49 protein-coding genes and 2 tRNA genes (2 of these 51 only partly in view) are annotated in these 57,671 nt (G+C 42.9%); 49 read left to right on the forward strand and 2 right to left on the reverse strand.

All coding sequences use genetic code 11. From position 1 onward, the window contains the following. From CC90_RS0105700 to CC90_RS0105755, 10 genes are all read left to right on the forward strand, one after another. A protein-coding gene (locus CC90_RS0105700) for a DUF5057 domain-containing protein (RefSeq protein ID WP_031389841.1) crosses the window boundary here: on the forward strand, positions 1-1,290 show its final stretch. It extends 3,831 nt beyond the left edge of the window; only the last 1,290 of its 5,121 coding nucleotides appear in the window; the start codon falls outside the window, past its left edge; the stop codon is at positions 1,288-1,290. A gap of 235 nt (positions 1,291-1,525) precedes the next feature. Further along, on the forward strand, positions 1,526-2,431 hold the full coding sequence (locus tag CC90_RS0105705; RefSeq protein WP_031389842.1) for a chemotaxis protein: 906 nt from the start codon (positions 1,526-1,528) through the stop codon (positions 2,429-2,431). A gap of 93 nt (positions 2,432-2,524) precedes the next feature. Further along, on the forward strand, positions 2,525-3,319 hold the full coding sequence (locus CC90_RS0105710; RefSeq protein ID WP_051869303.1) for a hypothetical protein: 795 nt from the start codon (positions 2,525-2,527) through the stop codon (positions 3,317-3,319). A 78-nt stretch (positions 3,320-3,397) separates the two neighbouring features. Continuing rightward, the gene (locus CC90_RS0105715) at positions 3,398-5,533 is read left to right on the forward strand and encodes a hypothetical protein (protein ID WP_031389844.1); all 2,136 of its coding nucleotides are present in this window, start codon (positions 3,398-3,400) and stop codon (positions 5,531-5,533) included. A 99-nt stretch (positions 5,534-5,632) separates the two neighbouring features. Then, positions 5,633-6,253 carry an imidazole glycerol phosphate synthase subunit HisH gene (gene hisH, locus CC90_RS0105720; RefSeq protein WP_031389845.1) on the forward strand — a complete coding sequence of 207 codons (621 nt, stop codon included), beginning with the start codon at positions 5,633-5,635 and terminating at the stop codon, positions 6,251-6,253. Then, positions 6,254-7,015 (forward strand): imidazole glycerol phosphate synthase subunit HisF, encoded by a 762-nt coding sequence (gene hisF / locus CC90_RS0105725; protein ID WP_031389846.1) that lies wholly within the window; start codon positions 6,254-6,256, stop codon positions 7,013-7,015. It abuts the gene before it with no gap. 88 nt (positions 7,016-7,103) lie between these two features. Further along, positions 7,104-7,781, forward strand: a complete 678-nt coding sequence (locus CC90_RS0105730; RefSeq protein ID WP_031389847.1) for a uracil-DNA glycosylase — start codon at positions 7,104-7,106, stop codon at positions 7,779-7,781. A gap of 379 nt (positions 7,782-8,160) precedes the next feature. Then, positions 8,161-8,877 carry a TrmB family transcriptional regulator gene (locus CC90_RS0105745; RefSeq protein WP_031389848.1) on the forward strand — a complete coding sequence of 239 codons (717 nt, stop codon included), beginning with the start codon at positions 8,161-8,163 and terminating at the stop codon, positions 8,875-8,877. Further along, entirely contained in the window at positions 8,870-10,147 is a 1,278-nt protein-coding gene (locus tag CC90_RS0105750) for a diaminopimelate decarboxylase (protein ID WP_031389849.1), read from the forward strand. Before CC90_RS0105745 ends, CC90_RS0105750 begins: the two co-directional genes overlap by 8 nt. 67 nt (positions 10,148-10,214) lie before the next feature. Next, positions 10,215-10,297: transfer RNA gene (locus CC90_RS0105755), tRNA-Leu, on the forward strand. A 72-nt stretch (positions 10,298-10,369) separates the two neighbouring features. Here the strand turns inward: CC90_RS0105755 and CC90_RS0105760 are convergent. Further along, positions 10,370-10,771: a tyrosine-type recombinase/integrase gene (locus CC90_RS0105760; protein WP_330373216.1), complete on the reverse strand. Its 402-nt coding sequence runs from the start codon at positions 10,769-10,771 to the stop codon at positions 10,370-10,372. 325 nt (positions 10,772-11,096) lie between these two features. Between CC90_RS0105760 and CC90_RS0105770 the strand changes: the two genes are divergently transcribed. From CC90_RS0105770 to CC90_RS0105830, 12 genes are all read left to right on the forward strand, one after another. Next, positions 11,097-11,585 carry a hypothetical protein gene (locus CC90_RS0105770; RefSeq protein WP_031389851.1) on the forward strand — a complete coding sequence of 163 codons (489 nt, stop codon included), beginning with the start codon at positions 11,097-11,099 and terminating at the stop codon, positions 11,583-11,585. Positions 11,586-12,491: 906 nt separating this feature from the next. Continuing rightward, positions 12,492-14,543, forward strand: coding sequence for a sodium-translocating pyrophosphatase (locus CC90_RS0105775; protein ID WP_031389852.1), 2,052 nt, complete (start codon positions 12,492-12,494; stop codon positions 14,541-14,543). A 385-nt stretch (positions 14,544-14,928) separates the two neighbouring features. After that, complete coding sequence (locus CC90_RS0105780; RefSeq protein ID WP_031389853.1) at positions 14,929-16,197, forward strand: diguanylate cyclase domain-containing protein; 1,269 nt, start codon at positions 14,929-14,931, stop codon at positions 16,195-16,197. 212 nt (positions 16,198-16,409) lie between these two features. Further along, complete coding sequence (locus tag CC90_RS0105785; protein WP_242843248.1) at positions 16,410-16,709, forward strand: YciI family protein; 300 nt, start codon at positions 16,410-16,412, stop codon at positions 16,707-16,709. A gap of 129 nt (positions 16,710-16,838) precedes the next feature. Next, the gene (locus CC90_RS0105790; RefSeq protein ID WP_031389855.1) at positions 16,839-17,366 is read left to right on the forward strand and encodes a DUF7010 family protein; all 528 of its coding nucleotides are present in this window, start codon (positions 16,839-16,841) and stop codon (positions 17,364-17,366) included. An 88-nt stretch (positions 17,367-17,454) separates the two neighbouring features. Continuing rightward, positions 17,455-17,991, forward strand: coding sequence for an HXXEE domain-containing protein (locus CC90_RS0105795; protein WP_031389856.1), 537 nt, complete (start codon positions 17,455-17,457; stop codon positions 17,989-17,991). Between the two features lie 135 nt (positions 17,992-18,126). Beyond that, entirely contained in the window at positions 18,127-18,327 is a 201-nt protein-coding gene (locus tag CC90_RS25125) for a GyrI-like domain-containing protein (protein WP_081905885.1), read from the forward strand. 175 nt (positions 18,328-18,502) lie between these two features. Continuing rightward, a complete protein-coding gene (locus CC90_RS0105800) occupies positions 18,503-18,874 on the forward strand; it encodes a VOC family protein (RefSeq protein ID WP_031389857.1) in 372 nt (123 codons plus the stop codon). A 94-nt stretch (positions 18,875-18,968) separates the two neighbouring features. Then, positions 18,969-19,256 carry a GNAT family N-acetyltransferase gene (locus CC90_RS25130; RefSeq protein ID WP_334291770.1) on the forward strand — a complete coding sequence of 96 codons (288 nt, stop codon included), beginning with the start codon at positions 18,969-18,971 and terminating at the stop codon, positions 19,254-19,256. Then, positions 19,150-19,449: a GNAT family protein gene (locus CC90_RS24980; RefSeq protein WP_330373195.1), complete on the forward strand. Its 300-nt coding sequence runs from the start codon at positions 19,150-19,152 to the stop codon at positions 19,447-19,449. The genes CC90_RS25130 and CC90_RS24980 overlap by 107 nt, the downstream gene beginning before the upstream one ends. Positions 19,450-20,289: 840 nt before the next feature. Further along, entirely contained in the window at positions 20,290-21,039 is a 750-nt protein-coding gene (locus CC90_RS0105820) for a class I SAM-dependent methyltransferase (RefSeq protein ID WP_031389858.1), read from the forward strand. A 183-nt stretch (positions 21,040-21,222) separates the two neighbouring features. Beyond that, a complete protein-coding gene (locus tag CC90_RS0105830) occupies positions 21,223-22,332 on the forward strand; it encodes an alpha/beta hydrolase family protein (protein ID WP_031389859.1) in 1,110 nt (369 codons plus the stop codon). Positions 22,333-22,453: 121 nt separating this feature from the next. Here the strand turns inward: CC90_RS0105830 and CC90_RS0105835 are convergent, their stop codons facing one another. Then, entirely contained in the window at positions 22,454-24,301 is a 1,848-nt protein-coding gene (locus CC90_RS0105835; protein WP_031389860.1) for an APC family permease, read from the reverse strand. A 484-nt stretch (positions 24,302-24,785) separates the two neighbouring features. Here CC90_RS0105835 and CC90_RS0105840 point away from each other — a divergent pair, with 484 nt between their 5' ends. From CC90_RS0105840 to CC90_RS22955, 27 genes are all read left to right on the forward strand, one after another. After that, a complete protein-coding gene (locus CC90_RS0105840) occupies positions 24,786-25,628 on the forward strand; it encodes a CAT RNA binding domain-containing protein (RefSeq protein ID WP_031389861.1) in 843 nt (280 codons plus the stop codon). A gap of 45 nt (positions 25,629-25,673) precedes the next feature. Next, a complete protein-coding gene (locus CC90_RS0105845; protein WP_031389862.1) occupies positions 25,674-26,156 on the forward strand; it encodes a PTS sugar transporter subunit IIA in 483 nt (160 codons plus the stop codon). Between the two features lie 70 nt (positions 26,157-26,226). Continuing rightward, positions 26,227-26,484, forward strand: a complete 258-nt coding sequence (locus CC90_RS0105850) for an HPr family phosphocarrier protein (protein ID WP_031389863.1) — start codon at positions 26,227-26,229, stop codon at positions 26,482-26,484. Between the two features lie 97 nt (positions 26,485-26,581). Further along, positions 26,582-28,030, forward strand: a complete 1,449-nt coding sequence (gene nagE / locus CC90_RS0105855) for an N-acetylglucosamine-specific PTS transporter subunit IIBC (RefSeq protein WP_031389864.1) — start codon at positions 26,582-26,584, stop codon at positions 28,028-28,030. A gap of 257 nt (positions 28,031-28,287) precedes the next feature. After that, complete coding sequence (gene nagB / locus CC90_RS0105860; protein ID WP_031389865.1) at positions 28,288-29,016, forward strand: glucosamine-6-phosphate deaminase; 729 nt, start codon at positions 28,288-28,290, stop codon at positions 29,014-29,016. Positions 29,017-29,045: 29 nt separating this feature from the next. Next, entirely contained in the window at positions 29,046-30,182 is a 1,137-nt protein-coding gene (gene nagA / locus CC90_RS0105865; RefSeq protein WP_031389866.1) for an N-acetylglucosamine-6-phosphate deacetylase, read from the forward strand. 192 nt (positions 30,183-30,374) lie between these two features. Beyond that, on the forward strand, positions 30,375-30,698 hold the full coding sequence (locus tag CC90_RS0105870; RefSeq protein WP_031389867.1) for an anti-sigma factor family protein: 324 nt from the start codon (positions 30,375-30,377) through the stop codon (positions 30,696-30,698). 33 nt (positions 30,699-30,731) lie between these two features. After that, positions 30,732-33,380 carry a DNA polymerase I gene (gene polA, locus CC90_RS0105875; RefSeq protein ID WP_031389868.1) on the forward strand — a complete coding sequence of 883 codons (2,649 nt, stop codon included), beginning with the start codon at positions 30,732-30,734 and terminating at the stop codon, positions 33,378-33,380. Next, the gene (gene coaE, locus CC90_RS0105880; RefSeq protein WP_031389869.1) at positions 33,367-33,987 is read left to right on the forward strand and encodes a dephospho-CoA kinase; all 621 of its coding nucleotides are present in this window, start codon (positions 33,367-33,369) and stop codon (positions 33,985-33,987) included. Before polA ends, coaE begins: the two co-directional genes overlap by 14 nt. Next, positions 33,984-36,155, forward strand: coding sequence for a cell division protein FtsA (locus CC90_RS0105885; protein WP_031389870.1), 2,172 nt, complete (start codon positions 33,984-33,986; stop codon positions 36,153-36,155). Before coaE ends, CC90_RS0105885 begins: the two co-directional genes overlap by 4 nt. A gap of 71 nt (positions 36,156-36,226) precedes the next feature. Beyond that, entirely contained in the window at positions 36,227-37,027 is an 801-nt protein-coding gene (locus tag CC90_RS0105890; RefSeq protein WP_031389871.1) for an MBL fold metallo-hydrolase, read from the forward strand. Between the two features lie 61 nt (positions 37,028-37,088). Next, positions 37,089-37,361, forward strand: coding sequence for an ACT domain-containing protein (locus tag CC90_RS0105895; RefSeq protein ID WP_031389872.1), 273 nt, complete (start codon positions 37,089-37,091; stop codon positions 37,359-37,361). A gap of 19 nt (positions 37,362-37,380) precedes the next feature. Continuing rightward, positions 37,381-38,745, forward strand: a complete 1,365-nt coding sequence (locus tag CC90_RS0105900; RefSeq protein ID WP_031389873.1) for a PFL family protein — start codon at positions 37,381-37,383, stop codon at positions 38,743-38,745. Between the two features lie 750 nt (positions 38,746-39,495). Then, a complete protein-coding gene (locus CC90_RS0105910; protein ID WP_031389875.1) occupies positions 39,496-39,978 on the forward strand; it encodes a deoxycytidylate deaminase in 483 nt (160 codons plus the stop codon). A gap of 48 nt (positions 39,979-40,026) precedes the next feature. Then, on the forward strand, positions 40,027-40,398 hold the full coding sequence (locus tag CC90_RS0105915; RefSeq protein ID WP_031389876.1) for a hypothetical protein: 372 nt from the start codon (positions 40,027-40,029) through the stop codon (positions 40,396-40,398). A gap of 391 nt (positions 40,399-40,789) precedes the next feature. After that, positions 40,790-42,550 carry a glycoside hydrolase family 13 protein gene (locus CC90_RS0105920; RefSeq protein WP_031389877.1) on the forward strand — a complete coding sequence of 587 codons (1,761 nt, stop codon included), beginning with the start codon at positions 40,790-40,792 and terminating at the stop codon, positions 42,548-42,550. Between the two features lie 306 nt (positions 42,551-42,856). Continuing rightward, complete coding sequence (locus CC90_RS0105925; protein WP_031389878.1) at positions 42,857-45,253, forward strand: ABC transporter substrate-binding protein; 2,397 nt, start codon at positions 42,857-42,859, stop codon at positions 45,251-45,253. Positions 45,254-45,284: 31 nt separating this feature from the next. Further along, entirely contained in the window at positions 45,285-47,594 is a 2,310-nt protein-coding gene (locus CC90_RS0105930) for an ABC transporter substrate-binding protein (protein ID WP_157837533.1), read from the forward strand. A 14-nt stretch (positions 47,595-47,608) separates the two neighbouring features. Further along, positions 47,609-48,532, forward strand: coding sequence for a carbohydrate ABC transporter permease (locus tag CC90_RS0105935; protein ID WP_242843249.1), 924 nt, complete (start codon positions 47,609-47,611; stop codon positions 48,530-48,532). After that, entirely contained in the window at positions 48,529-49,491 is a 963-nt protein-coding gene (locus tag CC90_RS0105940; protein WP_081905887.1) for a carbohydrate ABC transporter permease, read from the forward strand. Before CC90_RS0105935 ends, CC90_RS0105940 begins: the two co-directional genes overlap by 4 nt. 14 nt (positions 49,492-49,505) lie before the next feature. Then, complete coding sequence (locus CC90_RS0105945; protein WP_031389882.1) at positions 49,506-51,452, forward strand: HlyD family efflux transporter periplasmic adaptor subunit; 1,947 nt, start codon at positions 49,506-49,508, stop codon at positions 51,450-51,452. A gap of 48 nt (positions 51,453-51,500) precedes the next feature. Then, complete coding sequence (locus CC90_RS0105950) at positions 51,501-52,568, forward strand: ABC transporter permease (protein ID WP_157837534.1); 1,068 nt, start codon at positions 51,501-51,503, stop codon at positions 52,566-52,568. Positions 52,569-52,604: 36 nt separating this feature from the next. After that, positions 52,605-54,854, forward strand: a complete 2,250-nt coding sequence (locus tag CC90_RS0105955; RefSeq protein WP_031389884.1) for an ABC transporter substrate-binding protein — start codon at positions 52,605-52,607, stop codon at positions 54,852-54,854. 33 nt (positions 54,855-54,887) lie between these two features. After that, the gene (locus CC90_RS0105960; protein WP_031389885.1) at positions 54,888-56,669 is read left to right on the forward strand and encodes a bifunctional homocysteine S-methyltransferase/methylenetetrahydrofolate reductase; all 1,782 of its coding nucleotides are present in this window, start codon (positions 54,888-54,890) and stop codon (positions 56,667-56,669) included. Positions 56,670-56,751: 82 nt separating this feature from the next. Continuing rightward, positions 56,752-56,991, forward strand: a complete 240-nt coding sequence (locus tag CC90_RS0105965; RefSeq protein WP_031389886.1) for an HPr family phosphocarrier protein — start codon at positions 56,752-56,754, stop codon at positions 56,989-56,991. Between the two features lie 21 nt (positions 56,992-57,012). After that, a tRNA-Gly gene (locus tag CC90_RS0105970) sits at positions 57,013-57,083 on the forward strand. 41 nt (positions 57,084-57,124) lie between these two features. After that, positions 57,125-57,671, forward strand: partial view of a sensor domain-containing diguanylate cyclase gene (locus CC90_RS22955; RefSeq protein ID WP_051869304.1) — the beginning only. The gene runs 743 nt beyond the window's last position; the window shows 547 of its 1,290 coding nt (coding positions 1-547); it begins with the start codon at positions 57,125-57,127; the stop codon falls past the right edge of the window.

A 57,671-nucleotide genomic window follows, 5' to 3' on the forward strand; every position in this document is an offset into this window, starting at 1 on the left:
ACGACCGATTTGCCATGGTCATATAACCTGAATACCTTTGTACGGCCATTGGTAGGTATGGATCGATATGGTGTAAATGAGCTGAATATTGTGAAGGATGAAAATGGAACAGTAACATCAGTAAGCAATACGGAGAGAAGCAACCTTTTAAAAAAAGGAGCAGGGCTGCGTGTGTCGGATAATCCGATACTGAATACCCAAGGATATGATATTGCATATAAGGCGAAGTCCAATAAAACTGAGACGGTAGCGGAGGTACAAGGATACACTTATTCCGTCATCGCATTAAAGGATCAGAACACTACTGCAAACAGAAAAGGCGAGAGGAATCAATATTTAAATTTTAACTTTTCTAAAATAAGCAATGGCATGGTAAAGGATGGGCAGATAGTCGATGGAAATGGCCAGAGTGACATGAATGCAGTGCAAGTCAACGGCGGACTGATTACCACATATCCATATAAATTAAAAGAGAAGTTTCCTATTTCCAATACACATGCTCAATATTATCAGCTGAATCTGGATTCTGACAGCGATGCTGATGGAGAAGGTGACCTTGTTGTATGGTATTGCCTGGGAGAGGATCAAAGTGGAGGAGATAACATTTACTCTATTTCCCCCAATGATGTAGTGAATAATTATTATATTTATAACAAAGGGAATGTCACTTATACGGGCATGGGGCATAGTGGACGTCAAAGTGCTGAACCTGCTTATGTTGAGGAAGCAAAGCTTTTTATTAACACGATTATTGCTGCTTATACAGCCAGTGTAAGGTCTCCGGAAGTGATGATTATAAATGAAAAGACGCAGAGAAAACTGAATGATATTTATAGTTACTACGATGCAATGAATAATATACACTTAAATGACAACATGCAGGATTATCAGAAGGTGTACTTTACTGTTAATGATAATAACTTTGTAAAGGGTGACAGAAAAATTGCCGTTTCATTCTATAGGGAGGCACCGGAAGGGGATAAGGAAATAAGTTATAAAGGATATAACTACAAGGTTTTTGTCATGGAAGGACTGCCTGTTTTCCGGGGAGACGCTGATGATAATGATACCAATGATGCCCTCGCAGATAGTAACGCGCTTGTCAGCGGAGGTCTGTATTACGTGCGGATTCCGAGAACATTGCTGGAATATCGGGAAGGAGCAGGTGTAAGACAGTCTTTGTATGTTGAAGCCTGCGGTAAAATAAAGCGCTATAATCAGGAAATAACGACACCGGCTGTTTACGATAAAGTAGATATGGTTTCACTGCAATTATTTGAATTGGATTAATAAAAAAAAGAATAGTTTATGTCGTAAAGATGAACTGCTCCTATCAAACAAATGGGAGCAGTTTGGCCTGTAATCAATGGAAATATTAATAAAACAACATGTGAAATCAGAAAATCAGAAAATATAAATAAAATGGTATTTAATTGTATTTTTTTTTAGAAATGTATGTTATAATTAGTCAAAGTTAATGTGTTTTGGTAAAAATTGATGAATAAATGGCGTGAGGTGGATGAATATGGATACAAATATTCTGCTGGAAAATGGAACAAATGAGTTGGAAGTTTTAGAGTTCGTACTGGAAGGACAGCATTATGGAATAAATGTTGCTAAGATAAGAGAAATTATTCCTTATCAGGAAGTTACGCCGGTTCCGAATGCTCATCCGAGTATCGAAGGAATTTTTATGCCGCGTGATACGATGATAACGGCAATTAGTTTGAGAAATTGTCTTCAGATGAGGGAATATAATAATGAAGAATTGAACACTTCTTTATTTATAGTGACGAATTTCAATAAGCTTGATATCGCATTTCATGTAGATGCCGTTATGGGTATACATAGAGTTTCATGGAATCAGATCATCAAGCCGGGAACTACCGTTTCTACCAGTGAAGACGGAATTTCTACAGGTATTATTAAGATTAACGGTAAATTGATAATTATTTTGGATTTTGAAAAGATTGTTACCGACATCAATCCTGAGACGGGACTGAAGGTGTCTGAAATAGATGAACTGGGACATCGCCCACAGCGCAATGTGCCAATTTTAATTGCAGAGGATTCCCCTCTTTTGAATAAGCTGATCGTGGATTCTTTGAGGCAGGCAGGATATGTTAATCTTATCCATACGGAGAACGGAAAGCAGGCATATGATGTAATTACTGCATGCAAAGAGGATGGCACGTTGAACCAGCATGTGCAGTGTATTATTACGGATATAGAGATGCCCGTAATGGATGGACATCGTCTGACTAAATTGGTAAAAGAAGATGAAGAGACGAAAAACATTCCCGTTATTATTTTCTCTTCGTTAGTGAATGAAGAGATGAAGAGAAAGGGTGAAGCTCTTGGTGCAGATGCACAGTTGTCTAAGCCGGAGATTGGTAACTTGGTTCATGTAATTGATAGATTAATAAAGTAATATTAATAATACATAATATGGGATTAAAAAGAGCGGGATTAATTCCTCGCTCTTTTTTTGAGACTTCTTTGAAGAAACGAAAGGAATTACCGGATGGATGATATAAAGAAGCTTATGACGGATAGTATACAAAACGCAGATATGGTGCTGGTAGGTATCGGTGAAGAGTTTAGGGAGAATTTTTTGGAAATGAAAGGAAATCCCCAATATAAACATTTTTGGGATCGAGCAGAAGAGACAGAAGAGTATAACTGGATGCTTCCATATGTGGAAAAACTATACTTGCGGGAACACAAAAATGAGAAAATAATGAAAGCTTATGATGGACTTGGAAAGCTGTTGGAGGGAAAAAATTATTATATTGTCTCTACATGTACGGATGATTGTGTTTACGATGCCGGATTTGAGGAAGACAGGATAGTAACGCCCTGCGGCGGATATCGTTTTGTGCAGTGTGAGGACAATTGCGGAAACAGGATAGAGGAACCGGATGAGGAGGTTCTGGGACAAATACATCGTAGCATTAAAACCGGAGAAGAAGGGGTGAAAATAGATAAGCCGCTTTGCATAAACTGTAAAAAAAATCTGGTATTCAATAACGTAAATGCCGGCCATTATGCGGAGGAGGGTTACTTGAATCAGTGGAACCACTATACGAAATGGCTTCAGGGAACGGTGAACAGAAAGATCTGTGTTGTGGAGCTGGGGGTAGGAATGCAGTTTCCGACGGTAATCCGTTGGCCCTTTGAAAAAGTAGTTTTTTTTAACCAGAAATCCAGTTTTTTTAGAATACATAGTAAATTACATCAATTGACGGAAGAAATCAAAGAAAGAGGGTACTCTGTGAAAGAAAATTCGACAGATTTTATCATAAATTGGTTTGTCTAATGAAGATATGTATGATAAACTATGAAAGGAAGTATCAGTAATAAGAATATATAAATATAAGAAATGTGAGGGTGTTTCATGGGTTCAGATGAAGAATATTTGGATGACTTGCTTAAGTCCATCATGGAAAATGAAGATGAGAATGAAGACAATCCTTCAGAGGCGGAAGATGAAGCGGATACGGAAGTAATGACAGAAGGTACGCAGGAGAATGCACCGACTGATGGGGAGTTGGCAGTAGAGGATGACTTTTTCTTAAATGATTTTGCGATTCAGGAGCCTGATATAGACGATATAGATGCGGAGCACATGGATCTGGAGGAAGAAGCAGATACCGATTCTTCGGATATATCAGATATTATGTCGGCTGATGAAATCAATGCGATGTTTACGGGAACGGAAGAAGCTCCCGATGAAGAAGAAATTGACGAATCAGAAGTTTCTTTTGGAGAAAACTTGTTTAGCGAAGGGGCTGACGAGGGAGAAACGTCTGGCAGTGAAGAAGATTTTTTTGACGGCACGGGCGAAGTGCCGGTTGGTGGAGGAGAAATATTTGACGGCGTAGACGATGCATTTAATGTGGGAGATGCGCTTGCAGGATTGGATGATACATTCGACGATAATGGAGAGGCCCTTGACCACATGGATGATGCCTTTGCGAATGTGGAGGCTATGTTTGGCAGCGAAGAGGAAGAAAATAGCTCCGATGCGACTAATAATAACCGGGATGGAATAAGCTCCTTGCTGGGAGATGATAATGAGGAAATGGAAGCCGACGATATGTTGGCTTTGTTAGAGAGCATGTCTGCTGAAATGGGCGAGGAAGAGGAACTTAATGCGGGTGCTGCTGTGTCAGAAGCAGATCTTGCAGTTCCTGAGGAGGCTTCGGAAAAAAAAGAACGCAAGAAAAAGAAGAAAGCCTTCCCAAAGCTATTTGGTAAAAAGAAAAAGGGCGATGAAGAGAAAGTTCCGGATGAAAAAGAATCTGATGCGATAGAGGAAGAAACGAAGGAAATAAGTGAAGAGGCTTCGGCAGAGCCGTCTACAGGGGAACCTGCGCAGAAAAAGCAGGGATTTTTTTCAAAGGCACTGTCTTTTTTGACGGAATCTGACGAGGGCATGGATGAGGCTGAGAGATTGAAGGTAACCCATGGAATGGAGCCTTCGGATGAAAACCGGAATATCTTACAGGAGCTGGACGCTGAGGATAAAAAGAAAAAGAAGAAGAAAGCGAAAGGCAAAAAGGGAGAAGCTTCGGAGGACGGAGCAGCGGATGATAAAAAGGGAAAAGAAAAGAAGAAAAAAGAGAAGAAGCCCAAGCCGGTAAAGGAAGAGACTTCACAACCGGTAAGTGCTAAAAAGCCCAGGAAAAAAGTGTCCGTGAAAAATATTGCAATTATTACGGCGCTGTGCCTGACGCTTTCCGCTCTCGTAATTGTTATTGTAAGTGTTGTTCCGGATTTCTTCGAAAAGAGGACAGCACGGGATGCCTATTATGAAGCCGACTATGCGCAGTCGTATGAATTATTATACGGCAAAAAGCTGGATGAAAGCGATACGATTATTTACAATAAATCTAAGATAATAATGAGTCTGAACCGTAAGCTTTCTTCTTATCATAACTATATGAGCATGGGAAAAGAGCTGGAGGCTTTGGATGCGCTGATGATGGGCGTGGAGAAATATCCCGAAATTATTACGGAAGCAAAGGAATACAACTCGACGCAGGAAGTGGATGCAGTATATGCGACGATTCTGAACATTTTGAGCGATAAATATAATCTATCGGAGGAAGTGGCCAAGGTCATCATAGACTATGATGATTTGACTTATACGAGGAAGCTGGAATCTATTGTATATAAGACTCCTTTTATGCTGCCTGTGGAAGAGGAGCAAGCAGAAGGCAGTGAAGCGGCTTCCGCGGATATACTTCCTGAAGAGCAAGACCTTATAGAAGAAGATAGTCTTTCGGAACAAGTTTCGCCTGCTCAGCAGGTGTCAAATTCTTCCGCTTCGGATTCTTCGAATGAGGCAGCACAGGATGAGGAACAGTTGCCTTCTGATACTGCGGATAGTGCATCAGGTACCGGTAATGCTCCGGTGCAAGAGCAGGTTGTCGAGGCTCCGACTCAGCCTGAGGGGTCTACAGGAAGTCAGGGACAGTTAATCCAGGGTGTAAAGCAACCGTTAGAGTTCCATATAAACGGAAATTAACGTTGTTATTTTTGGAATTTTGTGCAAAACAGTATAAAGTACCTCGCGGAATAGTGGCTGTGGATAGCAGCAAATCAACGACAATGGGAAGTGACAAAAATGGTAGCAATAATTGATTATGATGCGGGCAATATAAAGAGTGTGGAAAAGGCGCTTCTCTTTCTGGGCGAAGACGCGGTGGTTACCAGAGATAGGGATAGGATTCTTATGGCTGACCGGATAATTTTACCGGGAGTCGGTTCTTTTGGTGAAGCTATGAAAAGGATTCGCGGATATGGGCTGGAGGACGTGATAAAGGAAGCTGTGGACGAAAAGATTCCTTTTCTTGGCATTTGCCTGGGGCTCCAGTTATTATTCGAAAAAAGCGAGGAAAGCGAAGGGATAAGCGGGCTCGGGGTTTTGGATGGAGAAATCGTGAGGATTCCGCCAAAAGAAGGGCTTAAAGTTCCTCAAATAGGGTGGAATTCCTTGAGCTATCCGAATAAGGGAAAACTTTTCGAAGGAATATCGGAAAACGCTTACGTATATTTCGTTCATTCCTATTATTTGAGAGCGAAAGACGACAGCATTGTTACGGCTACGACGGAATACGGTGAGCAGCTGCACGTTGCGGTAGAGAAGGATAATGTTTTTGCTTGTCAATTCCATCCGGAGAAGAGCTCGGATATAGGATTGCATATTTTGAAAAATTTCATTCATATTCTAAAGGAGGGGAAATAGATGTATACAAAACGTATTATCCCTTGTTTGGATGTGCATAACGGAAGAGTCGTAAAAGGGGTCAATTTTGTAAATCTTAAGGATGCAGGCGATCCGGTGGAAATCGGCGAAGCATATGATAAGGCGGGCGCGGACGAGTTGGTTTTCCTGGATATTACGGCGTCCTCCGATGCCAGAGCTACTGTCGTGGATATGGTGAGGAGGGTCGCAGAACGCGTATTTATTCCCTTTACTGTTGGCGGCGGCATACGGACGGTGGAAGATTTTAAAGTTATTCTTAGAGAGGGTGCGGACAAGGTATCCATTAACTCATCTGCGATAAATACTCCTTCTCTTATCAGTGAGGCTGCGGATAAATTCGGAAGTCAATGCGTGGTAGTAGCTATCGATGCGAGAAGGCGGCCGGATGGTTCCGGATGGAACATATATAAAAACGGCGGTCGCATAGACGTAGGCATGGATGCGGTAGAGTGGGCAATGAAAGCGTATAAGTTAGGCGCGGGAGAGATATTGCTTACGAGCATGGATTGTGACGGAACGAAGAACGGCTATGATATCGAGCTTACAAGTACGATTGCGAATAGCATTCCTATTCCGGTCATCGCTTCCGGGGGAGCTGGCTGCGAAGAAGATTTTTATGCTGCGTTGACAGAGGGAAAAGCGGAGGCAGCTTTGGCAGCGTCGCTGTTCCATTATAAGGAGCTGGAGATAAACCAGGTAAAGAAATATTTGCAGCAAAAAGGCTTATCCGTAAGATTATAGGCATCTTGTATTTAAAATTGTGTAATTGCATTTGTCTAAAAGTCTTCGGGCCTTGAAATATATGATAGTAAAGGAGCAGGCTACGAACATGGCTATGATTCAGAATGACTGGCTGGATTCTCTGCAACCGGAGTTTTCCAAGCCTTATTATAAACAGTTGTTTCAATTCGTGCAGAACGAATATAGTAAGACGGTCGTTTATCCGCCGGCGAATGATATTTTCAATGCATTTCATTTCACGCCGCTTCATGATGTTAAAGTAGTGCTGCTTGGGCAGGACCCTTATCATAACGAGCGTCAGGCACATGGATTGAGTTTTTCCGTTTTGCCGGAGCAGAAGGAAATTCCGCCCTCATTGCAGAACATTTATCAGGAGCTCAATGAGGATTTGGGGTGCGATATTCCGAACAATGGGTATTTGAGAAAGTGGGCGGAGCAAGGCGTTCTGCTCTTGAATGCGGTACTGACAGTTCGGGCACATCAGGCGAATTCTCATCAGGGAAAGGGCTGGGAGAAGTTTACGGATGCGGTAATAGAGGCGGTGAACGCACAGGATAGGCCTGTCGTATTCTTTTTGTGGGGAAGGCCTGCTCAGAATAAAGCACCTATGTTGACCAATCCGAAGCATTTAATTCTTAAAGCACCGCATCCTAGTCCGCTGTCTGCATATCGTGGATTTTTCGGATGCAGGCATTTTAGCCAGGCTAATGAATTTTTGAAGGAAAACGGGATAGATCCGATTGATTGGCAGATTGAAAATATATAATAAATATATAGTGAATATAGTGACAAGATTAATATTTACGCTGTAATGACAAAGATCCGAGGCCTTGTGGAAAGCTTCGGGTCTTTTTTATCACAGGAAGACAAACGATGCGCAGCTATGCGCACAGAACAAAAGCTGTGCTGTCAAAGTATTTGGCCGTTAGAGTGCGCAGGGTACACTTTTGTTCTCAGGATAAGATTAAAGGCAAGGCAATGGATAATTGAGAAAAAATATCAACTTTAGAATAGCTGTTGACAAATGGCGCATACGGATATATAGTATTCCTATAAAGGAACACTAAAAATGCAAGTAAAAAAAGCAAAACAAACCAATGAAGAGATTTCGAATTATATTGGGGATACAATAAGGGGAAGAGAAGATGGATGAGACGAGTATATTAGAACGGATGATGTTATTCGGTCTGACGAGAGTGGAGGCTGGCATTTATATATGTCTTTTTAAAAGCGGAGAGCTTACCGGATATGAGGTGGCAAAGCAGACGGGGATTTCCAGATCTAATGTCTACAGCGGTTTATCCGGCTTGGTGGATAAAGGGGGAGCTTATCTCATAGAAGGCATATCCAGTAAATATGTGGCTGTTCCGATAGAAGAATTCTGTGACAATAAGATAAGAAACATGAAGCGGGACAAAGAATTCCTTGTGAAAAACATGCCGGCAGTAACGGCGGCGGAAGATGGATATATTACGATTGAAGGGGCCAAAAATATAAAGGATAAGATTCTTACGATGTTAGATAACGCAAAGCAGCGTATTTACCTATCGGCACCGGAAAGCTTTATTCAAAGTATTGAAACGGAGCTTTTAGAAACTGTCAGGCGAAAAATAAAGCTAGTCCTCATTACAGATAAAGATGTAGGGATGAGCGAAACGATACAATATCTTACGGATAAAAAAGAAAACCAGATTCGCCTTATCATAGATTCTCTTTATGTACTGACGGGAGATATCCAAGGGGAGAAGTCGGATACTTGTTTGTATTCAGGCCAGAAGAACTTTGTAAATGTTTTTAAGGAATCGCTTAGAAATGAAATAAAATTAATTGAACTTACCGGAGGAGAAAAGAAAGATGAGTAGAAAAGCATTTGTAACAAAAGAAATCATAGAAGAAATTGTCAAAGAATATCCGACGCCCTTTCACATTTATGACGAAAAGGGTATACGGGAAAATGCACAGGCTGTAAAAGAAGCTTTTGCGTGGAATGAAGGATTTAAAGAATATTTTGCGATAAAGGCAACGCCCAATCCTTCTCTCATACAGATATTGAGAGAGTATGGATGCGGATGCGACTGTTCCTCTATGACGGAGCTCATGCTGAGCAAGGCGCTGGGTATAACCGGAGAGGATATTATGTTTTCCTCCAACGATACGCCTGCGGAGGAATATGAGTATGCGGCGAAGCTGGGAGCTATCATTAATTTGGACGATATAACACATATTGAATTTCTGGAGGAGACGATAGGAACGCTGCCGGAGACTATGAGCTGCCGTTATAATCCGGGAGGAGTATTTGTCATGAGCAACGGCATCATGGATAACCCGGGCGATTCCAAATATGGCTTCACCACGGAGCAGATGTTCGAAGGCTTTCGGATTCTGAAGGAAAAGGGAGTGAAGAATTTCGGTATCCATGCATTCCTTGCGAGCAATACGGTAACGAATGAATATTATCCGATTCTGGCAAAACAATTGTTTGAAATTGCGGTTCAGTTGGAGAAGGAGACGGGAGCAGATATTAAGTTTATCAATTTGTCGGGCGGCGTTGGAATTCCTTATCAACCGGGTCAAGAGGGAAATGATATCCGGGAAATCGGTGACGGAGTACGCAAAGTATATGAGGAGATTCTTATTCCGGCAGGTATGGGAGACGTAGCCCTTTATACGGAAATGGGACGTTTTATGATGGGTCCTTATGGTGCTTTGGTTACGCAGGCGATTCATGAAAAGCACACACATAAGGAATATATAGGCGTGGATGCGTGTGCGGTGAATCTGATGAGGCCTGCTATGTATGGTTCCTATCATCATATTACCGTCCTTGGCAAGGAAGAAGAGGCATGTGATTACAAGTACGATATAACGGGTTCTCTCTGTGAAAACAACGATAAGTTCGCCGTAGACCGCATGCTCCCAAGAATTGATATGGGAGACTATATGGTCATTCATGACACAGGAGCACACGGATATTCGATGGGATATAATTATAATGGAAAACTAAGATCTGCAGAGTTGCTGTTAAAAGAGGATGGAAGTACAGAATTGATAAGAAGAGCGGAAACTCCTAGGGATTATTTTGCTACTTTCGATGCACTGGATATTTATAGCAAATTAGAGGAAGAATTTTAGAAAATATGCTTGTCAATAACGACCGAGTGTGGTATTATAAACTTCGGTCGTTAGATATTGACGATACGCCGGCGTGTCGGAATGGCAGACGAGGCAGACTCAAAATCTGTTGTGGGCAACCACGTATGGGTTCAAGTCCCATCGCCGGCAGCAAATATCAGCTCTTTAACTTCGGTTAGGGAGCTTTTTTATATCCCTCCGGCAAGAATCTGTTTCGTTTCCTCACCTTGCTTGTGTATCCGATTCTTCGTTATTGTAGTAGGATGCAATAAACTTTTCTTTTTTCGGCCTTTCTACACGGTCAGCCGGATTTGATTTAATCAGCCCAACTTGAAAAGCATATAGTAGAGCTTTTCTGATATTGGCGTGTCTGTGAATTACTGTGTTAGCGGTAAGCCCTTGTTTCAATTCTGACTGATAATATTCTTGAATGTACTTCGGGTTTTCTTTTAAGTCGGTCAGGGTGCACTGCTTATCCCTCAAATATGGTACGACACGCTTTTTGCGAGTACTGCGGTATGTTGCAAAAGTGGATTCTTCTACACACTGTTTCATCATATCCAGCCATCCCCGTATGACAGATTGAAAGAAAAGGAATAGGAAGTCAAGAAGCGACAGACAGATTCTAGAGTAACAAACAAAGACCGGGGAGCTAGATGGTTTTCCCTAGTTTCTATTTTAGTATATGATCCCATTTATCTGACTTTATCCATCTTGCAAATCTAGGTTGATAATATTTTACTTCTTCATTTTCCATAATGACCTCCACTAAGTCTCAGTTTAGTTACTTAAAAATCACTGCTCCTGTTTCCGAAACTCACACTTGACAATGAAGAATTATTTTTGGTAAACTAACTAAGTCATATTTATAGCGCGTATAATGGTTCAGCGCACCTCCTTTTCATAAGGAAGTGCGCTATTTTTTTCTCGCACCAAGAAAGGAGACACTATGGAATTTTTTATGAAACTGCCACGTTCAAAACGTGAATTTGCACTTTTTATTGCAGTGATTTCTATCATCTCAGTTAATATTATTGCCCCAATAATTACTTGTCTTGAAATAGGCTTTAGCTTCAAGGTTTACAAAGAGGTTTTAACTGTCCTGCCATTTATCTGGATTGCCGTTATTACACTTGTATTATTAACCTTCAAGCCTGCTGAATGGTTAACTGGTCAAGTTGTCACAAAAGGAGACAGCTTTAAAGCAACTGTAACCATCAACATTCTCTGTTCAGTATTTATCCTATCTATTTTTCTTACCATAATTGGTACTTGGATTGGCAGCCGAAAAATTAGTCTTGATCCTATTTATTGGTTTTTCTACAAGTGGCCAAAAAATTTTGCAATTTCATTAGGTGTTGAACTATTTATCGCTCAACCGGCAGCTAGATTTGTCATGTTAAAATACCATTTATTAACATCGGCGCAAACTGACTAAATCCCCCCCCTGCATTCTTCTTGTCCCTGCCTAACACACAATGGGCAGGGATTATCTGGCTCAGGTGTATAACAATCTGGACGTTCACCATTTGTTGCCAATTATGATACCGGGTTTTCATGAAGGAGCTCCACCTCCTTCCGTTATTTAATTATATTTTAATTTATTTAATTATATCATAGGTACATGAAAAAAGTATTAACTATTTACACACGTATATCTAACACTGTTCTTTTAAAATTAGCTTTTCCGACAGTCTGAGACGCTCATAAATGAACGTCCAAAGTGATACTATTTTCTGGCAATCCAACGCAGTTCTATATTTGAACGTTGCGTAGTGTTCGCCTAGTACATAGTCAATTACATATGTCTTTGATATCATGTAAGCAGAACGGATTTTTGATTTGTCAGCTCCTTATAGTTTTTTGTCAATGGTAGGTACTGACTGTAAAAGTTGATTGTTCTTCTTGTTTGATAGGGTATCGTGGAAGCCCTCCACATCCCTCCTATATCCCTCCAACGGGAAAAATTACTTGCTAAACATTTAATTCTGTTATATCCTTTATATACAGGTGTTAAAGCAAGAAAGCGTTAAAAAGGCTTCAATTATGCGGTGTTGCAGGGTTCAATAGTCCATTACGTTCTCGTATATTCCAGATATTTACAAACGGAGTGGAAAACTCGAAATCTATTTCCGAAAACGGAGTGTGGGTTCAAGCCCCGCCACCGGCAGCATGCTGAAAGTCGTCGATTTCTTGGGAATCGGCGACTTTCGTGTTTTAACATGAAACTGATTATGGATTTTCTGAACGAAGCAAGTTCGTTGTTGATATAAATATTTGTATATTTTTTTATATTTATCAACAGAAATGAAGTAATTTTAAAAATGAAATGGGGGATATGTTTATGAACATGATTTTTCTAGGAGTTGCATTGGTAGGTGCAATCGCGTTACTTGTTGCTGTTTTCATTGCCAAATGGATCAACAAAAATGACGAAGGCAACCAACATATGCGTGAAATCGCATCCTACATCCATCAGGGTGCGATGACCTTCCTGATGCGTGAGTACCGCACGATTGGTATCTTTGCGGTAGTGATGTTCGCAGTGCTTTTCTTTGCCGTGAATTGGCAGACAGCGACGTTGTTTTTGTTTGGAGCATCTTTCTCGCTGGCAGCCGGTCTTTTTGGTATGAACACCGCCACCAAGGCAAATGTACGCACAGCCGCCGCCGCCCGTTTTGGGATGCCGTCCGCATTGAGAATCGCCTTCCGAGGTGGTGCGGTTATGGGCCTCAGTGTTGTTGGCCTTGCGGCTTTGGGGCTTGGTGTTGTCCTCTCCCTTTTAGGTGTTGAGACACAGCAGCAAATAGAGTACATTTCTGGGTTTGGTCTCGGAGCAACGTCTATGTCGCTGTTTGGGCGAGTGGGCGGAGGTATTTTTACCAAAGCCGCCGATGTAGGCGCTGATCTGGTCGGCAAGGTTGAAGCGGGGATCCCCGAAGATGACCCGCGTAACCCCGGTGTTATCGCTGATAACGTAGGTGATAACGTGGGTGATGTGGCGGGTATGGGTGCCGACCTTTTTGACAGCTATGTTGGCGCGATTATCTCAGCGATTCTTCTGGCTACTACGCTTAAAAATGCCGCCGGTGAGAGCATGCTTTCAGAAGGCATTGCATTCCCATTGCTGGTGGTTGCAATTGGTATTTTAGCTTCTGTGATTGCGGTATTTTTTGTCGGCGGTAAAAATACAAAGAATCCGGCCAAATCACTCAACCTCGTTACCTATGGCGGCAGCATTATTGTTTTGATATCGTCTTATATCCTGGGCACGCTTATCTTTGGGTCTACAATGGAGTTTCACGGCTTCGCATTTGGCAGTGAGGCGGGAAATCACTTTGGCGGGATTGGAGCGTTTGGAGCTGTTGCTTCGGGTCTCGTTATCGGCTCTGCAATCGGTTTTTTTACCGAGCGTTATACCTCTTCTGATTATAAAGCCGTTCAGGGAATTGCCAAACAAGCTGAAACCGGTACAGCTACCCTTATTATTGACGGGTTTTCGGTAGGATTGCTTTCCGCTGTCTGGCCGCTTGTGCTGATCGCGGTCGGTATCATGCTTTCGTATTTTTGCGCGGGCCTATATGGCATTGGTTTGGCGGCGGTCGGCATGCTATCCACCACCGGTTTGGTGGTTGCAGTTGACGCCTATGGTCCCATAGCAGATAACGCTGGCGGCATTGCCGAAATGTGCAGCCTACCCAAAGAAACACGCGAGATTACCGATAAATTGGATAGTGTTGGTAATACCACCGCCGCAATTGGTAAGGGCTTTGCTATTGGCGCATCGGCTCTCACAGTGCTTGGGCTCTATGTGTCCTATGCGGAAATTGCCAATATCAGCGCCATTGATCTGCTTAATCCGCTGGTGGTAGCGGGACTCTTCCTGGGTGGTATAATGCCGTTTCTCTTTTCTGCGCTCACGATGCGCTCGGTAGGCAGGGCGGCGGGCCAAATGATCGAAGAGATTCGTCGTCAATTCCGTGCGGATAAGGGCATCATGGAAGGCACCTCAAAACCCGATTATGAGAAGTGCATCCAAATCTCCACCGATGCGGCACTAAAGGAAATGCTGTTCCCTGGTGTGCTGGCAGTAGTATGTCCCATTGTGGTTGGCATAATTGACACTGCGATGCTTGGTGGTATGTTGGCCGGTGCCATGCTTGTCGGTGTTCTGTTAGCGCTTATGATGGACAATGCGGGTGGTGCGTGGGACAACGCCAAAAAGTATATAGAGGAAGGTCACCATGGCGGTAAGGGCAGTGAGGCGCACAAAGCTGCCGTAGTTGGTGATACTGTCGGGGATCCGTTCAAGGATACCTCTGGTCCGTCGATGAACACGCTCATCTGTTTGATGACGATTGTTTCTGTCGTATTCCTTCCGCTGTTTTTACGATAACATAATGACCGTATCAATAATGGCCAAATGACATAGCAGGCTGAGCCTGCATCCAAAAACGCGCTCTCGGTTTTGTGCTGAGGGCGCGTTTTGTTTCCCGCGCCTTGGCCCGCATTCAGTTTTACTTTGTTTGATGCGGAATCGTGGAACTCTTTCACATCCCTCTTATATCTCTTCAACGGGAAAAATTACTTGATAAACATTTAATTCTATTGTATTCTTTATACATCGGTGCAAAAGTAAAAAGCTTTGAAAGAGGCTTCAATTATACGGCGTTGCAAGGTTTCAATAATTCATTCCATTCGTCCCATTGCCGGCATCAAAATGCTGAACCTCCTTGCAATTGCTATGACGATAAGTAACCTTTGGAAAGGGTGGAGGCCATATGCCGGAAAAAATAAATACGCCCCTCTGCTGTAAAAACATGTATGACCCAATGCTTGAAGGTTATGTGATGTTTGCAATTCTCAGGGATGAGCATCAGGGGCTTTGCGACTATCAATTTCTTGAAGTAAATAGGCAGTTTGAGAATATTTCTGGTGTGCAGCGTGGAGAGGTCATCGGCAAAACACTAAAACAAATGCAGAACCATTCGCCCGAAGTCTGGCTGGACATTTGTGACAATCTGAACAAGATTCAAGGTAACGGCTCGTTCGAGTATTTTTTGAAGAAGGATGACAGGCATTTTCAGGTCAGTGCCTTTTGCCCTTCCAATGATATTGTTATTACCGTATTTTTGGAAATTACCGCACAAAAAAGGGCGGAAGAAGCCCTTAAAATTCACAAAATTCTTTTTGAGGGCGCACAAGACATTATTTTATACACGAATTTGGATGGACAGGTCATAGATTCCAATCAGAGGGCCTGCGAGGCCTATGGTTATACTAAAGAGCAGCTGCAATCCAGAAGGATTCAAGAAATCCGCCATTCATCGACCCTCGATGAGTATGAAGGTCAGATGCGGCAGGCAGAGATGGGTGGGGTCCTATTTGAATGTATCCATGTGCGGCGCGACGGCTCTACCTTTCCCGTCGAGGTAAGCTCCAGGGTGGCTCATACTGAAAAGGGGCCCTTACGCATTCATATCATCAGGGATATAACCTTGCGCAAGGTGCAGGAGGCGAAAATAGCTTGGCTCGCCAACTATGATACCCTTACGGGGATACGAAACCGCGCCAGTTTGATGATGCAGCTGGAGCAGGAGATACAGCATTGCGCACGAAGCAGAGCTCAATTTGCCGTCATGCTGTTCGACATTGATAAGTTCAAATCCTTTAACGATCGTTATGGGCACGAGGCAGGAGATGTTGTGCTGCGTCATGTGACCGCAAAGGTACAGCAAGTGCTTGGAATGACAGATCAAATTGGCAGACTTGGTGGGGATGAGTTTGTCATATTGCAGACAGCCGTGAAGGAACTGGCCGGCGTGAGCCGGCTGGCTGAAAGAATACAGGCAGCTGCAGCAGAACCGCTTACCTATAACGGAATCCCTCTTCGTGTCAGCATCAGCATCGGAATAAGCCTATTTCCGGCAGACGCCGGAGATGTCGATAGCCTGTTAGCCTTTGCCGACCAGGCAATGTATGTTACTAAGAAAAGAGGCGGGAGCAACTATGCATTTTTTATGAGTGATACGCCGCCTGCACAGACCTGATCGGCAGAACGTCCTATGGAGCAGCCGCAAAAAACTTTTTTCCGTCATCTTTATAAATAATTTATTATAAAACAAATATCCCATCAATTGATAAAATTAGTTGATGGGATATTTGTTTTATGGTAAAATTTCATATACATATCATTTATTTTTTGTAATAAAACGTATGTTATTAACTGCTACAAAACCAATAAGACAGGAAAAGAAAAACGATGCATTTGAAAAAGGGCGGCAAATTATACATTAGGATTGATTATAAGGCTGGGGAGAAAGATATAATCGAACAAGACTTTCAGGATCATTTGGCTTATGTGAAGAATGCAGCCGGGGAAAGGTATCTCATAGGTGGTGGATTTTCCAATATAGATGGGGGAATGCTCCTTTTTGAAGCCGAAAATTTTGAAGAAGCGCAGGAGATTGCTCAAAATGATCCAATCATAAAAATGGGGCTTTATCGATGCGATATTTTCGAATGGAATTTGGTCGTTTTATCAGAAGATGTAGTAAATTAGTAGACAGCAATTGATACTGGCAAGTTAGAAATATAGGCGAGAGAGTACTTGTCAGAAATTACGCAGAGTAGAAACTCAGCATTAGTAGAACTAACACAGATTATTATTTGGTTAAGGGGGGCAGCTTCAATGAATTTGGAAGAACTTCGGTTAGATTGTGCGGTCAAGCAAAAGAAAGGTCTGCACTTTATTTTGGCTTCAATCTTTATTTGGTGTGCTGTTCTTGTTGTACAGTTGATAGATATTCCTGTACTTACAAAGAATTTATATACTTTCTGTTGCACTGCTCCGTTATTGCCGTTAGCATTTCTTATTTCTAAAATAATCAAGGTTGATTTTCAGAACAAAGGAAACCCATTAACAAACTTAGGCATACTGTTTTCAGTAAACCAGATACTTTACTTATTGATTGCTATGTGGATATATCAGGCTGTGCCTGAAAAAATGTTAATGATTATAGCAATGATTTTCGGCGCCCATTTATTGCCGTATGGTTGGCTTTATAAGTCAAAAACATATATGGTTTTATCTGTGGCTATATCATTTTCCGCTTTAATTGTTGGGATAAAATTTCAACCGCTTGTTTTGGCCGTTATGATGATAGTAATAGAAATAATTTTCTCCGTTTGCTTGTGGAGGGAAACAAAATCGTTATAGAACAGATTTGGACAGTAAATTTATCCGTTTCTTGTTGCTTCCGTCCAAGCCACAATAAAAAGTAATAATATAAATGAGGTGTGTAATTATGGGTGAGATTTATTTTTTGATTTGGCTTTTTCCGCTGCTATTCATTTTTCACGACTTTGAAGAAATAATTTTTGGAAAACCGTGGGTTAATAGGAATAAGGAGAGGTTAATGGAACAGTTTCCTATGCTGGCTAACAAAGTTTTGCTGCATTTTGATTCTTTGACAACATCTTCTTTTTCACTCGGAGTTGCGGAAGAATTTATTCTGATTAGTGCTGTTACGATCATTTCCTATTTAACAGGCTGGTATGATTTATGGCTTGGAATATTTATAGCGTTTATTGCCCATTTGATCATTCATATTTTTCAATGTATTATCTTTAGAGGATATGTACCGGCTGTTGTAACCAGTGTAATTTGTCTGCCTGTCAGCATCTGTATCACAGCAGAATTTTTACGTTCGTATTCAATCACGTTTAGCCGTATCATTGCTTTTTCAATGTTGGGGATAGTTTTGATGATTATAAATATTTGGGGTATACATAAAGGAATGACTGTTTTTGACAAGTGGCTGGCAAAATATCAAAAGGGATAATCCCAAATAAATAGCAAGGAACATTATGACGACCTAGCCAATAGCGTATTTTTATAATAATGCGGTAGAACATTGCAGACGATACGAGATCAGAGATTCTCAAAACGTTTCCGTGCATGATATCAAATATGGAATATGGAACCTACACTTTGGGCTGTATTTAAATGCATTGGCGATGATAGTGAGTGCATTGGGGAAACACGGGATAGAATTTTCAAAGAATTTCTGCCAAGCGCTGATTACAACATGCTGGATGATACTGACTTTGAATTGTACCCGGAAAACAGTAATTCGGATTGTTTTTGTGAGATTTGGATTCCCGTCGAAAAAAGGTAGTATTTATTATGCATCTATTTTGTACTAATAACACAAGCTTTATCGAATGAAGTCGATTGCTGTTTCGGTCGGCTTCTTTGCTTTTAATATGATAACATATATAGATACACAGTTGTTGTGTTTTACATGATATGATAAGATGTACTTACATTTGTCTTAGGAGGATAAACAGAAGATGTACAGATCAATGATGCAAATATATGTGAACGAAAGCGGTAAAGCGGTTGAGTTATACCAAAAAGCCTTTGATGCTGAATTAGTGGCAAGCTATACTAACTCTGATGGGACTTATATGCATGCTGAACTTAATGTATACGGGCAGATATTAGCGATATCCGAAGCTCTTAAAGACGAAGAAAGAATTACAGGAACCACTATGCAATTTTGCCTGCATTTTGGGGACGGCAAAGAAGAGTTAGTTCAAAAAGCATATAATGTGCTTAAAGATAACGCTAAAATTATTTACCCGTTAAGTCCATGTACATATAGTACGTTAATGGTTGACTTAATCGATGAATATGGCGTTCGCTGGTGTCTTTTCATATAGGATTGTCTTATATACAATATAAAGTGTGATAACAGAAGTTTAAGTTTGGCGAAATGATTGACAGATAGAAAAATAGGAATTTGAAAGGAACAATATGGAAGGTTGTAATATAAATACCCCCGTATTAGAGTCAGAAAGATTGATATTAAGAAAATTTAATGAGAATGATATGCAAGCCTTACTGGATATATACAAGGATAAAGAAGTCAATATCTATCTGCCGTGGTTCCCGCTGAAATCGCCGGAAGAAGCCAAAGTGTTTTTTGAGGAAAAATATGAAAAAGCATATCAACAACCGAGAGGATGCAGATATGTGCAAAGCAGTCATAGGACAAGTAAAAAAAGATGGGGTTCGATATATTACAGCCACTCACGATACTAAGAATCCTCGTAGCGGCGGAGTTATGGAACAATTAGGTATGCATTACAAATATTCTTACAAAGAACAATGGCAGCCTAAGGATATATTAGTGACATTCAGAATGTATCAATTAAATTTTGACGGGCAAGAAGATTGGGTATATAAGGAGTACTGGGATAGATATTCCGTTCACTTTATTGAAACCGATGTATAAATTTCAATTTTCCTGCAAATGAAAGAATGTTTTCCTTGATGTTTAAGAAGTTGTGTAAAATTATTTTTACATAACTTCTTTTAATTTTACCTGAATTTTATTAAAACATGAATATAGATTTTACGTTGCCTTGTTATAATTTTATTGTAATAAAAATCACATCAGCGAGAAGAGACTGGTAGCAGGAAGTTTGAAACGGTACATTTCTTTGCATTCAATGAACATATATTAATCCATGTTATTAATGCTCTTATCCATACCACATATGAAGTTTCAGATTCAGATAAAAGTGATTAGTCTGGAAAACAAGAAGAAAGAGGTGCTGTGAATATGAAGATTCAGAAGATTCTTACATGGTTAGCAACAAGAAAAAGCTTAAAGAAGAGGCTACAGGAAAGATGGCTCAGAAAATTTGGAAGGGATAGGCTGTTTATCATGGATGTCTTACGCAGGTAAATATGTTTTAAAACAATTTACTGCATATTTTCTTTCACTATTTTAAAATGCAATTTTAGTTTGTTAAGCTTATGGGCTTAATTATAGAAGAAATCAATCTATTACTTCAGAATTATTGTCGAAAGAAGTCAATTGTGCAAATAGCAATAGACTTCTTTGTCTTTTTTATGATAAAGTATAAATGCATTGTTAAATATCATATAAACATTGAAATAAAGATGATTTATATTATAGAAAAGATAAACGGGAAACATACAAAAAGGGATGTAATTTTCCGGATTGCCGGAAAATCCGCCTGGTGAACCAGCCATATGTATGAAATAATGGACAATTAAGAAGATTCAGTTTATTCGTTAGGAATCTTTATATTTGGAGAGGTGTAAATTGCAAGATAAAATTTTAAAACAAAATAAAGAAGCGTGGGACGCGATTGCAGACGATTGGTTTGGTACAACGGCATTACCTATATATGGTGTATTTATTCCTACTGAAACGGAATTGAGTTTGTTTGGAGATGTAAAAGGGAAGAGGCTTTTAGATATTGGCTGCGGCAGCGGACATTCATTAAAATACCACGGAGATAACGGAGCCTCCGAGCTTTGGGGAATTGATATTTCAACAAAGCAAATAGAAAATGCAAATAGATTTTTGCAAGAAAGCGGCTACACTCCTAAACTGTTCAATTCTCCGATGGAAATAAATCCAGGTATACCTGCGGATTATTTTGATATAGTTTATTCGATTTATGCTTTAGGATGGACCGTTGACATAGAAAGAACCTTTCGTTTGATTTCCGCTTATTTAAAGAAGGATGGAGTTCTTATATTTAGCTGGGATCATCCTTTTTTGTCCTGTGTGGATACCGAAGATGATAGACTGATTTTTAATGGTAACTATTTTGAAACAGAACCTTTTACTTTTCAAAAGGATGGGAATGATCTTTTTGCTTATAACAGGAAGTTTTCTGATTATATCAATCCGCTTGCGCGAGCAGGTTTCGCGGTGGAGGTCTTAGTTGAAGAGACGGATAAGGCTGCTTTGGAAGGAGGGGGAGAATTTCGTTCAAACTATTACTCGCCAGTTAAAGCTAAAAGATTTCCTCTCTCATTTATAATTAAAGCAAGAAAATTATAACTCTTGTATAATGAGAATAATCAGGCTTCCGCCCAGAGCTTTATATACCTTTATGGGATTTTCAGAAAACGGTGAAATGGACGGAGAAGAAATTGTCTCTGTGTTACAATTGTAATCCAATGTACGGGAGTTTGGAACTGCAGATTATTTATAGGATAAGACTGGAGACGGGGAGAGACTTAAATGGCAACAAGAAGCTTTATGTTTATTGGAATTATAGCTGTTTTGATCTTCATGATATCTTTGGTGACTGTTTTCAAAGTTCCCGAAACAGAATGGCTGCGAAAACTATTTAAATGTATTGGGATTGTAATATGCACGATCCTGATGCTCATGGTCATATTGTATCCGGGTTTATCGAGTGTAAAAACGACAGGATCTTTTGCCTATGGCTCTGTTATATTGCAGTTAGATGATAAATCAAGATTTGAGACTTATGCCAACAATGGAGACTGCCGCAAACTATCCGTAATTGTTTATTATCCGACGGGGAAATATGTGGGAGAAAATAGTTGTCCTTTCGTCCTTTTCTCGCATGGTGGAATCAGCATGAAGACAAGCAACGTTTCCTTGTTTGAAGAATTAGCAAGTCACGGCTATATTGTTGTGAGTATCGATCATACTTATCAGGCGTTATCGACAACGATAGACGGCAAAAAAATCGGGATTGATTCCGGATATATGAAGGAATTAAATACAGAAGATTCTCATAAGGATATTGCCGGTTCTTATAAGAACTATCAGAAATGGATGGAGCTTCGCACCGATGATATCAATTTTGTAATCGATAGATTTATTTCGGAAGCGGAAAAACCGGATAACGGCTTTTATTCCTTGATAGATCCGCAAAAAATTGGATTGGCGGGACATTCTCTCGGCGGTTCTGCAGTTCTTGGCGTTGCACGTCAGCGAAAGGACATAAGTGCCGTCATTGCACTGGAAGCACCATATATGTGTGATATTACAGGCTATGCCGGAGACGAATTTACATGGAATACTGCGCCGTATCGTTGCGCAATTATGAATATTTATAGTGATACCGGATACCCGTTGGTCGGTAATGATAATAAATACGTTCAGAATGCAAATTATTTATATAATAAAAAAAATGTCGAATATTATTATATCCAGGGAAGCAATCATTTCTCCTTGACTGACCTTGTAAGGACTTCACCAATGTTTTGCAGTCTTCTCGGGGGAGGTTACTCAAGACCCGGTTACGAAACATTACAGTTCATCAACGAAAAATCCTTGGATTTTTTCGATAAATATTTGCGTTTGGAAGAGAAATGATTTATTCATTTGCATTGCGGGACATGACAGGAATGTATTCTTGTGCAGTTTGGGCAGGAGACATAATTTAAAAAAGCGGCTGTTAGGAACCTGATTCCCAAGCAGCCGCTTTTATTCTATATTATTTATTATCCAAAACAAAAGGTATGTTGATTACTGCAATATGTCTGTCACGCAGGAGCTTTTTCCTTATAACGAAAGCAGTTTGATTATGCAGAAGGTTCTGCCAAGGTCTTCTTACGACAAACTGCGGTATTACTACGGTAATCATATCGCCGGGGCTGGAAGCATGTTCTTCCGACTCGATGTATTGGATTAAGGGGTTAACTACCTCCCTGTAAGGAGAGTATTTGACGATAAGAGGAATAGGGATTTTGCATTCCTTCCACTTTTCCTTAATGCTCTTCGCACTTTCTTTGTCGATGGCGACATGGAAAATAACGATATTCTTGTCATCCGACAAAAACCGCGCATAGTTAATCGCTTTTAAGGAGGCCTTGTTCAGAGAGCCTACGATAACAATCATATGCTTCTTCACATTCAGAGTATTGATTTCTGTCTGCACCTGCTCCGGGTCCAGCCGTAGCTGCCTGGCGATATTAATGTAGTGATAGTTGATTGCCTTCATTCCAACTACGAGTATGATAATGAGTACTATAGTGATCCAGGCGCCTTCTAACATCTTACTGTATAAAATGCTGATAACGGTGGCAACAGTCATAATGGCACCCAAACCGTTGATAACGATCTTATGAGTCCTTCCTGTGACATTGCTTCTAGCCCATTTGAAGAGCATCCCTACCTGAGACAACGTAAAGGAGAGAAACACACCGATAGCATAAAGGGGTACCAGCCCGTGTGTATCCGCATGGTAAATCACCACCAAAAAAGCCGCCGCCGCGCTTAACGCGAGAATGCCGTTGGAATATCCGAGTCGGCTTCCCCGCATGGCAAACTGCCTGGGAGCATAGCCGTCGGTGGCGACCAAGGATAAAAGCATAGGAAGCCCGGCGTAGGAGGTATTGGCAGCCATGACCAATATAGTAGCAGTAGCGATTTGCAGAATATAAAACAATATGCCGTTTCCGAATACCTGGACGGCTATCTGGGAAAGTACGGTTATGCTGTTATTGGGAACCGCGTGATAAAGAGTGGACAGGTATGCGGTTCCGCCGAAGATAAGCAGGACAAACAAGGCGAGAAGCCCTAACACCCTTTTGGCGTTCTTCTGAGCGGGTTCGGTGAAGTTCGGTATGGCGTTGCTGACCGCTTCTACACCGGTAAGGCCTGAACAGCCTGCCGCAAAAGCACGGATGAGCAGGAAAAAGGTCACATCCCCTACCGCTTCAGGAATCGGAAAAGAGGCCTGGGGAACATAACCCAGCACATATACTTTGAAAAGTCCGGTTACGATCAAAATCAGCATGGAAGCGATGAAGATATAAGTAGGTAAGGCAAATATTTTAGCGGATTCACGAACACCTCTTAAATTTCCCAATGTCATTAGGAAAATGAGGAGAAGTGTGACTCCTACATTATAAGGAAGCAGGGCGGGAATTGCAGAAGTAATTGCCGCTGTTCCGGCAGATGTACTAACTGCCACGGTCAAAATATAGCCGATAATCAAAGACGCTGCAGCTAATAACCCCGGTTTTTCACCCAGATTCTCCTTTGCCACAGTATAAGAGCCCCCTCCGTGGGGATAGCTGTCGATTGTCTGGCGATAGGAAAATACCAGAATGAGAAGCAGAAGGATAATAATGATAGCCGTAAAAAACATATACTTATAAGCGGCCAGTCCTACTACGAGAACCAATATCCATAAGATTTCTTCAACAGCGTAAGCAACGGAAGAGATGGCATCGCTGGCCATAATAGGCAGCCCCCAGAAAACATCCATTTTCTCACTTTGCAGCTCCTTGTTATGAAGGGGCTTACCAATTACGATTTCTTTAATCTTTTTAAACATAAGATTACACTCCTGATTACAGCTTACGAATCGTAGATGAATTTCGGCGGTTCATGAAGTTGTTTTTATTGTATTCTCTCTATACTATATTTTTGCATTTCATCTGTCAAGAGGAAAAATAGACGAGTTTTTTTAACGAATTTTCATTGATTTTTTCTTATATCTTTCCCCAAATGCAGGGGAATAAAGCATATTAGGCGCAAATAGTGAAAAAAGCACTACGGAAGTTGATAAGTCATTAAGAATATGTGCAATATGTACAGAATTAAATACCAATAAATGTATGTTATAAACAAAAATACCAAAAGTTTATTTAGATTACTTGACATCCCTATTGTAAATTGTTATCATGTACACATACAAATTGATAGAGAAAACATTGGATTGTTACTGTTAAGCAGGCAAAACCAGATTTTATAAGTTAATCGAACAGAGTAGGATTAATTTATAGGGTTTGGTTTTTTTTATGCAACGGGAAATGAGTATGAGAATAGAAAAGGTAATTAACAATAATGTCATCTCATCCAGAGACGGCGAAGGCAGCGAGTTGGTCGTTATGGGCTGCGGTATCGGCTTCGGGAAAAAAGAGGGACAGAATATTGATGAAAGCAAGATTGAGAAAATTTTCAAGCTGGAGAACAAGGATAGCTTGGAACGATTCAAAGCGCTGCTGAAAAAACTGCCTCTGGAATACATTCAAGTTTCGGATGAAATTATTTCCTATGCGAAAGAGGCGCTTGGAAAAGAGCTGAATGAGAACGTATATCTTACCCTTACTGACCATATCGGCTTTGCTGTTGACAGATTTAAGGAGGGTATGCTTTTCACAAATGCCTTATTTGAAGAAATAAAAATGTTTTATTCCAATGAATATACGGTAGGCTGCCACGCTCTTTATCTGATAGAGAAGAAGACGGGAATAAAGTTGTTGGAAGACGAAGCGGCCTCCATAGCAATCCATATAGTAAACGCTGAATTTAATTCGGCAATCAGCACTACTTTCACGCTCACCCAGATGATGCGCGACATGATGGAAATTATAGAAAAAGAGATGCCGGCCTGTAAAGCTCAGTCCTATCAGCCGGATAAACTGGCCATTAATTTCAAATACTTGGTACATAGAATGCTGACTGAGCTTCCGGAGCAGAGCAAGGGAGACGAGATACTCTTCGATTTTGTCAGAAACCATTGCGAACAGGAATACCGGCTGATCCATAAGGTAAACAGCTTTATCGAAGAAAAATATAACTGTTTCATGACAGAGGAAGAAAGCATATATCTGGCGTTAAATGTAAAGAGAATCAACGACTTATATGCAGAAAATTGAAGGAATAATCAAAATTGACGAAAAAAAGAAATAGGAGGAAAAAATATGGGATTATTCGATGCGTTTAAGAAGAAGGATATTGTAATTTCATCGCCGATGAAGGGAAGGTGCGTAAGCATTAAATCGGTAAGCGACCCTACCTTTGGCGATGAGATACTGGGAAAAGGAGTGGCCATTGTGCCTGAGGATGGCAAGGTATATGCTCCGGCAGACGGGGTGATTACGACCATATTTCCTACGGGCCATGCGGTGGGCATGACGACAAACGACGGAGTGGAGCTTCTCATTCACGTAGGTCTGGATACAGTAGCCTTAAAAGGAGAAGGATTTCGCATTATAGGGAAAGATGAACAGAAGGTAAAAAAGGGGGATTTGCTTATAGAGGCGGATTTGGAGAAAATCAAAGGGGCGGGATACGATGTAATTACGCCGGTGGTAGTGTGCAATACGGATGAATATTCGGAAATTCTAGGACATACAGATACGGAAGTAAATGCGGGCGATGAGCTTTTGAATATTAAAAAGTGATAGTAAAGGTTAATGTTACTATAAAAGAGAAACAAAAATTATTTTATGAAAGTGAAGGGAGAACATAAAAGTGAAAGAATTTAAGTATACGATTAAAGATGAACTGGGTATTCATGCAAGACCTGCCGGACTGCTCGTTAAGCTGGTAACGCCTTTTCAGAGCAAGATTACGGTAGATACAGGAACTAAGGCTGCAGATGCGAAGAAGATAATGGCACTTATGGGTGCAGGCGCAAAAAAGGGAACAGTAGTTACCTGCCGCGCGGAAGGTCCTGACGAAGCGGAAGCTGTTACAGCGCTTAAAAAGTTCTTTGAGGAAAATTTATAATTTTGTATTCTAGGGATGCCATCCCATGGAATAGATGAAATGAATCGAGCCCTGCGGCCGGGGCATGGCTCAAACAAAACAAGGGGGTACTTTATTTATGATGAAATATTTACAAAAGCTTGGTAAGTCATTAATGCTTCCGGTTGCTTGTCTGCCGGTTGCAGGTATCATGTTAGGTCTTGGTTATTGGATCGACCCTTCAGGCTGGGGCGGCAATAACGTAATCGCTGCTTTCCTTTGCAAAGCAGGTTCTGCGCTTATAGACAACATGGCAATTCTGTTCGTTATTGGTGTCGCTGTCGGAATGTCCGATGACGGTGACGGTACATCCGCACTTGCGGGTATCGTTTCATACCTTATGGTTAAGACCTTATTAGCTCCCGGAGCTGTTGAGATGTTTACCGGCTCGGAAGCAAATGCAGCGTTTTCCAAAATTGACGGCAACCAATTTATTGGTATTTTGACCGGTTTAATCGGTGCTACGTGCTATAACAAATTCAAGAGTACGAAATTACCGGATGCCCTGTCGTTTTTCAGCGGCAAGCGAAGCGTAGCGATTGTTACTGCTGCGTTTACTATTGTAGCAAGTTTGATTTTGTTCTTTATCTGGCCGGTTCTTTACGGAGGTTTGGTAGCTTTCGGTACGGCCATTTCCAGTACAGGTGCAATCGGAGTTGGTCTCTACGGTTTCTTCAACAGATTATTGATTCCGTTCGGTTTGCACCACGCGCTGAACTCCGTATTCTGGTTTGATGCGATTGGTATTGCAGATCTTTACAAATTCTGGGGATTGGGCGGATACGACACATCTCAGGCTGTTATCGGCGAGACGGGACAGTATATGACAGGTTTCTTCCCCGTTATGATGTTCGGTATTCCTGCAGGCGCTTTGGCTATGTATCATACGGCTAAAACGAATAAGAGAAAAGTTGCAGCCGGCTTACTCGGCGCAGCAGCTCTTTGCTCTTTCTTAACTGGTGTTACGGAACCCTTCGAATTCGCTTTTATGTTCTTATCACCTGTGCTTTATGTTGTACATGCGCTTTTAACAGGTATCGTTTGTGCGATTACCGCGCTCCTTCCTGTCAGAGCAGGATTTACCTTCAGTGGTGGATTTATCGACTGGGTGCTCTGCGCGAAGCTTCCGGCAGCCCTCAATACATGGATGATTATTCCAATCGGTTTGGTTGTTGCTGTAGTTTACTATGCGGTATTCCGTTTTGTAATCGTGAAATTAGACCTCAAGACTCCCGGCAGAGAAGATGATGATGCTGAAGCTGATAAGAAGGTTGTTCTTTCTAACGACAATTTCACGGAAGTTGCCCAGATCGTTTTAGAAGGTCTTGGAGGAAAAGAAAATGTTACATCTCTCGATAACTGCGTAACCAGACTTCGTCTCGAAATCAAAGATTACACGAAAGTGGATGAGAAGAAGATCAAGTCTGCAGGAGTTGCAGGCGTGATGAGACCGAGTAAGACATCTGTTCAGGTTATTGTAGGTACTAAGGTACAATTCGTAGCTGATGAAATGAAAAAAATGTTATAAGTGGTAAGTCTAAAAATAATCCATAATATTGTGTTCCCGGCATATCGGAAGCCCCGTGTTCTATACGGGCTTCCGATATTAAACTATAAAGAAGTCTTTAAAAAAGCAAGAAAAGAAAAAAGGTGACAAGAAAAGCTATGGGAATCCGTCTGTGAATGATATATACTAATGGTAGCGTCTATGGACGGACTTTTGAACAAATTCTGCATGTTCAAAATGGTGTTTTAAGCGTGTGCAGCACGCGGATAGGAGTAGAAGTGAATATAGTCAGGGCAAAGGATTATAAAGATATGAGCAAGAAAGCCGCGAGCGTTATTTCCTCGCAGGTCATTATGAAACCGAACTGCGTTTTAGGACTGGCGACGGGATCTACGCCAATCGGAACCTATGAAAAGTTAGTGGAGTGGTATAACGGCGATAACTTGGATTTCTCCAAGGTGGTTTCTGTAAATTTAGATGAATATAAGGGGCTTACGAGAGAGAATGATCAGAGCTACTATTATTTTATGAACGATCATCTTTTCAGTAAGATAAATATAAAGAAAGAAAATACGCACCTTCCTGACGGAACGGAGCCGGATGCCAATAAGGCTTGCGGTGACTATGACAAGGTGATTGAGGCAGTGGGCGGAATAGACTTACAGCTTCTTGGACTTGGACACAACGGACATATCGGCTTCAACGAGCCTGCGGAGGAATTTATTCCCGATACTCATTGTGTTGATTTAACAGCATCTACCATTGAGGCTAATCAGAGATTTTTTGCTTCCTATGATGAGGTGCCAAAGCAGGCTTACACTATGGGAATCAGGACTATTATGCTGGCGAAGAAGGTGCTGGTCGTGGTAAGCGGAGAAGAGAAGGCAGCCATTGTCAAAGATGCCTTTTTTGGTCCGATTACGCCTAAGGTGCAGGCATCTGTACTGCAGCTTCATCCGAACGTTACTTTGGTTGCGGACGAGGCGGCGTTGTCACTTATAAAATAGGAAGATGCGGAAAGGGGCTTGAGATACATATGATTATCAAAAATGCGAAGGTTTTTACTGAAGAAGGTAGATTTATAGAGCAGGATATTTATATCAAAGATGGCCGGTTTGTAAAAAGTGAGGTGCAGGCTGGTGCGGATGAGGTGATAGATGCGCAAGGATGCTTTGCTGTCCCGGGACTTACGGATATTCATTTCCACGGCTGCGTGGGCTATGATTTCTGTGACGGAACGGAGGAAGCGATTACGAAGATTGCGGAATATCAGGCATCCATAGGTGTTACTTCCATCGTTCCGGCGACCATGACCTTGGGAGAGGAAATATTGACAGGCATCTGCAAGACGGCGGCAGAATACAGAAAGAACAATAAAAACGACAGGGCTGCAGATTTGTGCGGAATCAATATGGAAGGGCCCTTCCTCGCGGAGAGCAAGAAGGGAGCGCAGAACAGCGCTTATCTCCACACGCCGGATGCAGGAATGTATGATCGTTTGAACGAAGCGGCTGACCATATGGTGAAGCTGGTGGCTATCGCTCCTGAAATAGAGGGTGCGATGGAATTCATCCAGTCGAAAAAGGGCCAGGTGGTGCTTTCTACAGCCCATACTGCCGCGGATTACGATACCGCTTTAGAAGCTTTTGAAAAAGGAGCAACCCATGTGACTCATTTGTATAATGCGATGAATCCATATACTCATAGGGCACCGGGATTGATCGGCGCAGCTACGGATGCGGGAGCTGAGGTCGAGCTGATCTGCGACGGAGTGCACGTTCACCCTGCCGTTGTCCGCAACACCTTTAAGATGTTCGGCGAGGATAAAGTAATCTTGATCAGCGACAGCATGATGGCTACCGGTCTGGATGACGGTGATTACAGCCTCGGAGGGCAGGCGGTAAAGGTCGTAGGTAATCTTGCGACCTTAGCAGACGGTACTATCGCCGGTTCCGCTACCAATTTAATGGACTGCGTGAGAACAGCGGTTCTCAAGATGCGCATTCCGTTAGAGACGGCGATTAAATGTGCGGCGGCCAACTCTGCCAAGAGTGTGGGAATATACGATGAATACGGCAGCATAACGCCTGGAAAGGTTGCCAATGTAGTTTTGCTTAAGAAGGAGGACCTTACTTTGGACTCCGTGATTTTGCGAGGAAACAAATTATCATAAGATGCAGCAATGTTGGATGCGGAACGGATAAAACCGTCCGCATCCTTTTTAAATTAATTTATTCGGAGCACTTTTAAAATCCTTTATTTTAGTGTATAGTACATTATGTATGAATATATTGTGGGAAAATATATCATATGTAGTATACGGCGCGCAGTTGCACGGCACAAAATAGAACTATGAGGAATAGGCATGAATTGTAAGGATATAGATAAAATGATACCGGCCTTTTTAAATAAGGAATTGAGCGGCAGAGAACTGAACGATTTTATGGAGCACATTTCAGGATGTCCTGAATGCAAGGAGGAACTCAGCATACAGTTTCTCGTATTGGAGGGTATGGCCAGCCTCCAGGATGGAAGCACTTTCGATTTGCAGAAGAAGTTGGACAAGCAGCTGGAGGAAGCGAGAAGGAAGCTTAAGATAAGAAAAGGCATACATTTTTTGGTATACGGTCTGGAGATTCTGGCGATTATAACCATGATAACGATTATTGTACTGATAATGATATTATAAATAGTTTAGGGATACCGGGGAGATAGAAAGAACATGAGCAAGATAGTTTTGATAGACGGACATAGTATTCTGAACCGGGCATTTTACGGAGTGCCTGACTTGAGCAATGCGGAGGGCCTGCATACGAATGCAGTTTACGGCTTCCTCAATATCATGTTCAAGATTCTGGAGGAGGAGAATCCACAGTATCTGGCTGTGGCCTTCGACGTCAAAGAGCCAACCTTCCGTCATGAAATATATAAGGAATATAAAGGGACGAGAAAACCGATGCCGGCAGAATTGCATGAACAGGTGCCGATGCTTAAGGATGTACTTAAGGCGATGGGAATTAAGATATTGGAGAAGCCGGGATTAGAGGCAGACGATATTTTAGGAACTCTGGCCAAGCGTTCGGAGAAGGAGGGCATCGAAGTCGCTCTTATTTCCGGAGACAGGGACTTACTTCAAATAGCATCCGAGCATATCAAAATCAGGATTCCCAAGACAAAGGGAGGAAAGACGGAAATAGAGGATTACTATGCAGCGGACGTAGAGGCCAAATATCAGGTAAACCCTTTGCAGTTCATCGATTTAAAGGCACTGATGGGGGATGCTTCCGATAACATACCGGGAGTCCCGAAGGTAGGAGAAAAAACAGCTACGGAGCTGATGGTGCAGTTTGGTTCTTTGGAAGGAATCTACGAGCACATCGAAGAAGTGACAAAGAAGGCAGTCAAGGAATCGCTTATAAATAATAGGGAGCTTGCTGATTTGAGCAGGATTCTGGCGGCGATTAACGTGAATGGCGATGTGGAATTTTCTTATGAGGATGCCGAGGTTCATGACTTTTATACGGAAGAGGCATATAAGCAGTTCAAACGGCTGGAGTTCAAGAATCTGCTCGGTCGTTTCGAAAAAGGCCCCCTCGATAACAAGCAGACGGATTACTTTAAGGAAATCACGGATCTTGCTCAGGCAGAGGATGTTTTTGAAAAGGCGCTTAGGCTGGGAGAAGGAAGGCATGTGGCCTTCGATATCGTGGAGGATAGTTGCGAAGAGGAAGATTTCGTAGGACTTTCCTTTGCGCTGGATGAAAAGGAGGTCTTTTTCATAAAGGCGGAGGGCTTCCTTACGAAAAAGTATTTGATGGACAAGCTGTCCGGTCTTGCGGGCAAGGTGAAGCTTGTTACTTATAATATAAAAAATAAATATGATTATCTTGGAACGGATAGAACAGAGGTGTTGTTCGATATATTGATAGCCGCTTATTTGCTGAACCCCCTGAAAAACGATTACGATCCTGAGGATATTGCCAATGAGCATCTGGGACTTATGATTCCTTCCAAAGCCCAGTTGTTTGGAAAAGAACGCCTTAAGAAGGCGGCGCAGGACAGAGCGAAAGAGCTTGTGGAGTATGCTTGCTTCCTTGCCTATGTGGAATACATGGCGGCGCCTGTATTGGAGAAGAAGCTGGCTGAGACTGGAATGGATAAGCTGATGCACGAGATAGAGATGCCCTTGTCCTATGTGCTCTATGATATGGAGAAAGAGGGCATTCAGGTAATGCCTGAGGAATTGAAGCGATACGGAGATGCGCTGAACGGGCGTATCGAAGAGCTGGAAGCGGATATTCACGAGCAGGCGGGGAGCGATTTCAATATTAATTCACCCAAGCAGCTCGGAGAGATATTATTTGAAAAGCTGGGAATGTCCGGCGGGAAAAAGACGAAAACGGGATATTCCACGGCGGCGGATGTGCTCGACAAGCTTGCGCCGGATTATCCCATTGTAGCAGATATACTGGAATACAGAGGTTTGACGAAATTAAAGTCTACCTATGCGGATGGTTTGGCGGTATATATCGGAGAGGACAATCGGATACACAGTACCTTTAACCAGACGATTACCGCTACCGGACGAATCAGCTCCACAGAGCCGAATTTGCAGAATATACCGATGCGCATGGAGCTGGGAAGACTGATAAGGAAGGTGTTCGTTCCCAAAAAGGGCTTTGTGTTTACCGATGCGGATTACTCCCAGATAGAGCTTCGTGTGCTGGCCCATATGTCGGGGGACGAACAGTTGATAGAAGCTTATCGCATGGATGAGGATATTCATAGAATTACGGCGTCGAAAGTATTCCATACCCCCTTCGAGGCGGTAACAGACTTACAGAGGCGCAACGCCAAGGCGGTAAATTTTGGAATCGTATACGGCATCAGCTCCTTCGGTCTTAGTCAGGGCCTTAGTATTTCCAGGAAAGAAGCGGCGGAATATATCGAACAGTACTTCGCCACCTATCCGGGCGTGAAGAATTTTCTTGATAAGCTGGTAGAGGATGCGAAAAAGAACGGCTACGTAACCACGATGTTCGGTCGAAGGAGGCCGGTACCGGAGCTTTCCTCCAGCAATTTCATGCAACGTTCCTTTGGAGAAAGAGTAGCTATGAATTCCCCTATACAAGGAACCGCAGCGGATATCATTAAAGTGGCGATGATCCGGGTGTGGAAACGGCTGAAGGAGGAGGACCTGCAATCGAAGCTTATTTTGCAGGTGCATGACGAGTTGTTAGTGGAGACTGCCTCTGAGGAGCTTTCGCAAGTGGAGCGTATCCTGAAGGAAGAAATGTGTGCGGCCGCAGATTTGGAGGTCGTACTGGAAACGGATATGCACACGGGAGACAATTGGTATGAAGCCAAATAAGACTTGGATTATCGGCATTACCGGAGGAGTGGGTTCCGGTAAAACGGAGGTTTTATCCTATATAAAAGATAAGTATAACTGTTCTGTTATTTTTGCAGACGAAGTAGCACATAAAGTGCAGGCGCCGGGACAGGGCTGCTATGGAGAGCTGGTAGCTCTTTTGGGAGAGGACATCTTAGCAGGGGACGGGCAAATCAATAGGGCTAAGATGGCAGGGAAAATTTTTGCTGACGGGGAACTTTTAAAAAGAGTGAACCAAATCGTACATCCGGCAGTAAAGAGATATATTTTAGATGAAATAGACAGAGAAAAAGAAGAAGGAAAAATAGACTTCCTATTCATAGAAGCCGCGCTGTTGATCGAGGACGGCTATGTGAATATCGCGGACGAGCTATGGTATATCTTCGCATCAGAGGATGTTCGAAGAGAACGCCTTAAAAGCTCCCGTTCCTACAGCGATGCGAAAATAGACGGAATTCTTGGAAGTCAGCTTTCGGAAGAAGAATATAAGAAGCATTGCAAGGTATGGATCGATAACGGTGGCAGTAAACAGAAGACCTATGAGCAGATCGATAAGAAATTGGAGGAATACCTGTGGCAGAAATGAGTAAAGAGCACTCAATGAAAAAGTATCCGGGACAAATGGTTTTTGGTTTGGATATCGGAACGAGAAGTATTGTCGGTACGGTAGGATATCGCAATAATGATCGTTTTTATGTTGTGGCACAGCGCATGAAAGAGCATGAGACTCGGGCTATGATAGACGGGCAGATTCATGATATACATAAGGTAGGGGAGACGATCAAGGCCGTAAAGGAAGAGCTGGAGGAAGTTACCGGCCGTAAGCTTGCGGAGACGTGTATCGCAGCGGCGGGCCGTGTGCTCCGTACGGTGAACGTAACGGCAGATTGTGAATTTGGCAGCGACAAGGAAATTACAAGGGAGGACATTTATGCTCTTTCCACTATGGGAGTGGAAAAGGCATACGGGGAATTCCAGACCTTAAACGATACGGATATGAAATTCTACTGCGTAGGATATTCAGTAGTTCGCTATTACATTAACCATTATCCGATTTCTAATCCGGAGGGGCATAAGGCGAAGGTAATCAGTGCGGATATGATTGCAACATTTCTGCCGGACGATGTGGTGGATGGCCTTTATAAAGCGGTGGGAATCGCAGGGCTGAATGTGGCGAATATGACCTTGGAGCCCATCGCGGCAATTCAGGTGGCTATTCCTGAGATGTATCGGATGCTTAATATCGCCTTGGTGGATGTGGGCGCCGGAACGTCGGATATTTCCATCACGAAGGATGGAAGTATTACTGCCTTCGGTATGATTCCCATGGCAGGTGATGCTTTGACGGAAACAATAGCGCGCCATTGCCTGGTAGATTTCGGAACGGCTGAGCAGATAAAGCGGAATGCGGGAGAGCTTGAAATCATTACTTATAAGGACATTATGGGCCTTGAGCAGACAATTTCTAAAGCCGAGGTTTTAGAGGTAGCGAATCCCGTCATTAAAGAAATGGCGATGCAGATATCTGAAAAGATTAAGGAGTTAAACGGCGGAAAGGCTGTCAGCGCAGTATTCGTTGTAGGCGGCGGCGGAAAGATGGAAGGGTATACGGATACCCTTGCCGAGGATTTGGGCATACAGAAGGAAAGAGTTGCCGTGCGTGGAGAGGAAGTCATGCAGAAGATAGAGTTTCTGGAGGAGAATGTGAAGAAGGATTCCCTTCTGGTAACTCCTATCGGTATCTGCTTAAGTTTTTATGAGCAGAGCAATAACTTTATCTTCGTGGATTTCAACGGAGAGAGAGTAAAGCTGTACGATAACAATATGCTGTCGGTGGCGGATGCCGCCATTCAGGCAGAGTTTCCCAACGAAGGTCTTTTCCCGAGGAGGGGGAAGGAGCTGAACTTTACAGTTGGCGGAAAGGCGAGAATCGTCAGAGGACAGTTGGGAGAAGCGGCAGTAATAAGGGTGAACGGCGAGGCGGCGGACATCCATACGCCCATTCACGGCGGAGATAAGATCGAAGTGATCGCATCTACTGCGGGCGAACCGGCGGCTATGGAATTGGGGGCGCTGAATGAGTTTGGCGATGTTATAAATGTGATTGTCAATGAGAAAAAAATTGAGCTTCCTAAATTTGCCAGTGTAAACGGCGAACTTCAGTCGAAGTTCTACGACGTTAAGGAAAACGATGCTATCGAGCTGCTGAATTATTATACAGTGAGACAGATTTCAGATTTTATGGATGTCATCATCGACAAGAAGATGAATTTGTATGTAAACAATAAACTGGCAGATATGGACACTTTCGTATATGAGAATTTCTCAGTTATATGGACGATGGAGACGCTTAAGCTTTCGGATGTGGAGAGAGACATGGAAGAAGGCGGAGAAGAAGGATATGACGAGGAGAATGCCGTAGAGGGAGCATATGTGAGTGATCCATATGAAGACGCAGAAGCTGCAGGGGAAGAGCAGGCAGAGGAGAAAGTGTCTGGTCAGGGACCTCTAAGCTCTGAAAACGCGCCGATGCAGGCGGCAGAAAGTACGGTAATTGCCGTAATTGTAAACGGCAAGCCCGTAGCGTTGGCGGGAAAAAGCGCCTATGTATATGTGGATGTATTTTCCTATATCGATTTCGACTTGTCCAAACCTCAAGGCTCAGCAGTGATTACTATGCTGAACGGGCGGGAGGCCAAGTACATGGAACCGTTGCAAAACGGGGACACGGTGGAGATATATTGGAAGAAGTAGCAATATTTTGAATGAAAATATTGTGCCTGCGGTTCAAAGCCTGCAGGCATTGGAAAGGCGTGGAGACTAATATGCGGTTATGCAGTATAGCCAGTGGAAGCAGCGGGAACTGTATCTATGTGGGTTCCGATACGACTCATCTGCTGGTGGATGTGGGAATCAGCGGTAAAAGGACAAAAGAAGGGCTGGAAAAGCTGGGAGTGAAACCGGAGGAATTAGACGGAATATTCATTACCCATGAGCACAACGACCATATTAACGGCTTAGGCGTAATGGCGAGAAAATATGGAATTCCCGTTTACGGAACGAGGGGAACGCTTCAGGCGATAAAGGAGACGTCGTCGGTAGGACAAATTGATGAGTCACTTTTTCAGGAGATTGAGGCGGATACCAAGATTACGGTAAAGGATATGGTATTGAATCCCATGCGGATTTCTCATGATGCGGCGGAGCCGGTGGCGTATCGTATCTGCCACGGAAAGCAGAAGCTCGGTATCATTACCGACTTAGGCTGCTATAATGACTATACGGTGGAATGTTTAAAGGGAATGAACGCCCTCCTGATGGAGGCGAATCATGACGTGAACATGCTTCAGGTAGGCCCTTATCCGTACTATCTGAAAAAGAGAATATTGGGAGACAGAGGCCATTTGTCCAACGAGCTTTGCGGCAGACTTCTTTCCCGGATATTGAACGATAATCTGCAAACGATTATTTTAGGCCATTTGAGTAAGGAAAATAATTTGCCGGAGCTGGCATATGAAGCCGTAAGGGTGGAAATTGCCATGGCAGATAACGAGTACAAGATCAATGATTTTCCGATTCGCGTGGCTAGCAGGAGTGAGGTATCGGAAATGGTAGTAATCGCATAATAATGAGCAAAAAATGCCCATAATGAGTAAAGAATGCGCATAGGGAATGAGGAGGAAAATTATGAAGAGGACAATTATTACGGTAGTAGGTAAGGACACAGTGGGTATCATAGCGAAAGTATGTACATATCTTGCGAAGAACGATATTAATATATTGGATATTTCCCAGACGATCGTTCAGGGCTATTTCAATATGATGATGATCGTTGATACCAATCAGACAAGCAGGCACTTTGGGGATATCGTGGATGAGCTGTCCGCTCTCGGAGAGGAAATTGGCGTTATCATCAAATGCCAGAAGGAAGAAATCTTCGACACCATGCACAGAATATAGAGGAAAGAGGGACAGACCCATGATTAATATATTTGAAGTCGCGGAAACGAACCAGATGATAGAAAAAGAGAATCTGGATGTTAGGACAATTACCCTCGGTATCAGCCTATTGGACTGTATCGATTCCGATCTAAACAAGCTTAATGACAAAATATACCATAAAATTTATGATGCAGCGAAGGATTTGGTAAAAACCGGCGAAGAAATCTCCAGAGAATTCGGAATCCCCATTGTAAATAAGAGAATATCCGTAACGCCTATCGCGCTAATCGGCGGTGCAGCGTGTCAGACGACAGAGGACTTCGCTTCCATAGCGAGAACCTTGGATAAGGTGGCTCATGAGGTGGGAGTGAACTTTATCGGAGGCTATTCTGCGCAGGTTTCTAAGGGAATGACTCCGGCGGACAGGCTTTTGATCGAATCCATTCCGCTGGCGCTTTCCACCACGGAGAGAGTGTGCAGCTCCGTCAACCTGGGTTCCACCAAGACCGGAATCAATATGGATGCGGTGAAGCTGATGGGCGAAATCATATTGCAGACTGCGGAATACACGAAGGAGGACGACTCCTTGGGCTGTGCGAAGCTTGTAGTATTTTGCAATGCGCCGGATGACAATCCGTTCATGGCGGGTGCCTTCCACGGCGTGACAGAGGAAGATAAGATCATTAACGTAGGTGTCAGCGGGCCGGGAGTTGTGAAGACGGCATTGAGTAAAGTACGGGGAGAGAATTTCGAAGTGCTGTGCGAGACGATTAAAAAGACTGCTTTCAAGGTGACGAGAGTGGGACAGTTAGTAGCGCAGGAGGCATCCAAACGGTTGAACGTTCCTTTTGGTATCGTGGACTTGTCTTTAGCGCCTACCCCTGCGGTAGGAGACAGCGTAGCAGAGATTCTGTGCGAGATAGGGCTGGAATATGCAGGTGCGCCGGGAACCACGGCTGCATTGGCACTTTTGAACGATCAGGTGAAGAAGGGCGGCGTCATGGCATCTTCCTATGTAGGCGGTTTAAGCGGTGCGTTTATTCCGGTCAGTGAGGATCAGGGAATGATTGACGCAGTGATAGCGGGAGCACTTTCCTTAGAGAAGCTTGAGGCTATGACTTGTGTATGCTCCGTAGGTTTGGATATGATAGCCATTCCCGGTGATACGAAGGCGACGACTATTTCCGGCATTATTGCCGATGAGATGGCTATCGGTATGATTAACCAGAAAACCACGGCAGTGCGTCTTATCCCGGTTATCGGAAAAGGGGTGGGCGAGACGGTGGAATTCGGCGGTTTATTAGGATATGCACCGATCATGCCGGTCAATAATTTTTCCTGCGCCGATTTTATTAACCGGGGCGGAAGGATACCGGCTCCCATTCATAGCTTTAAAAATTAGCAGTCGAATTAATGGTCTGACGGGTTAATCTGCCCGTCAGATTTTCTATGCACGGTGCCATGATTGCCAGCAACGATATTTTTATATTCTTTCAGAACCCGTTCCAGCGCAGCAATATTCCTGATAAGTATATCCTCGCCGGCGATAAGATGAACATTATATAGTACGATTATTAATTATTAAAATGTCTCTTTCGGTATTTTTCTTTCAAAAAATAAAGCGCTTATGCCTTGGATTGTAAAATTTATATTTGATGAGGAGTTATTGCAAAGCATCGAGATGATTGACGTCTTTGCAGAGTAAACTTAGAGATATGTTTACCATATTTATAGGATTTTTGGTGAAAGAAATCAATTGCTGTTGTAGTTGGTTTCTTTTGTTTTTATATGATAGAATAAATTGTAAACTATGCTATAAGGTGGTGCAGAAATGAATTATAGAAAAGCTGAAGTAAAAGATGTTCCACGACTTATCGAATTACGAAAAAGCAATATATGAATTAAAGGTTAGAAAATTCATTGCGCATTGTGATAGTGAGAATATTAGTTCATATAGAGTGATGGAGAAGTTAGGCATGTTTTTAACAAGTAAAACAAAGGGGCGTAGAAATAAATTCTCTGATGAGGACAGAGAAGAATTAATGTATTCACTTGAAATTGAATAAAACAAGCTGGAATTTGCGTAGGTACCAACATGAGATTACTAAGGTTGCTCAGCAAGTAGTGATGTATAGAGGGGTTTAATAAAAAGATGATAAAGCCAAATGGAAAACAAAGGATTACTAAAATTAATACATACTTAAACGTAGCTGAAACATTTGCATATAGAAGTACATGCATAAAAAGAAAATATGGAGCAGTTATCGTGAAGGATGACACAGTAATTTCAACAGGATATAACGGCTCTCCCAGAGGGTTTGATAATTGCTGCGATATTGGGATATGCCCTAGAATAGAGCTGGATATGCATCAGGGAGAGGGATACGGGATATGCAGAGCTATCCATGCAGAACAAAATGCTTTACTCAACTGTTCCAAGGAGCAGGCAATGGGAGCGGATTTATATCTTGCAGGTGTAAATCCTGAAGATAATACCGTTCATAAGGCGAAACCGTGTCCATTATGTGCCAGATTGATTATTCAAGCAGGCATTGAGAATGTCATTATGCGTATAGGCGAAAAGGAAGATGAATATGTGATTATTTTGGCTAAGGAACTGATATGGCATAATTAGCGGAAACACTGCCGGCTGATAAACAAGAAGTTATAGAGGAGAACGTGAATGAAAAGAAGAGTAATTGAGATTTGCAGTGTATGTATAATTGCTATTATTATTGTTGGTGCAATAATAATGAGACCAAAGGCCCTGGGAAATATAAATGATGTTTTTGCGGAACCTGCAACTAGCCGTTCAGAGATATCTTTTACTGCGGAAGCAGGTGATAAAATTAAATTCTCTTTTTCCTCAAAAATAGATGGAGGGACACTGGATATCATTTTGTATGATTCTAAAAGAAATGTGGTAAAAGAGTTGGATCGTGCAAAAGAATTAGAAACATTTGCGATATTGGATAAAGATGATGAATACACCTTGGTGGCTGAATACAGTGATTTTGTAGGTAAATTTAAAGTTGCAGTATATGATATGAAGTAGTATATATACGAATTCCAATTTATTTTTATGTTGTCTGGATAAGCGCTATATTTTATTGTCCATTCATATATGTTGCATATGTTGTCCTTGCCAGGATTATATCTCCGGTTGTTGTCAGCAGCCCGTTTCACGGTCTGTATGCAGTTCTTTAAAGGCGACCTAAATATCAATATAAATACGAGAGGCTGTGCTTGCGGAATAAAAGGGTCCGTGAGCACAGCTTTTTTAAAATGAGAAAAGTATGCAATGTGCAATTTTCCTGATTTGATGGATTCTTGTCTGTTGTTTGCGCCTTTTCGTTTGGATTGACAATTTGCTTTTCTGATAGTATTATCATATCAGGCGTGGAAAACGTTTTCCAAAAGGCTTATAAATGCAGGAGGATAATAAAATGGACTTTAATGCGGTATATCATAGGGCTAACGACAACTATTGCTATCCCTTGAATGAGAATCAGCTCATCATAAATATTAAGACCGGATATGATGTGAAATATGTAAATATCGTGCAGGGGGATCCTTTTAAATCGGGGATACTTGGCGGCGGAGAAAATTGGACGGGGGAGTCAGTGAACATTCCCTATAAAAAGAGACTGAAGAATCAGCTTTGGTGGACAACGACGGTTGAGCCTGAGTACAAACGGCTGAAATATTACTTTGAACTGATAACGGAAAAGGAGAAGTGGTACTATTTTGAGGATGGCTTCGTGAGCGAAGAGCAGATGAACCTGGAAGGAAGGAGCAGACAATGCTTTGTTTTTCCGTGGATGAATCCGGGAGATATTCCGGTAACGCCTGCTTGGGTTAACGATACTATCTGGTATCAGATTTTTCCGGAGCGCTTTTGTAACGGGGACGTATCTCTGAATACGGAGGAAATGCTGTCTTGGAGGGATAAGGGAAGCGTGAGAAACGACGAATTTTTCGGAGGGGACATTCAAGGGATTATCGATAAGCTGGATTATTTGAAAGAGCTTGGAATTTCCGGGCTATATCTCACGCCCATTAATGAATCCCCTTCTTCTCATAAATATGACACTACCGATTATAAGCGGATAGACCCTCATTTCGGTACGGAGGAGACCTTTATGCGTCTGGTGAAGGAGGCGCATGAAAGGGGAATACGAATTATGCTGGATGGTGTATTCAACCACTGCGGGAAATATTTTGCTCCGTGGAAGGATGTTGTTAAGAGGGGAAAGGAATCGGAATATTATGATTGGTTCATGATTAACGAATGGCCCTTCGAGCATAGCAAGGGAGCAGCAGCGTCGGGGCAATATTACAGCTTTGCTTTTTTCGATGACATGCCTAAGCTCAATACCAATAATGTTAAGGTAAGGGAATATCTGTTGGAGGTATGTGAAATGTGGGTGAAAAAATATCATGTAGACGGCATTAGACTGGACGTAGCCAATGAAATATCTCATGTGTTCTGCAAGGAACTGCGGACTCGGATGAAGGCGATAAAACCGGACATCTATATTTTGGGTGAAATATGGCATGACGCCATGCCTTGGCTTAGAGGTGATGAATTCGATGCGGTGATGAATTATCCGCTGGGAGAGAGCATCAAGGACTTTTGGGTAGATAAGGGGCTTACTAAGGAAGACTTCGAATATACGATTAACAGATGCTACACGGGATACATGCAGCAGACCAACGACGTGCTCTTTAACTTGCTTGATTCTCACGATACGAAGCGGCTTCGCTCAGAAGTTAAGAATCTGGATGAATATTTCCAGCAGCTTGCGGTACTCTTCACCATGCCGGGAAGTCCGTGCATCTATTATGGAACGGAAATAGCCATGGAGGGAGGACACGATCCGGATTGCAGAAGATGTATGCCTTGGGAGAGCATTGAGGCGGAGGAATTTAAGGATAGGATGGAAATCATAAGACAACTCATCCATTTACGAAAGGAGGAGCCTTTATTGAGAAATAGAAATTTCCACTTTCCCAATAAAATATCGAGCCCCCGTATTATTGAATTCTTAAAAATAGAGTGGGAGGATAAATATGTGGAGGTCATCATTAATTGTGAAGAGGAAGACATCGAGATTTCGAGAAAGGGAAGAGTGCTTTTTGAGAGACATTATATCGATAATATACTATTAAAAAATGGCATTTTGATTCGAAAAATAGAAAATTGAATATTTTTGCTCTTTTTTGTTTTTTCTTGCTTGCAATTCCTTCTGGTGTCAGAATATAGCTGAGGCTTCAGAAATTATTAAGAAGTGTCAGGTTGTACCGACGTGGATACTATGATATTCTATCTATAGTGTATTTCTCATATACAATTATATTAGTTGTGGTTTGTTCGTAAAGAACGAGGGAGAATGGTGTGAAAAATAGTCTTTACACCGCACGGTATTTTAAGTACAGATGATGTGTTTAAGATGTGCGGCTGCATATCTGGCACGAGGTTTTAAAAATGGGGAAAGGGTCTGGTGAGTATTATGAAGGGTGTAAACAATTGTAGGGGTAAGAGGATAAGGGCAGCGGCAGCGATGTTTTTTGCCTGTCTTTATCTGGCAGGCTGCGGAGGGAGCGCAGAGAATACTACGGCGCAGAAGGAATTCGTATATGTACCGGAATATCAAGAAGTAAACAATGGAGAAAACAATGCGGAGAGCATAACGGTCATTGGCGATACCATTTATTATCTTGGAACTGAATATGACGATAAAACGCAGAAATCTAAGTCATACTTGTATGAACTCAAGCTGGGGACAGAGGAACCTGTGAAAAAGCCGCTGGATCTAAGTGTGGATTCGAGTATTTCGCGGATGAGTGCAGATGCGGAGGGCGGCTTGCAGGCGCTCGTAGTTACCTATCTGTATGACGAGGAAGGAATGCCTCAGGAAGAGGTGGCGGATGCTGAAGCTGCAGAGGGAGAATCCGAAGAGGATAGCAACGCTGCGGCAAGCGATACGGATGAAAATACAGAAGACAGTGAGGCTGTCTCCGCGACAGAGTCTGCTACCACAGCACCGATAGGAGATTATCAGGTACCCGTTTCTCAGAAGGCGGAAGTTTGCAAATTTTCTGTGGACGGTACTGTTATCTCATCTGTGGATGTGAGCAGCGTATTTGAGGATGAAAATACATACATACAATATTTGGAGACGGATAAAGCAGGAAATATATATCTGGCTTATGACCAAGGAGTCTTTGTGTTAGACAAGGACGGCAAGGAGCTGTTTACAGTAGAGGTAGAAAACTGGATCAACAATATGTTTTCCACCAAGGATGGAACCGTGATGATAGTATATTACGGGCAGACAGGTACGGAGGTTCACCCGATCGATCTGGCGAAGGAAGGCTTAGGAGATGCCCAGAACAATATAACGACGTCACCTTACAGCAATTATGTGTTTACCAAAGGGGTGCAGGATGACCTTTTGTTCAGTTCGGGCAATTTCCTGTATTCCTATAATATAGGGGATGAGGCGCCGAAGGAAATACTCAATTGGGTAGATTGTGATATCAACAGCAACGATTTGATCTCTTTTGCGATGTTAGAGGATGGAAGAGTGCTGGCAGTTACTTCTTACTGGACGGATGACGCGAATACGATCGAACTGGCTTTCCTGACGAAGAAAAAGGGCAGCGAAGTGCCGGAGAAGAAGATTATTACCTACAGTACTATGTTCCTTAACTATGACACGCGTAAACTGGTTATTGATTTCAACAAGAAAAATCAGGAGTACCGGGTCGAAGTAAAGGAATATATGTATGAGACTGAAGATTATGAAGCCGCCCTTACGCAGATGAAATCGGATATTGTCGGCGGGAATATGCCCGATATTATAGACATTTCCGGAACTATGCAGCAATATGCGTCGAAGGGACTTTTGGAAGATTTATATCCTTATCTCGACAGCGATCCCGAACTGAAAAGGGATGATTATTTACCGAACATATTGAAGGCATACGAGCTGGATGGAAAGCTTTATTCGATTTCGCCGTTTTTTGTCATAAATACGGTAATGGCAAAGACGTCGACAGTGGGAGAGAGAACCAGCATCACGTTGGATGAACTTATGAATATGGCGAATGAGCTGCCCGATAATGTGGAGTTGTATGATGCCGGAACAAAGAGTATGGCACTTATATACAACATTATGATGAATATAGATCAATATGTGGATTGGAATACGGGAGAGTGTAAATTTAATGGAGAGGATTTCATAAAGACACTTGAATTTGCCAATTATTTTGACTTGGAATATGATTACAGCAAAGAGAGAGAACCAATCGTACAAAGGCTGCAAAGCGGAGAGGTGCTCATGGTAAATACATACATCAGCGGGATGACAGACTATCAGATGTACGAAGCGATGTTCGGAGAACCGGTGTCGTTTATCGGGTACCCTACAAATAAGGACTCCGGTTCTTTTATCTCCGGCCCGGGAGCTTCTCTGGCAATGAGCTCCAAATCAAAAAACAAGGACGGCGTATGGCAGTTTATCCGTACAATGATTACGAAGGAAGCGCAGGAGCAAAAGAACGGTTTCGGTTTCCCGATCATGAAGTCTGCGTTAGAGAAGCGGTTCGAGGATGCGATGACTAAGGAATATTACGAAGATGCCAACGGTAATCAAGTGGAACAGATGAAGACGTCAAGTGGGTATGAAGATTTTAGTGCGGATATTTATGCCGCTACGCAAGAGCAGGTGGATACGGTAAAAGGCCTGATAGAAAGTGTAGATAGCTTGTTCCAATATAACGAGCAGATTATTGCAATTGTAGATGAAGAGTCGGCGCCTTTTTTTGAGGGACAGAAGACTGCGAAAGAGGTAGCGGATATCATCCAGAGCAGGGTGCAGATTTACGTCAATGAGAACAGATAATGAAAGAGGTTTGAAAGGGGAAATAATTAAATTGAGTAGGGTTAGAAAAGCAGGGATATTAGGTTTGGCAGCAATGCTGGCTTTGCAGTTTACAGGCTGTGGTAAGACAGATGAGGTTCAGGAGACCGCAGGGACTCAGGATAAGGACTACATATACGCAGCGGATTACCAGGACTTGGAGGCGGATGGCTATACGACAGGAAGTATGATATTCGGTGAAGATGAAAAGGTTTATTTTGCCGGAAGCAGCGAGGAGGGTATCAAACAGTTATTTTCTATGGATATCGGGGCGGGGGAGAGCACGGCCTCCCCGGTGCCTGTTGAGCTTGAAGCGGATGCTTACATCTCCGCTATTGGTACCGACAGCGAAGGTAATCTGCTGTTGGGAATTGTAAAATATGCGGATACGGCAGTGAATATAGCTGCGGATAATGTAAACGCGGCAGAGGATGATAACGTTTCGGCAGAAGATGCCGGCAGCGGAATCGGAGGCGTAGAAATAAGAAAAATTTCTTTGGACGGGCAGACGCTGGAATCGGTGGATGTCATGAATGTCCTTGGAAAAGTTAAGGATTTGTATATCCAGAACGTATTGGCAGACAAAGACGGTAATTATTATGTGAATGCCAATCAGAGTGTATACGTATTAAAGCCTTCCGGGGAGATGCTGTGCGAGCTTCAGGCGGGTACTTATATTCAGAGTCTCTTTCGTATGAAGGATGGCACGGTAGTAGTGGGTTTCTACGGAGATACCGGCTGGCGGCTTCAGTCAGTGGATCTTTCGGGAAAGGCACTTAAGGATTTAAACAGCAGTATATCCTTTGGCTACGGCACCTATCAGGCAGGTGTGGATGCGGATATTCTCTATACGCAGGACACGAAGCTGTACACTTGTAACCTCAGCGATACGGAGCCGACGGAGGTTCTGGATTGGCTGGAGAGCGATATTAACAGTACCAGCCTGCAAAGTGTGAAACTTCTTAAAGATGGCAGAATTGCGGCTTTGTCTATGGACTTCATGTCCGAGCAGAGCAAGCCGGAGCTGATTGTTCTCACGAAAAAAGATCGCTCCGAGGTTTCTGGAAAGACGACACTAACCTATGGAACAGTTATAGTGCCCTATTACCTCTCCAACGACATTGCCGCATTCAATAAACAAAGTGACAAATACCGAATCGAAGTGAAGCAATACGGAGACGACAGCATGGACGATGATGCGAGGGTGGCCCTTCTGGCAGCGGATTTGGCAGGTGGTAAGGGACCGGATTTAATCGATATGGTCTTTAATTTCACTTCTTTAGATAAATTTATTTCCATGGGAGCGCTGGAGGATCTTACGCCTTATTTGGAAAATGATGCGGTGATAAAAAGAGAGGATTACTTTGAAAATGTACTGAACACTTATGCGAGGGACGGGAAATTATATGCGATCATTCCCTGCTTCGGAATCTCTACGATTGTCGGTAAGGTTTCTGATGTAGGCGATAAGAAATCGTGGACTATGGATGATACGATAAATCTAATGGATTCCAAGCCCGAAGATACGCAGATACTGGATTATAACACGAAGAATTCCATATTGCAGCTTTTATGCTCCATGAATATGGGAGAATTCGTAGATGCGGAAACAGGAACCTGCGACTTTACCGGAGGAGAATTTAAACGGATTCTGGAATTTTCCAACCAGTTCCCGAAAGAAGTGAGCAATGATTCGGATTCCGGCTTCGTAGACAGAATAAGAAATGGCCAGTTGATTTTGATGCAAGGAAATATCACCTCTGTTCAGCAATTCCAAATGTATGAATATATATTTAAAGAAGAAATCAACTTCATCGGTTATCCTACAATAGGTGAAAGCGGCTCCGTAATAAGATCCAACGGAACTACGGCGGGAATGAATGTGAATTCCAAGAACAAAGAGGGCGCATGGGAATTTCTTAAGTTTAACCTGACCAAAGACAGGCAGGAGAACTTACAGTTGGCAAACGGCGGTTTCCCTACCATGAAGGAGGCTCTTGAAAAACAGTTTGCAAAAGACGTGGAAGCGGAATATTATGAAGATACGGACGGCACGCAGAAGGAGAAATCCAAATCAACGTGGACCTATGGATCTGGCACAGATAATATCACGATGGATGTATACTCGGCTACCCAGGAGCAGGTCGCCAGGGTGCGGGAAATCATAGAACAATCCGTTGGATTGGACGGGACGGAAAGCGAGGAAATGCTTTCGATCATAAGCGAGGAAGCACAGTCCTATTTTGAAGGGCAGAAGAGTGCGGATGATGTGGCCGCTTTGGTTCAGAACCGTTTACAGACATACATCAATGAGACGAGATAGAAGGTAGTTAGATTGTGAAAAAGGAACTAAAAACTCCTAAAAAGGAAAAAATAAAAAGTGCAAATAGCCTGCGTAAAAAGGGCGAAAGAGGAAAACGCATATCCTGCGTTTTCCTATCTCCAAGCATATTAGGTGTATTGGTGTTTTTTGTTGTACCCTTTTTAGTGGTTATTTATTATTCTGTGGTAGACAATCCGATCAATCACAGTTTTGTATTTCTGGATAATTTTAGGAATGTATTTAATAATGGGGCGTTTCGGCAGGCTGCTTTCAACACGATGAAATTTTCGTTGATCGCTGTTCCGCTGGCTGTTGTGCTGGCGCTTGGACTGGCATTGCTTCTCGACAGCAAGATACCATTTCGGAGTCAATTTCGAACGTTTTTCTTAACGCCGATGATGGTGCCCATCGCATCCATCGTTTTAATTTGGCAGGTGCTGTTTCACTATAACGGCATGGTGAACGACGTCATAGGCCTATTCGGAGCGGGTAAAATTGACTGGCTGAAATCGGATTATGCTCAGATTGTTATTATTGTTTTATTTCTATGGAAGAACCTGGGATATAATATGATTTTGTTTATGGCGGCGCTAAGCAGCATACCAAAGGATATTCTCGAGGTAGCGGTATTGGAAAGCGCTAAGCCGAGACAGATCTTCTTTTATATTAAGCTGAGATATTTATCTTCAACGCTATTATTCGTGACCATTATGTCGCTCATCAATTCCTTTAAGGTATTCAGGGAAATCTATCTCTTGACGGGCAGTTATCCTTATAATACGTTATATATGATGCAGCATTTTATGAATAATACGTTCGGGTCGTTAGACTATCAGAAATTGTCGGCAGCGGCTATTATGATGTCCATTGTAATGGTAATTTTGATTGGAATTCTCTTCCTTACGGAAAATTATTTCGGAAAGGATGTGGAAGGATGACGTTTAGAAAAAGTGTGCTGAAGGGGACAGGAACGGCCTTAAGTGACCGCGTATTCATTAAAAAGAAGAAAAAGAGAGATCGAAGGACATTTGAAAAGAGAGCGCTGGCAACGATAATCGCCGCTTTCTTCGCAGTACTTTTTCTTATGCCGATCATACTTACAGTAACGAATTCCTTCATGTCGGCGTCGGAAATATCCTCTAATTACGGACAGGTATTTTCTACCACAGATACCGGAGGAAAGACTTATATTTCAGAAAAGGTAAATTTGAAGTTCATTCCGGACATCGTATCCTTCAGCCAGTATATCACGGTGCTTCTTAAGAGTCCGGATTATTTATTTAAGTTTTGGAATTCCGTCATTTTGGTAGTTCCTATCGTTGGTTTCCAATTGCTGGTGGCAGCCTTGGCTTCGTATGGTTTTACCAGATACAGGAGCAGAATAAAAGAAATAATATTTTTTGTTTATATCATATTGATGCTGATGCCCTATCAGGTTACCCTCGTGCCTAACTATTTGGTGTCAGGCTGGCTGAATATCATTGATACGAGATGGGCGATATGGCTGCCGGGTATTTTTTCTCCATTTGCTGTATATCTGCTGACCAAATTCATGCGCAGGATTCCTACGTCAGTAATAGAAGCGGCGCAGATTGACGGAGCCGGGGAATGGCAGATATTCAGGAGGATATGTATGCCTCTTTGCAAAGGCTGTATGTGCTCTATTGCAATTTTGATTTTTATAGATTATTGGAATATGGTGGAACAACCCCTCATATTGCTTTCGGACGAGGCGATGCACCCGTTATCCGTATTTCTTTCAAAAATCAATGCGGGAGAAATAGGACTGGCATTTGCCGTCGCTACGATATACATGGTACCTACGCTTTTGGTGTTCCTATACGGAGAGGATTATCTGGTAGAGGGGATTACTTATCAGGGCGGAATTAAGGGATAGGAGGAAATATTTTAATGAATGAGAAGTCGAATGCTACAAAAAGAAGGGAATGGGTGAAGAATGCGGCAATTATATTTTTGTCCGTAATGCTTGTGCTGACATTCTTTTCCAATACAATTATGAACTATTCCCTGCCTGAGGTAGCCACGGAGTATGTACAGAGCGGAACGATTACTGCGAAGGTGAGGGGGACGGGAAATTTGGAGGCTACCGATCCCTATAACGTAGTAATTAGTGAAAGCAGGAAAATTGAAAGCGTAAATGTGAAAAATGGAGATACGGTGGAGAAGGATTCCGTGCTCTTTTATTTGGAGGATGTGGACAGCGAGGAGCTGAAAACGGCGCAAAAGGAACTGGATGATTTGCGGCTTGCTTATTTGACCGGTTTGTTTACCGGAGATATAACCAGCGATGTAATAAATAAGGTTGAAAATGGAAAAACAGGAACTTTAGCTTCCTATCAGGCACGGCTGGCAGAAGTTGACAGCAGGCTGACTGCGGCGAAGAATAGACTGACGGCTGCTACAGCGAACCAGCAGAGTGTACAGAGCACCTTAGATAATTTAAATGGGCAAAAGAACTTAAACGAAGCGGTAACGGTGGATACCAGCAACGAAGAAAAGGCGGTGAACTCAGCTCAGACCAATGTAACCAACGCGACGGCGGAGGTAACGCGGATTAAAAATGAGATAACTGAAACACAGGCCAAAATCGATGCTGCCACAGCGCTGCTTGGGACGCTTACTACATCGACAGGTGGGAACGTCAGTCTTCAAGGAGGAATCAAGACTTATCAGGATGCGAAGGATAAGGCAGAGAACGATTTGAAGGCGGCAACCACTCAGCTGCAAAATGCAAAGGCGGTGCTGGATACGGCGATTGCGTCAGGCATTGTGGCCGACATTGAAGCAGCCCAGAAGGCGTATGACGAAATAAAGCTGTATATTTACGATGTTGCCGACAGCCAGTTAAAAGTGGCAACGAGCGAATTGGAAAGTGCAACTGCGACATTAAAGGATTATGATAGTAATAATCAATTGCTGGCATCCCTAAAGTCCTCCTTGGAAGGTGCTCAGAGTGCTTTGAACAGTGCGAATTCCGCATTGGTATCTGCACAGAACGCACTGAACAACAAGAAGTTAGATTCCACGAATACCAGCGCGAAAAACGATTTGAATACACAGCTTGCGACAGCTACCAATAGCAAGACGAAAACAGACACTGAAATAACTAATATCACAGCGGAAATAACTAAGATTCAGGAGGAAAAAAGCACGCTCATCAAAACGTTGACAGCAGAGCTGAATCTCAGTGCGCAAAATACGCAGATAGCTCAGAAGGAAGCCGCAATAGAAAAATTGAAAGAAGAGTCAGTTGGAGCAAATGTAACGGCTCCCGTAGCGGGAACTATTACGTCCGTGAGCCATGTGGCCGGAGAATCAACAAAGCCGGATGAGGTGCTGGCGGTTATTCAGCCTACAGGCAAAGGCTTCACTCTTTCCTTCTCCGCCACTACAGAGCAGGCCAAGAAGCTTTCTGTCGGTGATATTGCGGAGGTACAGAATTCCTGGTACTATGAAGATGTAAAAGCGACGCTGGTATCGATAAAACCGGATCAGACCGATCCGGCGCAGAAGAAGCAGTTAACATTCAATATAGAGGGCGATGTACAGGCTGGTCAGGCATTGAGCCTGGCGGTGGGGCAAAAGAGTGCTAATTATGAACTGGTGGTGCCCAATAGTGCGATTAGGGAGGACAAGAACGGCAAGTTCATCCTAATCGTGGAATCGAAGAGCAGTCCTCTTGGCAACCGTTATATTGCCACGAGAATTGATGTGGAGGTACAGGCTTCCGATGATACGCATACGGCGATTTCTGCAGGGCTTTATGGCTATGAATATGTAATAACGACAGCGACGAAGCCGGTAGAAGCAGGAAAACAGGTTCGCCTGACGGATTAAGTTAACGGAGAGCGCGTAATAACGCGTTGATGGAATATGAAAAAAATCTTGAGAAATTTTACAGTAAAACAAATAATTGTGGTTTCATCTGTGGTACTGTGCCTGCTCATATGGGCGGGCATCAGTATCTTTGCCACGGTGAAAAAGCAGGAGCTTCCAGATCAGAATGCAGCGGCGAGATGGTCGTCACAGAGCGATTCGGCACAGATAAGCTGCTTTTTTACCGCAGGGACAAATGTGGATAAGAACAGCGTCATGAACTTCGAACATTCGCTGGATGGTGTGCTCAAGGAGGCTTCCATAACGGCACCCAGCGAGAATGCAAGGCTGTGGGCGGATGCTTACAGCGCACAGGGCAAGACGACTCTTGTTAATGGGAAAACATCATTAGAGGCAAATGCAGTGGGCATCGGTGGAGATTTCTTTCTGTTTCATCCGGTGCAGCTTATTAACGGTTCATACTTCTCGGGAAGCGATTTAATGCACGATAGGATACTTATCGACGAGGATGCGGCGTGGCAGCTGTTCGGTTCCAACGATGTGACCGGAATGGAGGTAAGGATTGGCGGAACTCCTCACTACGTTGCCGGCGTAATCAAAAGGGCGCAGGGCAGGCTGAACGAAGCGGCGGGACTGGATAAAACTTTAGTTTATATCTCCTATGAAACTATGGAGGAGCAAGGGAGTGTAACGGGAATCGGTACGTATGAAATAGTAATGCCCGACCCGGTCAGCGGATTCGCTTACGCCAAAGTGAAAGAGAAGTTCGGCATTGACGAGGTAGGCATGCAGGTAGTGGAGAATTCGGCGAGATACGGATTCAAATCGTTGTTTACGATAATTGCAGAATTCGGCACGCGTTCCATGAATTCATACGCTATCGGATATCCTTACTGGGAAAATGTGGCTCGCGGCTTGGAGGATATTTTGGCCGTTCTTTTAGTCTTACAGATATTGTTTCTTTTGATTCCGGCTTGTATAATAATTGTAATTATCATTATACTTTGGAAGAGAAAAGAATGGACATGGAGAGACGTATGGCGTGTTCTTACGGATTGGAAGGACAAAATAGCGGAGCGGTTTCGTAAAGAAAAAAGTAAATGGAAATATTTTTAGGAATATGCAATACCATTAATTAAGGAGGAGACGGTTATGAAGAAAATAATCATAGGTTTATTGGCAGGTATAATGGTATTGTCGCTTGCAGCCTGCGGAGGAAGTACGCAGGAGGAAAAGAATTCCAAGGAGCACGTGTATAAGGCGGAAGAGGTTGCCCTGAATGACATAGAGGATAAGAATTCTATCAGTAGTTTTTTCCTGAGGGGAGATAGGCTGTATGTAATCGGATATAACTGGCTGGAAAATGGGAGGGAGACCTATATTGTAAGCCAAAATCTGGATGGCTCCGATCCCGTAATGACAACGATATCCCTTACGGAGAACCAATCCCTGAATTACCTGACGGTAGATGAATCGGGGAATTTCTACGGGGTTATGGATGAATATTTTGAGGATTCCAGCGACCCGGATAATTATGTATTGCAGGATAATTATTATCTGGTCAGGCTGGACACAGAAGGAAAAGAACTGTGGAGACAGCCCTTGCAGGGAGATTCGCAGGATGATTACTATTATGTGAGCTGGATGAAGCTTTTAAATGACGGCCGCATTGCGATTATGGATAGTGCCAGCAGGATTACTCTGTACGATACACAGGGACAGCAGCAAAAGAGCGTAGATATGAAGGAAGAGGAAGGTATGGGAGACGCGATACAGATGGCGGACGGTAATCTCCTGATTCTTTCCTATAGTTCGCAGAATAATAAGTATGGGCTGAGAAGACTTGATGTGGACGCCGGCAAGCTTTCACAGGAAGAGTATTTCCTTCCGGGTCTTTCCTCGTCATACAGCTATTATCCGGGTATAGGCTATGACCTTATGCTCGTGGATAACTATGGTGTCAGTGGGTACAATCTGGGCGACGAGAACGTGACGGAGCTGATGAATTTCATCGATTCCGACATAAACACCTCCTATATTTATAGTTTGGTGGCAGTAAGCGATAAGGAATTTTACGGTACGATAAACGACAACCTTACGGGAAGTACTATGTTGATGAAGTTCACTAAGGTGGACCCTAAGGATGTGATGGATAAAAAGGTTCTGACGTTAGCCTGCAACGGTCTTAATTGGGATGTCCGCAATCAGATTGTGCAGTTCAATAAAACGAACCAACAGTATCGCATTCGGATAACGGATTATACCCAGTATAATACGGACGAGGACTACACCAGAGGCGTTACCAAGCTAAATACCGATATCGCCTCCGGCAATGTGCCGGATATCCTCATACTGGATACGAACCTTCCGGTGGAAAGCTACATTTCTAAAGGACTGTTCGAAGATTTGTATCCGTATATTGATAAGGATGAGGAATTAAAACGCGACAATTATTTCCAGAACGTACTTACCGCATATGAAACAAATGGCAAGCTGTACCAGATGGTGCCGAGCTTCACGATTTTTACTGTGGTAGGAAAGACGGCGGATGTAGGAGCAGAACCGGGCTGGACCATGGAAGACTTGAATGCGCTTATGGCGACGAAGCCCGAAGGAACACAAGTGTTTGCCGGAGAGATTAGAGGAAGCGTGCTGAATTACAGCATTCAATTGGCAGGAGGTCAGTTCATCGACTGGAAGACCGGTGAGTGCAAGTTCAATTCTGATGCTTTTATTTCCTTACTGGAGTTCTTAAAGCAATTTCCCGAGCAATATGACGACTCCTATTACACGGACGAATATTGGAGAAGCTATGACAGCATGTGGAGAAACGGAGAGGTGCTGTTAAACGTTTCCTATATGGATGGATTTTCCAGTTACAATTATATGAAAAAAGGAACTTATGGAGAGGATATCACCCTTATAGGTTTCCCTTCAGCGGACGGGAAGGGCTCGGCAATCATGCCGAATATGGACATCGTCATGTCGTCGAAATCGAAGAACAAGGACGGCGTATGGCAGTTTATGAGATATTTCCTGACCGATGACTATCAAAATACTATTGAATATGGCTGGCCGCTTAGCTTGAAGCGCATCGATGCGTTGTCCGAGAAGGCGAAGAAGAAGCAAAGCTATGAGGATGAAAATGGAAAAATTGTGGAGTACGATCAGACCTATATCGTAGGAGGTATGGAAATGCCGATTACGCCTATGACGCAGGAAGAAATCGATGAAGTGCTGGCAGTTGTAAAGACGATAGATAAGCCATACTCCTACGATCAGAATCTTATCAACATTATTTCCGAGGAGACTGCTCCTTATTTTGCAGGGCAAAAGAACGCTAAGGAAGTAGCGGACATCATCCAAAGCAGAGTACAGATATATGTAAATGAAAATAGATAATCGATTATTATAAATATACCGCGGAGAAAAGACATGAAGATTCAACAATACTTGCAGAATGAGAAAATAATATGCGATGGGGCTTTCGGGACCTATTTCTCGGCCATTACGGAGGAGGAGATGCTTCCGGAGAAGGCTAATATAATGCGTCCTGAGCTTGTAAAAAGGATACACGCAAGCTATTTGGAGGCAGGAGCAGTCCTTATCAGGACCAATACCTTCGCCTCCAATAGAGTTAGTCTTCAGTGCGGCGAATCAGACGTGAAGGAAAATATTCGCTGCGCTTGGAGAAATGCTTTAGAGGCTGTTTCTGTGAGCGGAAGGACGCTGGGAGAAGATTGCTTTCTGGCGGGCGACATCGGCCCCATTCCTATGGATTCAGGGACTCCGGAGGAGGATATTTTCCGGGAATACAAGCTTATTTGTGACACATTTTTATCCGAGGGTGCGGATATTCTTTTATTTGAGACCTTTTCAGATTTGGATCGGATACTTCCCGTTATCGAGGCGGTAAAGAAGGAACGGGAGGTATTCGTTATCGTGCAGTTCTGCGTGAATCAGCACGGCTACAGCAACGCGGGAATCAGCGCAGGAAGATTGCTGCGGGAAGCAGGAGAAGCGGTACAAATAGACGCAGTAGGACTCAACTGCGGCGTCGGTCCTGGACACCTGTATACGATTTTGGATAAAATAGAGTTTCCCGAAGGCAAATATATTACGGCATTGCCCAACGCAGGCTATCCTAAGCTCATAAAGAATCGTATGATATTCAGGGATAATGCGGAATATTTCTCCCGTAAGATGAAGGATGTTTCTCTAAGAGGTGTGGATATTCTGGGGGGCTGCTGCGGTACGACTCCGGAATATATAAGCCTGTTAAAGGAAGCTGTGGACCTTCGTCAGGTGAAAAAGGAAGCGGCGGGTCATAGAGCGGAAGAAGTGAAAATACAGCCGGGGAACAGCAGCTTCTGGAAAGAGAAAGGAAAAGGGGAAAAACTAATTGCGGTAGAGATTTCTCCCCCGCCGGGAGCAGACGATGAAAAGGTGATGGAGGCTGCCTTTTTCTTGAAAGAGCATAAGGTGGATGTGATTACGTTTCCTGACTCTCCATCCGGCAGAACCCGTGCGGATTCCATACTCATGAGTATGAAGGTGGCGCAGGAAACAGGACTTTGCGTGATGCCCCATATATGCTGCAGGGATAAGAATGCAATTGCTATGCGCTCACAGCTTCTTGGCGCTTATATAAATGGAATAAGGAACATGCTAGTGATTACAGGGGATCCGGTGCCGACCTTAATCCGGCAGGAGGTAAAGAGTGTGTTCAATTTTGATTCCGTAGGGCTTATGAAAATTGTCAGCGAGTTGAATCAGGAGGAATTTGCGAAGGACCCGGTGACATTTGGAGGGGCATTGAATCACAATAGGCCGAATCTGGAAGTGGAAGTAGGAAGGGTGAAAAAGAAGATGGCGCAGGGAGCCGGATTCTTTCTGACCCAACCCGTATTTACCCTTGAGGAAGCGAAGAAGCTCCGCTATGTTAAGGAGCAGACAGAAGCAAAGATTCTTTGCGGTATCATGCCTTTGGTAAGTCTTAGAAATGCCCAGTTCATCAAAAACGAGATGGCAGGAATCAATGTGACGGAGGAGGTCATTGCCCGCTTCCTTCCGGAAATGACAAGAGAAGAAGGGGAGAGGACCGGCGTGGAAATAGCGAAAGAGGTTATCGGTTTTACGGAGGATTTCGTAGACGGATATTATTTTTCCATACCCTTTAACAGAGTATATCTGGTAGAAAAGATTTTTCAAAAATAGGGCTGTACAAAATGTATTTTGGCGAGTACAATAGTACTGTTGTAGGAAGTGAAAGAATAGGATTAGAAGAGAGGTCGTTTGGATGAAAAGCTTTAAGATCAGACTGCAGTCCATCGAAGAGGTTAAGAAGTTTGTCAGCATTATGGCGCAGTTTAACGGCTATTTCGATCTGGTTTCCGGGAAATATATCGTGGATGCGAAGTCGGTGATGGGAATCTTCAGTATGGATTTGTCCAAGGCCTTGGAGCTTCGTATACTGGAGACGAACGAGCAGGAAAGTGCGATTCAGGATGCGCTGAAACATTATATAGTGAATGAGTGAACAACGCTCATGTAATGCTTTGCAGATATGGTTCATCGGTAGAACGCCGGCTTCCCAAGCCGGAGAGACGGGTTCGACTCCCGCTATCTGCTTTTTTATTATCCAAAGATAAAAGCGCTTGCGGAGAAGAATTATGGGGAAAAAAAGTGTATATGTTTCGATGTTAGGTATATCGGCATTGCCTTTATTGATTTTAGGCGTGTTGGTGTCTGTGTTTAGTTCTTTGCGAATCGTTTCCACGATACATAGCGAGGAGGGAAATGAGCTTCGGGGTCTGGGAGTTTCTATTGTCACGATGTACGATGAACTTTATCCCGGCGATTACCGTTTTTCGAATGAGGAAAACGGTTTTTTGATGAAAGGGAACCATCCGGTTAATGGAGACTATGAGATTATCTACAGACTGAAAGAAGAGCTTGGTGTGGATATTACCCTTTTTTATATGGATACGAGGATTGTTACGACGATAAAGGATAGGGACGGGAATTCTATCGTTGGGACAAAAGCAGATGAAAGAGTAGTGGAGGACGTCCTCAAGAAAGGCAAGGAGCAATTTTATACGGGCATAGAAATCGGAGGCACTCCTTATTTTGCCTATTATGCGCCGATTTATAATAAAAGCGGCGGACCGGTCGGAATGATATTCGTGGCAAAGTCTCTGAGGGAAATCCGCAATCACA

Source organism: Kineothrix alysoides, assembly GCF_000732725.1.
Lineage (GTDB): Bacteria > Bacillota > Clostridia > Lachnospirales > Lachnospiraceae > Kineothrix > Kineothrix alysoides.

Coding starts and splice junctions, on each gene's coding strand:
- CC90_RS0105705 (WP_031389842.1), top strand. CDS start 1,526: ATGGATACAAATATTCTGCTGGAAAATGGAACAAATGAGTTGGAAGTT.
- CC90_RS0105710 (WP_051869303.1), top strand. CDS start 2,525: ATGGATGATATAAAGAAGCTTATGACGGATAGTATACAAAACGCAGAT.
- CC90_RS0105715 (WP_031389844.1), top strand. CDS start 3,398: ATGGGTTCAGATGAAGAATATTTGGATGACTTGCTTAAGTCCATCATG.
- hisH (WP_031389845.1), top strand. CDS start 5,633: ATGGTAGCAATAATTGATTATGATGCGGGCAATATAAAGAGTGTGGAA.
- hisF (WP_031389846.1), top strand. CDS start 6,254: ATGTATACAAAACGTATTATCCCTTGTTTGGATGTGCATAACGGAAGA.
- CC90_RS0105730 (WP_031389847.1), top strand. CDS start 7,104: ATGGCTATGATTCAGAATGACTGGCTGGATTCTCTGCAACCGGAGTTT.
- CC90_RS0105745 (WP_031389848.1), top strand. CDS start 8,161: ATGGATGAGACGAGTATATTAGAACGGATGATGTTATTCGGTCTGACG.
- CC90_RS0105750 (WP_031389849.1), top strand. CDS start 8,870: ATGAGTAGAAAAGCATTTGTAACAAAAGAAATCATAGAAGAAATTGTC.
- CC90_RS0105770 (WP_031389851.1), top strand. CDS start 11,097: ATGGAATTTTTTATGAAACTGCCACGTTCAAAACGTGAATTTGCACTT.
- CC90_RS0105775 (WP_031389852.1), top strand. CDS start 12,492: ATGAACATGATTTTTCTAGGAGTTGCATTGGTAGGTGCAATCGCGTTA.
- CC90_RS0105780 (WP_031389853.1), top strand. CDS start 14,929: ATGCCGGAAAAAATAAATACGCCCCTCTGCTGTAAAAACATGTATGAC.
- CC90_RS0105785 (WP_242843248.1), top strand. CDS start 16,410: ATGCATTTGAAAAAGGGCGGCAAATTATACATTAGGATTGATTATAAG.
- CC90_RS0105790 (WP_031389855.1), top strand. CDS start 16,839: ATGAATTTGGAAGAACTTCGGTTAGATTGTGCGGTCAAGCAAAAGAAA.
- CC90_RS0105795 (WP_031389856.1), top strand. CDS start 17,455: ATGGGTGAGATTTATTTTTTGATTTGGCTTTTTCCGCTGCTATTCATT.
- CC90_RS25125 (WP_081905885.1), top strand. CDS start 18,127: ATGGAACCTACACTTTGGGCTGTATTTAAATGCATTGGCGATGATAGT.
- CC90_RS0105800 (WP_031389857.1), top strand. CDS start 18,503: ATGTACAGATCAATGATGCAAATATATGTGAACGAAAGCGGTAAAGCG.
- CC90_RS25130 (WP_334291770.1), top strand. CDS start 18,969: ATGGAAGGTTGTAATATAAATACCCCCGTATTAGAGTCAGAAAGATTG.
- CC90_RS24980 (WP_330373195.1), top strand. CDS start 19,150: ATGAAAAAGCATATCAACAACCGAGAGGATGCAGATATGTGCAAAGCA.
- CC90_RS0105830 (WP_031389859.1), top strand. CDS start 21,223: ATGGCAACAAGAAGCTTTATGTTTATTGGAATTATAGCTGTTTTGATC.
- CC90_RS0105835 (WP_031389860.1), bottom strand. CDS start 24,301: ATGTTTAAAAAGATTAAAGAAATCGTAATTGGTAAGCCCCTTCATAAC.
- CC90_RS0105840 (WP_031389861.1), top strand. CDS start 24,786: ATGAGAATAGAAAAGGTAATTAACAATAATGTCATCTCATCCAGAGAC.
- CC90_RS0105845 (WP_031389862.1), top strand. CDS start 25,674: ATGGGATTATTCGATGCGTTTAAGAAGAAGGATATTGTAATTTCATCG.
- nagE (WP_031389864.1), top strand. CDS start 26,582: ATGATGAAATATTTACAAAAGCTTGGTAAGTCATTAATGCTTCCGGTT.
- nagA (WP_031389866.1), top strand. CDS start 29,046: ATGATTATCAAAAATGCGAAGGTTTTTACTGAAGAAGGTAGATTTATA.
- CC90_RS0105870 (WP_031389867.1), top strand. CDS start 30,375: ATGAATTGTAAGGATATAGATAAAATGATACCGGCCTTTTTAAATAAG.
- polA (WP_031389868.1), top strand. CDS start 30,732: ATGAGCAAGATAGTTTTGATAGACGGACATAGTATTCTGAACCGGGCA.
- coaE (WP_031389869.1), top strand. CDS start 33,367: ATGAAGCCAAATAAGACTTGGATTATCGGCATTACCGGAGGAGTGGGT.
- CC90_RS0105885 (WP_031389870.1), top strand. CDS start 33,984: ATGAGTAAAGAGCACTCAATGAAAAAGTATCCGGGACAAATGGTTTTT.
- CC90_RS0105890 (WP_031389871.1), top strand. CDS start 36,227: ATGCGGTTATGCAGTATAGCCAGTGGAAGCAGCGGGAACTGTATCTAT.
- CC90_RS0105895 (WP_031389872.1), top strand. CDS start 37,089: ATGAAGAGGACAATTATTACGGTAGTAGGTAAGGACACAGTGGGTATC.
- CC90_RS0105900 (WP_031389873.1), top strand. CDS start 37,381: ATGATTAATATATTTGAAGTCGCGGAAACGAACCAGATGATAGAAAAA.
- CC90_RS0105910 (WP_031389875.1), top strand. CDS start 39,496: ATGATAAAGCCAAATGGAAAACAAAGGATTACTAAAATTAATACATAC.
- CC90_RS0105915 (WP_031389876.1), top strand. CDS start 40,027: ATGAAAAGAAGAGTAATTGAGATTTGCAGTGTATGTATAATTGCTATT.
- CC90_RS0105920 (WP_031389877.1), top strand. CDS start 40,790: ATGGACTTTAATGCGGTATATCATAGGGCTAACGACAACTATTGCTAT.
- CC90_RS0105925 (WP_031389878.1), top strand. CDS start 42,857: ATGAAGGGTGTAAACAATTGTAGGGGTAAGAGGATAAGGGCAGCGGCA.
- CC90_RS0105940 (WP_081905887.1), top strand. CDS start 48,529: ATGACGTTTAGAAAAAGTGTGCTGAAGGGGACAGGAACGGCCTTAAGT.
- CC90_RS0105945 (WP_031389882.1), top strand. CDS start 49,506: ATGAATGAGAAGTCGAATGCTACAAAAAGAAGGGAATGGGTGAAGAAT.
- CC90_RS0105955 (WP_031389884.1), top strand. CDS start 52,605: ATGAAGAAAATAATCATAGGTTTATTGGCAGGTATAATGGTATTGTCG.
- CC90_RS0105960 (WP_031389885.1), top strand. CDS start 54,888: ATGAAGATTCAACAATACTTGCAGAATGAGAAAATAATATGCGATGGG.
- CC90_RS0105965 (WP_031389886.1), top strand. CDS start 56,752: ATGAAAAGCTTTAAGATCAGACTGCAGTCCATCGAAGAGGTTAAGAAG.